General features: G+C 39.6%; 51 protein-coding genes, 1 tRNA gene and 1 riboswitch (2 of these 53 cut by a window edge). Of the genes, 50 read left to right on the top strand and 2 right to left on the bottom strand.

Annotated elements, in window-relative coordinates:
* The 20 genes from Q4550_RS09385 to Q4550_RS09290 form a co-directional block, all read left to right on the top strand.
* On the top strand, window positions 1–389 hold the 3' portion of the coding sequence (locus Q4550_RS09385; RefSeq protein WP_226614603.1) for a CvpA family protein. Its footprint begins 154 nt before the window's first position; the window shows 389 of its 543 coding nt (coding positions 155–543); its start codon lies off the left edge, out of view; the stop codon is at window positions 387–389.
* Window positions 390–564: 175 nt separating this feature from the next.
* Window positions 565–2,280 (top strand): DNA polymerase/3'-5' exonuclease PolX, encoded by a 1,716-nt coding sequence (gene polX, locus Q4550_RS09380; RefSeq protein ID WP_303532095.1) that lies wholly within the window; start codon window positions 565–567, stop codon window positions 2,278–2,280.
* A gap of 31 nt (window positions 2,281–2,311) precedes the next feature.
* Entirely contained in the window at window positions 2,312–4,657 is a 2,346-nt protein-coding gene (locus tag Q4550_RS09375; RefSeq protein ID WP_303532092.1) for an endonuclease MutS2, read from the top strand.
* A 16-nt stretch (window positions 4,658–4,673) separates the two neighbouring features.
* The gene (locus tag Q4550_RS09370; RefSeq protein WP_303532090.1) at window positions 4,674–5,081 is read left to right on the top strand and encodes a DUF350 domain-containing protein; all 408 of its coding nucleotides are present in this window, start codon (window positions 4,674–4,676) and stop codon (window positions 5,079–5,081) included.
* 338 nt (window positions 5,082–5,419) lie between these two features.
* Window positions 5,420–7,114, top strand: a complete 1,695-nt coding sequence (locus Q4550_RS09365) for an AMP-binding protein (protein WP_303532088.1) — start codon at window positions 5,420–5,422, stop codon at window positions 7,112–7,114.
* Between the two features lie 245 nt (window positions 7,115–7,359).
* A complete protein-coding gene (locus tag Q4550_RS09360) occupies window positions 7,360–7,953 on the top strand; it encodes a fatty acid metabolism transcriptional regulator FadR (RefSeq protein WP_226614598.1) in 594 nt (197 codons plus the stop codon).
* 52 nt (window positions 7,954–8,005) lie between these two features.
* Window positions 8,006–8,779 carry an enoyl-CoA hydratase gene (locus Q4550_RS09355; protein WP_303532085.1) on the top strand — a complete coding sequence of 258 codons (774 nt, stop codon included), beginning with the start codon at window positions 8,006–8,008 and terminating at the stop codon, window positions 8,777–8,779.
* A 29-nt stretch (window positions 8,780–8,808) separates the two neighbouring features.
* Window positions 8,809–9,579 (top strand): electron transfer flavoprotein subunit beta/FixA family protein, encoded by a 771-nt coding sequence (locus Q4550_RS09350; RefSeq protein ID WP_303532084.1) that lies wholly within the window; start codon window positions 8,809–8,811, stop codon window positions 9,577–9,579.
* 12 nt (window positions 9,580–9,591) lie between these two features.
* A complete protein-coding gene (locus Q4550_RS09345; protein WP_303532082.1) occupies window positions 9,592–10,569 on the top strand; it encodes an electron transfer flavoprotein subunit alpha/FixB family protein in 978 nt (325 codons plus the stop codon).
* Window positions 10,570–10,822: 253 nt separating this feature from the next.
* Complete coding sequence (gene trxA, locus Q4550_RS09340; protein ID WP_194219347.1) at window positions 10,823–11,134, top strand: thioredoxin; 312 nt, start codon at window positions 10,823–10,825, stop codon at window positions 11,132–11,134.
* A 144-nt stretch (window positions 11,135–11,278) separates the two neighbouring features.
* A complete protein-coding gene (locus Q4550_RS09335) occupies window positions 11,279–12,475 on the top strand; it encodes a hypothetical protein (protein ID WP_303532078.1) in 1,197 nt (398 codons plus the stop codon).
* An 86-nt stretch (window positions 12,476–12,561) separates the two neighbouring features.
* Window positions 12,562–13,509: an NAD-dependent epimerase/dehydratase family protein gene (locus Q4550_RS09330; protein WP_303532076.1), complete on the top strand. Its 948-nt coding sequence runs from the start codon at window positions 12,562–12,564 to the stop codon at window positions 13,507–13,509.
* A complete protein-coding gene (locus Q4550_RS09325) occupies window positions 13,482–14,426 on the top strand; it encodes a lysylphosphatidylglycerol synthase transmembrane domain-containing protein (RefSeq protein ID WP_303532073.1) in 945 nt (314 codons plus the stop codon). Before Q4550_RS09330 ends, Q4550_RS09325 begins: the two co-directional genes overlap by 28 nt.
* Window positions 14,423–15,886, top strand: a complete 1,464-nt coding sequence (locus Q4550_RS09320; RefSeq protein ID WP_303532072.1) for an alkaline phosphatase family protein — start codon at window positions 14,423–14,425, stop codon at window positions 15,884–15,886. The genes Q4550_RS09325 and Q4550_RS09320 overlap by 4 nt, the downstream gene beginning before the upstream one ends.
* Window positions 15,883–16,656: a glycosyltransferase family 2 protein gene (locus Q4550_RS09315; RefSeq protein WP_303532071.1), complete on the top strand. Its 774-nt coding sequence runs from the start codon at window positions 15,883–15,885 to the stop codon at window positions 16,654–16,656. Before Q4550_RS09320 ends, Q4550_RS09315 begins: the two co-directional genes overlap by 4 nt.
* 66 nt (window positions 16,657–16,722) lie before the next feature.
* Window positions 16,723–17,490 (top strand): hypothetical protein, encoded by a 768-nt coding sequence (locus Q4550_RS09310; protein WP_303532070.1) that lies wholly within the window; start codon window positions 16,723–16,725, stop codon window positions 17,488–17,490.
* 30 nt (window positions 17,491–17,520) lie between these two features.
* Complete coding sequence (locus tag Q4550_RS09305; RefSeq protein WP_303532069.1) at window positions 17,521–18,459, top strand: FTR1 family iron permease; 939 nt, start codon at window positions 17,521–17,523, stop codon at window positions 18,457–18,459.
* A gap of 113 nt (window positions 18,460–18,572) precedes the next feature.
* Window positions 18,573–20,081, top strand: a complete 1,509-nt coding sequence (locus Q4550_RS09300; protein WP_303532067.1) for a glycosyltransferase family 39 protein — start codon at window positions 18,573–18,575, stop codon at window positions 20,079–20,081.
* Between the two features lie 77 nt (window positions 20,082–20,158).
* Window positions 20,159–21,940: an excinuclease ABC subunit UvrC gene (gene uvrC, locus Q4550_RS09295; RefSeq protein ID WP_303532065.1), complete on the top strand. Its 1,782-nt coding sequence runs from the start codon at window positions 20,159–20,161 to the stop codon at window positions 21,938–21,940.
* A 79-nt stretch (window positions 21,941–22,019) separates the two neighbouring features.
* Window positions 22,020–22,208: riboswitch (Lysine riboswitch) on the top strand.
* Window positions 22,209–22,452: 244 nt separating this feature from the next.
* The gene (locus Q4550_RS09290) at window positions 22,453–23,688 is read left to right on the top strand and encodes an aspartate kinase (RefSeq protein ID WP_303532063.1); all 1,236 of its coding nucleotides are present in this window, start codon (window positions 22,453–22,455) and stop codon (window positions 23,686–23,688) included.
* A 30-nt stretch (window positions 23,689–23,718) separates the two neighbouring features.
* On the opposite strand, the gene Q4550_RS09285 is transcribed toward Q4550_RS09290, so the two are convergent.
* On the bottom strand, window positions 23,719–24,162 hold the full coding sequence (locus Q4550_RS09285; protein ID WP_303532061.1) for a YslB family protein: 444 nt from the start codon (window positions 24,160–24,162) through the stop codon (window positions 23,719–23,721).
* A 307-nt stretch (window positions 24,163–24,469) separates the two neighbouring features.
* Here Q4550_RS09285 and Q4550_RS09280 point away from each other — a divergent pair, with 307 nt between their 5' ends.
* The 24 genes from Q4550_RS09280 to Q4550_RS09165 all read left to right on the top strand — a co-directional run bounded on the left by Q4550_RS09280 (window position 24,470) and on the right by Q4550_RS09165 (window position 51,116).
* Window positions 24,470–25,078 (top strand): succinate dehydrogenase cytochrome b558 subunit, encoded by a 609-nt coding sequence (locus Q4550_RS09280; RefSeq protein WP_194219360.1) that lies wholly within the window; start codon window positions 24,470–24,472, stop codon window positions 25,076–25,078.
* A 74-nt stretch (window positions 25,079–25,152) separates the two neighbouring features.
* Window positions 25,153–26,916, top strand: a complete 1,764-nt coding sequence (gene sdhA, locus Q4550_RS09275) for a succinate dehydrogenase flavoprotein subunit (protein WP_303532055.1) — start codon at window positions 25,153–25,155, stop codon at window positions 26,914–26,916.
* A complete protein-coding gene (gene sdhB / locus Q4550_RS09270; protein WP_303532052.1) occupies window positions 26,916–27,674 on the top strand; it encodes a succinate dehydrogenase iron-sulfur subunit in 759 nt (252 codons plus the stop codon). The genes sdhA and sdhB overlap by 1 nt, the downstream gene beginning before the upstream one ends.
* A gap of 354 nt (window positions 27,675–28,028) precedes the next feature.
* Window positions 28,029–28,256, top strand: a complete 228-nt coding sequence (locus Q4550_RS09265) for a helix-turn-helix domain-containing protein (RefSeq protein WP_369810531.1) — start codon at window positions 28,029–28,031, stop codon at window positions 28,254–28,256.
* A 536-nt stretch (window positions 28,257–28,792) separates the two neighbouring features.
* Window positions 28,793–29,632 (top strand): glucose PTS transporter transcription antiterminator GlcT, encoded by an 840-nt coding sequence (glcT, locus tag Q4550_RS09260; protein WP_303532050.1) that lies wholly within the window; start codon window positions 28,793–28,795, stop codon window positions 29,630–29,632.
* 166 nt (window positions 29,633–29,798) lie between these two features.
* Window positions 29,799–31,835 (top strand): glucose-specific PTS transporter subunit IIBC, encoded by a 2,037-nt coding sequence (ptsG, locus tag Q4550_RS09255; RefSeq protein WP_303532048.1) that lies wholly within the window; start codon window positions 29,799–29,801, stop codon window positions 31,833–31,835.
* Window positions 31,836–31,866: 31 nt separating this feature from the next.
* Window positions 31,867–32,133 (top strand): phosphocarrier protein HPr, encoded by a 267-nt coding sequence (locus tag Q4550_RS09250; RefSeq protein ID WP_136947743.1) that lies wholly within the window; start codon window positions 31,867–31,869, stop codon window positions 32,131–32,133.
* Window positions 32,133–33,860 (top strand): phosphoenolpyruvate--protein phosphotransferase, encoded by a 1,728-nt coding sequence (gene ptsP / locus Q4550_RS09245; RefSeq protein ID WP_194219365.1) that lies wholly within the window; start codon window positions 32,133–32,135, stop codon window positions 33,858–33,860. Before Q4550_RS09250 ends, ptsP begins: the two co-directional genes overlap by 1 nt.
* A gap of 190 nt (window positions 33,861–34,050) precedes the next feature.
* Window positions 34,051–34,500, top strand: coding sequence for a MarR family winged helix-turn-helix transcriptional regulator (locus Q4550_RS09240; protein WP_194219366.1), 450 nt, complete (start codon window positions 34,051–34,053; stop codon window positions 34,498–34,500).
* 30 nt (window positions 34,501–34,530) lie between these two features.
* The gene (gene racE / locus Q4550_RS09235) at window positions 34,531–35,328 is read left to right on the top strand and encodes a glutamate racemase (protein ID WP_303532037.1); all 798 of its coding nucleotides are present in this window, start codon (window positions 34,531–34,533) and stop codon (window positions 35,326–35,328) included.
* 211 nt (window positions 35,329–35,539) lie between these two features.
* On the top strand, window positions 35,540–36,625 hold the full coding sequence (locus Q4550_RS09230; protein WP_303532034.1) for a GerMN domain-containing protein: 1,086 nt from the start codon (window positions 35,540–35,542) through the stop codon (window positions 36,623–36,625).
* A gap of 202 nt (window positions 36,626–36,827) precedes the next feature.
* Complete coding sequence (rph, locus tag Q4550_RS09225; protein WP_303532031.1) at window positions 36,828–37,586, top strand: ribonuclease PH; 759 nt, start codon at window positions 36,828–36,830, stop codon at window positions 37,584–37,586.
* Window positions 37,579–38,172 carry an XTP/dITP diphosphatase gene (locus Q4550_RS09220; RefSeq protein ID WP_303532028.1) on the top strand — a complete coding sequence of 198 codons (594 nt, stop codon included), beginning with the start codon at window positions 37,579–37,581 and terminating at the stop codon, window positions 38,170–38,172. Before rph ends, Q4550_RS09220 begins: the two co-directional genes overlap by 8 nt.
* Window positions 38,173–38,280: 108 nt before the next feature.
* Complete coding sequence (locus Q4550_RS09215; RefSeq protein ID WP_303532026.1) at window positions 38,281–38,796, top strand: metallophosphoesterase; 516 nt, start codon at window positions 38,281–38,283, stop codon at window positions 38,794–38,796.
* A gap of 96 nt (window positions 38,797–38,892) precedes the next feature.
* Window positions 38,893–38,969: transfer RNA gene (locus Q4550_RS09210), tRNA-Arg, on the top strand.
* A 413-nt stretch (window positions 38,970–39,382) separates the two neighbouring features.
* Window positions 39,383–40,411: a tetratricopeptide repeat protein gene (locus Q4550_RS09205; RefSeq protein ID WP_303532022.1), complete on the top strand. Its 1,029-nt coding sequence runs from the start codon at window positions 39,383–39,385 to the stop codon at window positions 40,409–40,411.
* 259 nt (window positions 40,412–40,670) lie between these two features.
* Window positions 40,671–41,963, top strand: coding sequence for a trigger factor (tig, locus tag Q4550_RS09200; RefSeq protein WP_303532021.1), 1,293 nt, complete (start codon window positions 40,671–40,673; stop codon window positions 41,961–41,963).
* Between the two features lie 327 nt (window positions 41,964–42,290).
* On the top strand, window positions 42,291–43,565 hold the full coding sequence (gene clpX, locus Q4550_RS09195; protein ID WP_194219374.1) for an ATP-dependent protease ATP-binding subunit ClpX: 1,275 nt from the start codon (window positions 42,291–42,293) through the stop codon (window positions 43,563–43,565).
* A gap of 131 nt (window positions 43,566–43,696) precedes the next feature.
* Window positions 43,697–45,364: an ATP-dependent protease LonB gene (lonB, locus tag Q4550_RS09190; RefSeq protein ID WP_303532017.1), complete on the top strand. Its 1,668-nt coding sequence runs from the start codon at window positions 43,697–43,699 to the stop codon at window positions 45,362–45,364.
* Window positions 45,365–45,617: 253 nt separating this feature from the next.
* Window positions 45,618–47,939 (top strand): endopeptidase La, encoded by a 2,322-nt coding sequence (gene lon, locus Q4550_RS09185; RefSeq protein ID WP_303532014.1) that lies wholly within the window; start codon window positions 45,618–45,620, stop codon window positions 47,937–47,939.
* Entirely contained in the window at window positions 47,936–48,517 is a 582-nt protein-coding gene (gene yihA / locus Q4550_RS09180) for a ribosome biogenesis GTP-binding protein YihA/YsxC (protein ID WP_303532012.1), read from the top strand. The genes lon and yihA overlap by 4 nt, the downstream gene beginning before the upstream one ends.
* 282 nt (window positions 48,518–48,799) lie before the next feature.
* Window positions 48,800–49,615, top strand: coding sequence for a transporter substrate-binding domain-containing protein (locus Q4550_RS09175; protein ID WP_306558415.1), 816 nt, complete (start codon window positions 48,800–48,802; stop codon window positions 49,613–49,615).
* Window positions 49,616–49,694: 79 nt separating this feature from the next.
* A complete protein-coding gene (locus Q4550_RS09170; RefSeq protein ID WP_160918640.1) occupies window positions 49,695–50,354 on the top strand; it encodes an amino acid ABC transporter permease in 660 nt (219 codons plus the stop codon).
* Window positions 50,355–50,375: 21 nt separating this feature from the next.
* Entirely contained in the window at window positions 50,376–51,116 is a 741-nt protein-coding gene (locus Q4550_RS09165; protein WP_276511803.1) for an amino acid ABC transporter ATP-binding protein, read from the top strand.
* Between the two features lie 22 nt (window positions 51,117–51,138).
* Here Q4550_RS09165 and Q4550_RS09160 read toward each other — a convergent pair whose 3' ends face one another.
* A complete protein-coding gene (locus tag Q4550_RS09160; RefSeq protein WP_303532005.1) occupies window positions 51,139–51,615 on the bottom strand; it encodes a LiaI-LiaF-like domain-containing protein in 477 nt (158 codons plus the stop codon).
* Window positions 51,616–51,856: 241 nt separating this feature from the next.
* Between Q4550_RS09160 and hemA the strand changes: the two genes are divergently transcribed.
* The 6 genes in view from hemA to hemL are tightly spaced (at most 26 nt apart) and all read left to right on the top strand, a layout consistent with a single transcriptional unit that may run on beyond the window.
* The gene (gene hemA, locus Q4550_RS09155) at window positions 51,857–53,230 is read left to right on the top strand and encodes a glutamyl-tRNA reductase (protein ID WP_303532002.1); all 1,374 of its coding nucleotides are present in this window, start codon (window positions 51,857–51,859) and stop codon (window positions 53,228–53,230) included.
* A gap of 17 nt (window positions 53,231–53,247) precedes the next feature.
* Window positions 53,248–54,075 carry a cytochrome c biogenesis protein gene (locus Q4550_RS09150; RefSeq protein ID WP_303531999.1) on the top strand — a complete coding sequence of 276 codons (828 nt, stop codon included), beginning with the start codon at window positions 53,248–53,250 and terminating at the stop codon, window positions 54,073–54,075.
* A gap of 25 nt (window positions 54,076–54,100) precedes the next feature.
* Window positions 54,101–55,030 (top strand): hydroxymethylbilane synthase, encoded by a 930-nt coding sequence (gene hemC / locus Q4550_RS09145; protein ID WP_194219381.1) that lies wholly within the window; start codon window positions 54,101–54,103, stop codon window positions 55,028–55,030.
* 26 nt (window positions 55,031–55,056) lie between these two features.
* Complete coding sequence (locus Q4550_RS09140; protein WP_303531996.1) at window positions 55,057–55,773, top strand: uroporphyrinogen-III synthase; 717 nt, start codon at window positions 55,057–55,059, stop codon at window positions 55,771–55,773.
* 12 nt (window positions 55,774–55,785) lie between these two features.
* Entirely contained in the window at window positions 55,786–56,763 is a 978-nt protein-coding gene (gene hemB / locus Q4550_RS09135; RefSeq protein ID WP_303531993.1) for a porphobilinogen synthase, read from the top strand.
* 24 nt (window positions 56,764–56,787) lie between these two features.
* On the top strand, window positions 56,788–57,671 hold the 5' portion of the coding sequence (gene hemL, locus Q4550_RS09130) for a glutamate-1-semialdehyde 2,1-aminomutase (RefSeq protein WP_303531990.1). The gene runs 403 nt beyond the window's last position; only the first 884 of its 1,287 coding nucleotides appear in the window; its start codon is at window positions 56,788–56,790; the stop codon falls past the right edge of the window.

Below are 57,671 nucleotides of genomic sequence, written 5' to 3'. Positions count from 1 at the left end.
TATGGATTCCATACCCGTCCTTCGGCAACGAGGCATCTTCTACGGCAATGGTGTTTGACGCTATAAACTTAGAGGCCACATACTATAGTGGAATTGCGTTTGCGTTATTGTTCTTTGGTACCAAAATTATTATGCAAATAGTTGGTTCTATGCTCGACTTTCTTGCAGATTTACCTATATTGAGAACTGTAAATGGATGGCTTGGCGGAGTGCTTGGATTTGTAGAAGTATACATTATCGTGTTTTTATTTCTATTTATTGCAGCACTTCTTCCAAATGAAACCGTTCAAACAGCCATATCAAATTCGTTTCTTGCGGAAAGCATCGTCAAGCATACCCCTGTGTTGACAGAACAAATTAAAGACCTCTGGAGTACGCACGTAGCATAACCCTTCAATTAGAAGGGTTATTTATTTGTATTAGCATAAGTACTATTGGTTAAATTGGTAGCGCTTGTAGGATCTAATCGAGCGCTCTCGCTTTTTTTAAGATAAATTAATTGGATTTGGGTTTGAATATGGATAGGATAGTAGTAATGATCTTATGAAGAAGGGTGAGAAAAAGATGAATAAAAAACAGGTTATTCATTTCCTTGAAGAGATAGCAGTTTATATGGAATTGAAAGGGGAAAACCCTTTTAAAATATCCGCTTTTCGTAAAGCGGCCCGAGCACTCGAAACAGATGATCGGAGTATGGAGCAAATTGAAGATCCTGCTGAGCTAAATGGCATTGGAAAAGGGACGGCAGCGGTAATAAATGAAATTCTCGAAAAAGGAGAATCAGAAACGCTTGAATCATTAAAGAAGGAAGTCCCATCTGGTCTTGTGCCGTTACTTAAATTACCGGGACTTGGTGGTAAAAAGCTTGCTAAGCTATACAAGGAACTTGATGTTATTGATATGGCGACATTACAAAAAGCTTGTGAAGCACATCAGATTCAAGAACTCCCTGGTTTTGGGAAAAAGAGTGAGGATAAAATTCTTGAAGCGATTGAGGAAGCAGGTAAAAGACCTGAACGCTTATCCATTGCCTACATGCTACCACTTGCTGAAAACATTGAAAGCCAATTAAAAGAAATCCATAGCATTGACAAATTTGCAAGAGCGGGGAGCTTGCGAAGGGTAAGGGAAACGATCAAAGACCTTGACTTTATTATAGCGACAACTTCTGCTGCTGATGTGTCAGCGAGCTTACTTGAATTAGAAGGTGTTTCTAAAGTAGTCGTAAAGGGAGAGACGAAGATTACACTTGAACTTGGCGATGAATATGGCGTTTCAGTAGATTTTAGAATTGTAATGCCTGAAGAATTTGCTTCTACACTCCATCATTTTACGGGTTCGCAGGCTCATAATGTAAAAATGAGGCAAATCGCAAAAAAGAAAGGCGAAAAAATTAGTGAGTATGGTGTAGAGTCTTTAGAAACGGGGGAAGTTCTCACATTTGAAGATGAAAAGGATTTCTACCAGCATTTTGGTTTAGCCTATATTCCGCCAGAAATCCGCGAAGATAAAGGTGAAATTGAAGAAGCTGAGAAAGATGAAATTGAATTAGTCCAGTTGAACGATATAAAAGGAGATCTACATATGCACTCCACCTGGAGTGATGGTGCTTATACGATTGAAGAAATGGCCGAACGAGCAAGAGCAAAAGGATATTCGTATATCGCGATAACAGATCACTCTCAGTACCTTAAAGTGGCGAATGGTTTGACACCAGAAAGGCTACGAGAGCAAAGAGAAGAGATTGATCGTCTCAATCAAAAATGGAATGATTTTAGAATATTTGCAGGGGTAGAAATGGATATTTTACCTGATGGAACACTTGATTATGACGATAAGATGTTGTCGGAAATGGATTTTGTTATTGCTTCGATTCATTCATCCTTTTCCCAAGATGAGGATACGATAATGGCACGTCTTGAAACAGCACTTCGGAGTCACCATGTTGACCTCATTGCTCATCCATCAGGAAGGTTACTTGGAAAAAGGAAAGGGTATGCTTTAAGCCATGATAAGTTAATAACGCTTGCGAAAGAAACGGATACGGCTCTTGAATTAAATGCAAATCCAAACCGATTAGATCTTGCAGCGGAATGGCTTCAAAAAGCACAAGAAAACCATGTTAAAATAATGATTAATACAGATGCTCACCATATGGACATGCTTGAGCATATGGAAATCGGCGTAGCAGCTGGGAGAAGAGGCTGGCTACGAAAAGAGACTGTCTTAAACACATTTACGGCTAAAGATCTTGAAGCATTCTTTAACCGTCACTCATAAACAAATCCCGTTTTATTAGGAGGAACGACCATTGCAAAAAAGAGTGTTACGGCTACTCGAATATAATAAAGTGAAAGAACGATTAAGAAAACACGTCTCATCCTCATTAGGAAAACAAAAAGTAGAACAGTTAACCCCTTTGTATTCTTTAATAGATGTTAACCATCAGTTAGCAGGAACAGAAGAAGGAAGAAAAGTGATCCGTCTTCGTGGTCAAGCGCCGCTTGGTGGCATTAGAGATATTAGACAAAGCGTGAAGCGAGCAGAGATTGGAGGGATGCTAAACCCATCTGAATTACTCGACATCTCGAGTACAATCTACGGCGGTCGTCGATTTAAAACATTTCTTGATAATATGATTGAAGATGGTGTAGAGCTTCCTCTTCTCGGAGATTTAGTTAGTCAAATTATGCCTGAAAATGAGCTGGAGAATGAGATTAACGCCTGCATAGATGAGGACGGGGATTTGCTTGATTCTGCAAGTGATGCACTTCGTCGACTTAGAACCCAGCTTCGTAGCTTTGAATCTCGCGTTCGTGAGAAATTAGAAAGCCTCATTCGATCTTCAAGCACAAGGAAAATGCTTTCAGATGCGCTCATTACCATTCGGAATGAACGTTACGTTATCCCCGTTAAGCAGGAATATAGAAGTTCATTTGGTGGAATGGTCCACGACCAATCCTCTTCTGGTGCGACGTTGTTTATTGAACCACAATCGGTCGTATCAATTAACAATCAGCTAAAAGAAGTAAAAGTTAAGGAAAAACTTGAGATTGAGCGGATCCTAACAGAATTGACCGGACATGTTGCGGAAGCTTCTGAAACGCTTAGACATAATGTTGATGTACTTGCGGATATTGATTTTATTTTTGCGCGTGCCCTCTATGCTGACGAATTGAAAGCAACAAATCCTTCCATGAATGATGAGGGGGAGCTAGAAATAAGACAGGGAAGACATCCCCTTTTACCTCAAGATGAGGTCGTCCCTTCTTCCCTATTTCTCGGAAAAGACTATTCATCACTGGTTATTACTGGACCAAACACAGGCGGGAAAACAGTTACATTAAAAACGGCCGGACTTCTTACGCTAATGGCTCAATCTGGACTTCATATACCAGCTGATGAAGGATCTACTATGGCGGTCTTTCAAAATATCTTTGCAGACATCGGAGACGAGCAGTCTATCGAGCAAAGCTTAAGTACTTTTTCTTCGCATATGACGAATATCGTTCATATTCTCAAGAACATTGACCATAATAGTCTTGTTCTTTTTGATGAGCTTGGCGCTGGGACCGATCCTCAGGAAGGTGCTGCACTTGCCATATCCATACTTGATTATGTATATAAGCGTGGATCAAGAGTTATTGCGACGACACATTACAGTGAATTAAAAGCCTATGCGTATAATCGAGAAGGCGTGATGAATGCCAGTGTAGAATTTGATGTTGAGACACTACGCCCCACGTATCGCCTATTAATTGGAGTGCCAGGCCGCAGTAATGCATTTGAGATTTCAAGACGCCTCGGGCTGATGGATGATATTATTGAGGATGCCCGATCTCAAATATCAAGCGAAAGTAACAAAGTTGATCGGATGATTTCATCACTTGAAGATAGCCAGAAGCAAGCCGAATTAGATCGAGAAGGAGCGTCTGAACTTAGAAAAGAAGCAGAATCACTTAAGAATGACTTGGAAAAGCAGCTTGAGAAATTTGAAAAACAGCGAGAGCGACTTTTTGAGAAAGCGGAACAGAAAGCTGCTGAAGAAGTAGAGAAAGCCCAAGAACAAGCCAAAAAAATCATTCAGGAACTGCGTACATTCCAAAATGGATCTGTTAAAGAACACCAATTGATTGATGCTCAAAAACAGCTTGAGGATGCGAAACCAGAATTGAAATCTTCAAAACCAAAGCCTAAAAAAACCCAAACTAAATCATATCAACCAGGTGATGAAGTGAAGGTGATTAGCTTTAACCAAAAAGGGCACATTGTTGAGCAAGTCGGGAAGAACGAATACCAGGTTCAACTTGGGATAATGAAAATGAATGTTAAGGCAAATGATCTGGAAGCGATTAAATCAAAACCGGTCGTTGAGCGAAAGCCGTTTGTGACAGTTCGTGGAAGTGATAGTCGAGTGAAAACTGAACTTGATTTACGAGGTAAAAGGTATGAAGATGCTCAAATGGAAGTTGAGCGCTATATCGACGATGCCTTACTTGCTGGGTATAACCAGGTCTCAATCATTCATGGTAAAGGAACGGGGGCACTTAGAAAAGGTGTCCATGAATGGTTGAAACGTCATTCCCGAGTGAAAAATCTACGCATGGGTGGAATGAATGAAGGCGGCGGTGGTGTAACTGTCGTTGAATTGAAGTAGAGAAAGGATTTAAACAATGGATCAATTATGGGAGAGTGTCGCATTTCAAACTGCAGCGAATTATAGCGTAGTGATTGTTTGTATGATTGTGTTTCTTTCAGTATTTGAATTTGTAACGTCCTATCGTAACTGGGAAGAAATCCAAAAAGGTAACCTCGCAGTAGCGATGGCTACTGGAGGTAAAATATTTGGTATTGCGAATATCTTTCGTTTTTCAATTGAGCATAATGATTCACTTGTGACCATGATGGGGTGGGGGGTCTTTGGATTTCTCCTTCTATTAATTGGTTACTTCACCTTTGAGTTTTTAACACCTAAATTTAGGATAGATAAAGAAATTACAGCAGACAATCGAGCTGTAGGATTCATTTCTATGGTTATTTCGATTGGTTTGTCCTTTGTAATAGGGGCAGGAATTTCGTAAGGGGAGCACATATGGAGACTTTATGGAAAGTTCTTATGGTTGTATCAGGGATATTCTTTATTGCGGGCATTGTTTATTTATTTTATTTTGTATGATCGTTCAAGAAGAGCAGGTACTTTACCTGTTCTTTTTTTGTTCAAAATTCTGTGCGCTCTTATCACAACTTAACCTAATTGTGGATAGAATAATGTCGTATGCTCGTCTATCTTTTACGACTTAAAATGCCAATGTATTCAAAAAATTAAAAAAAGATAGGATATTTGAAGCGTTTTCATTATAATTATCATATAGAGAGAGTTTTGGTTTGGAAGGAGTCGTGAAAGGGAGGTTGATGAAAATTGACAAACAATGGCGCAAAAGAATGGTTTGATTATTATCAAGAAGGAGTACCGACTTCAATAGAGTATGAGGAAAAGCCCCTCCATGCTTATCTTGTTGATGCAGCTACAAAACATCCTAACAAAAAGGCAGTTCACTTTCTGGGAAAAGAACTTACCTTTCAGGAGTTATTTCATCGCTCAAGACGACTTGCGAATTCATTGCGGGATCACGGTCTGAGCAAGGGCGGGAGAGTATCGATCATGCTTCCTAATTGCCCTCAAGCTGTGATTAGTTATTACGCTGTATTGATGGCTGGGGGAGTGGTCGTTCAGACGAATCCACTATACATGGAGAGGGAACTAGAACATCAATTAACAGATTCTAAGGCGGATATGATGATCTGTCTTGATCTTGTTTTACCGAAAGTATTAAAAGTAAAAGATAAAACAGTACTAAAGCACATTGTTGTAACGAAGATTCAGGAGTATTTACCTTTTCCTAAAAATGTTCTGTATCCACTCGTGCAAAAGCAAAAGAAGCAGGGATTACTTGTTGAAATGCCTTCAACAGGCCAAATTCATAGCTTTTTGGAATGGGTGGCAAACGGTAATAACGATGATATACATGTTAATGTTGATTCCAAAGAAGATTTGGCTCTTCTTCAATACACTGGTGGAACTACAGGTCTCGCAAAAGGAGTTATGCTGACACACTATAACCTGGTTGTTAACACGATGCAATGTAAGAATTGGATTCGTGATGCTAAATATGGCGAAGAGAGTGTGATGGGAATTCTCCCGTTTTTCCATGTTTACGGAATGACTTGTGTGATGAACTTATCGATTATGTATGCTGCCAAAATGATTATACTTCCAAAGTTTGAACCTAAAGACACATTAAAAACGATTCAAAAACAAAAGCCAACCTTATTTCCAGGTGCACCAACTATTTATATCTCTTTATTAAATGATCCGAATATCGATCGCTATGATCTCTCGTCTATTAAAGCTTGTATTAGCGGTTCAGCTCCACTTCCAGTTGAAATCCAACAAAAATTTCAAGAGAAAATTAGCGGTCGTTTAGTGGAAGGTTATGGTTTAACAGAGTCATCTCCTGTAACCCATTCCAATCCTTTATCAGATGGTACTGTTGTTGGTAGTATCGGTTTACCTTGGCCAGACACAGATGCAAAAATTGTGAATGCTGCAAATGAAGAAGCTGAAGTGAAGGAAATCGGCGAATTAATTGTGAAAGGTCCACAGGTGATGAAGGGGTATTGGAATTTACCAGATGAAACCGCTGCCGTATTGAAGGATGACTGGCTTTATACTGGTGACATGGCTTATCGAGATGAGAAGGGCTACTTTTATGTCGTTGATCGGAAAAAGGATATGATTATTGCAGGCGGATATAACATTTATCCACGCGAAGTTGAAGAAGTTTTATATGAACACCCAGCAGTTCAAGAAGCCGTTATTATTGGTGTACCTGATGCTTATAGAGGAGAAACAGTGAAAGCATTCGTAGTGCTAAAAAGTAACGTTGAAATAACAGAAGATGATTTAAATCAACATTGTCGACGTTACCTTGCTGCTTATAAGGTACCTCGATTATATGAATTTCGGGAGGAGCTTCCTAAAACAACCGTTGGAAAAATTCTACGTCGTGTTCTAGTCGACGAAGAGAAAGTTAAACAAAACCAATCGCTGTAGCGATTGGTTTTGCTTTTTTAATTTCAGTTAAATCAATATGTATTAAATAAAAAATTCCGGAAAGATTCGCACATTTCTGCTTATTATGATATGATGAATTTGCAAAATAACTCTCGATTCCAACCGAGCGCTCGTTCAGAAATCTTATATTGACAATAGCATGGTCGTGTCGCTACAATAAGATTATGAATGAATGCTCATTCATTTTGAATGAGTGCCGGATAAAGAATAAGGGAGAGCTTCATATGGTTGAAAAGGGGAAAAAAAGGGGTCCGAAATACGATAAAATCATTGATGCGGCTGTTGTTGTCATTGCTCAAAATGGTTATCATCAAGCGCAAGTATCCAAGATTGCGCGTGAAGCAGGCGTGGCAGACGGTACGATCTACCTTTATTTTAAGAATAAAGAGGATTTGTTAATTTCGTTGTTTCAGAAAAAAATGGGAAGTTTTATCGATAAGACAGAGGAACAAATTGTAAAGAAAGATAATGCAATGGATAAATTGTTCACACTTATTGATATGCACTTTAAACATCTAGGTTCTGATTATGAGCTTGCTATCGTCACGCAATTGGAACTAAGACAAACAAATAAAGCCCTTCGAGCACAAATTGGCGAAGTACTTAAGAAATACCTTACACTCGTTGATCACATATTGCATGAGGGAATTAAATCAGGATTGTTTATTGAGGAACTAGATATTCGTCTCGCAAGACAAATGATCTTTGGGACTCTCGATGAAACCGTAACGAATTGGGTTATGAAAGACCACAAATTTGAGTTAGAACCACTTGCTAAGCCACTTCATAATCTTTTGATCAATGGCTTAAGCAAATAAATAGAGACCCCGGCTTTGACTGGGGTCACAAAGTTTTGAGAGGAGTGGAGAAGTGGAATTCATTAACATTTCAACTGAAAATAAAGTGGCACAAATTACGCTGAACCGTCCACCAGCTAATGCAGTGGCATCGGACGTATTGCGGGAATTGTCAGAAGCTTTCACTCAAATTGAAGACGATCCAGCAACAAAAGTTATATTGCTCTCTGGAGAAGGAAAGTTTTTCTCAGCAGGAGCTGATATTAAAGAGTTTACAACGGTTAGCACTGAAGAAGGATTTGCTGATTTGGGGAGCTATGGTCAACAATTATTCGACAAAATGGAAGCGTTCCCAAAACCGATCATCGCTGCTATTCATGGTGCTGCGCTTGGTGGTGGACTAGAACTTGCAATGGCATGTCATATTCGTCTTGTAACTGAAGATGCAAAGCTAGGTCTTCCCGAACTGCAGCTAGGTTTGGTGCCGGGATTTGCAGGTACTCAAAGGTTGCCGGCATTAGTAGGAAAAGCAAAAGCAACAGAGATGCTGCTAACGAGCGAGCCAATTTCAGGACGTGAAGCTGTTTCAACTGGTTTAGCAAATCAGATGTATAGCGAGGAAGAGCTTCTTCCGAAAGCAAAAGAGCTTGCTGAGAAGATTGCTATGAAGAGCGCTGTGGCAGTTGGTTATGCACTTAAACTTCTTACTTATTCTAAATCGGAAAAGTTTGATGAAGGCGTTCAAAAAGAAAAAGAGTATTTTGGAAAGGCATTTGCTTCAGAAGATGGCCAAGAAGGCATTCGAGCCTTCATCGAGAAGCGTCAGCCAAACTTTCAAGATAAATAAGGTGAACTATTTCAGGGAGGGATAAAGATATGAACATTTATGTCATTATGAAAAGAACGTTTGATACTGAAGAAAAAATCGTAATCGAAAATGGGAGAATTAGTGAAGAAGGCGTTGAATTTATTATTAATCCATACGATGAGTATGCCATTGAAGAAGCGATCCAACTTCGCGACGATCATGGCGGAGAAGTAACGGTTGTAAGCATTGGTGACGAAGAAGTTGAAAAAGAGTTAAGAACAGCTCTAGCGATGGGCGCAGACAAGGCCGTTCTCATAAATAATGAAGACATTGATGAGAGTGACCAGTATACGACGACTGCCCTTCTTGCTGCTTATTTTGAGGATAAGGAATATGACATTATCCTTGGCGGGAATGTTTCTAATGATAACAGCACTGGTCAGATTGGACCTCGTCTTGCTGAAAAACTTGGAATCGCTTACGTAACAACGATTACGAAGCTTGATATCGATGGAACAACAGCGACAATGGAACGTGATGTTGAAGGTGATATGGAAGTTGTTGAAGCACAGATGCCTTTACTTGTAACAGCACAGCAGGGACTCAACGAACCTCGTTATCCATCACTTCCAGGGATTATGAAGGCTAAGAAAAAGCCTCTGGAAGAAATCGACTACGACGATCTTGATATTGATGAAGACGAGATCGAAGCTAAAACGGAAACAATTGAAGTTTATTTGCCACCAAAGAAAGAAGCTGGCAAAGTACTTGAAGGTGAAATTGGAGATCAAGTGGAAGAATTAGTGAAATTACTTCGCCAGGAAGCGAAAGTTATATAGGAGGGAATCATCATGGCCAAAAAAGTACTCGTATTCGCAGAAGCTCGTGACAATGAATTACGAAATGTATCATTTGAAGCAATTGGTGCTGGGAAAGAAATCGCAGCCGGTGGTGAAGTGATTGCAGCAATTGCTGGTGAAAGTATTAGTTCTTTAACAGAGCAACTATTTCACTACGGAGCAGACCGTGTGATTAAAGTAGAAGATGAAAAGCTTAAAAACTATACAAGTGATGGATATGGGCAGGCATTTTTGCAAATCGTTCAGAGCGTCGATCCGGATGCTATTTTAATGCCCCATACGTCAATGGGCAAAGATCTAGCTCCACGTCTTGCAAGTAAGCTTGACGCTGGACTTGTCTCCGATGCTACAGGTATTGAACTTGATGGCGAAGATGTCGTATTTACACGTCCAATTTACTCTGGTAAAGCTTTTGAGAAGAAAAAAGTAAAAGAAGGCGTTATTCTTGCAACGATTCGTCCAAATAATATTTCTGCTCTTGAAATCGATGAATCACGCTCTGGTGAAGTCTTTGAAGAAACCATAGAAATAAAGGATCTTCGTACGATCGTGAAAGAAGTGGTCCGTAAATCTACATCAGGTGTTGACCTTTCAGAAGCAAAAGTGATTGTAGCCGGCGGGCGAGGCGTTAAAAGTGAAGAAGGATTTGAACCACTTCAAGAACTTGCGGATCTTCTCGGTGCTGCTGTAGGCGCGTCCCGCGGTGCTTGTGACGCTGACTATTGTGATTACTCCCTTCAGATTGGGCAAACAGGAAAAGTAGTTACACCTGATCTCTATATTGCTTGCGGTATTTCTGGTGCTATCCAACACTTAGCAGGAATGTCTAACTCGAAAGTGATTGTAGCAATTAATAAAGACCCTGAAGCAAGCATTTTCAATGTTGCAGATTATGGTATTGTTGGTGATCTCTTTGAGGTTGTACCATTACTTACACAGGAGTTTAAGAAAGTATTGCAAACAAGCTAAGAAAAAAAGCGAGCTTACCTAGCTCGCTTTTTGTATAGGGATATAACGATCTTATTTCATTATTACAGGATCGTTTTATTAATGATGAGATAGGGAATAATGAAATTAAGTCAAAAGAATGGAATCAGAAAGAGTATTAATGATATACTCATTTTGTGCCAATTGATATGAAATTAAATTGGCAGAGCACACTGAGGCAACCGGCCTTAACCTGGTAAACTCAAGTGATAATGTTTAAGGAGGAAGATACAGTATGGCTATCGTACACGCAACAGATCAAAGTTTCGCACAAGAAACAAGTGAAGGTCTCGTTCTTGCAGACTTCTGGGCACCATGGTGTGGTCCTTGTAAAATGATTGCTCCAGTACTAGAAGAGCTTGATTCTGAGATGAGCGACGTAAAAGTTGTAAAGCTTGACGTTGACGAAAATCAGGAAACAGCAAGTAAATTTGGGGTAATGAGTATCCCAACACTACTTGTATTCAAAAATGGTGAGGTAGTTGACCAGGTTGTCGGCTTCCAACCAAAAGAAGCACTTGCTCAGACGCTTTCTAAGCATCAATAATTAGTTAAGTTTCAAACACTCTGATCTATTTTAAGATCAGGGTGTTTTTTTATGTTATCTCCAAATGAAACGGTATTGACACTGATAATCGTTCTCGATATAATCATCATGGATATAAGACCTGACGAAAAGGAGTTTTACATAATGAAGAAATCGGCTATGCTATTCACTTCTATTACGCTTGCAGCTACGGTTCTTGCTGCTTGTGGTAATGATTCTGAAAATGCTACAAACACAGAAAACAATAGTTCTAAGCAAGAACAAACGAATTCTGATGATAAGTCTAGTGAGATGTCAATTGAAAGCGCTGCTACTACGAAACAAGTAGAAGCTTATCAGACGATTACTGATGAACTAAACAAAATGAAGGAAGATCAAGAAGTAGATTGGGAGTTAGTTGAAACTACCTACACGAGTGAACTAAAGAGCGCTGTGAATGAAATTGATAATGAGTTTGATACTTTTATCTCTACAGGAATTCAAGCTGGAAAATCTGGAGAGCTTGATAAGAATGTAGCTCGTCAGATCATTGATAAAGGGACACAGTCATACTTTTATCAAAAGCAAAAATCCCTTCAACAGGCAGTGATTGATGCGAAGGATGCTAACAAAGAAGATGAGGCTATGCTTCATTTTGAAGAAATACAGTTGCTAGCAGAAAAAGTATTTATTCCTACAGCAGAAAAACGCGACTCCTACTATGAACTTGATGGCGATTCAAGTATTGTTGAGAATATTAACAATGGTCTATCAGCGCAGAAACAGGCTCTTTCTGAAGGGGATATGGAAGATTTTGCTGTAACGAAGCAAGTAACGGATAAGTCCATTTATAAGAGCTACTACTTAGCTTCTAATTCCTATGCAGAAAAGATTGAGGAAGCAGTAAAGACTGGTGAAACAGATGAGTTACAAGTGATGCAAACAGAAGCTCTCGGTTTTTATCAAGCAATAAAAGGGTCACTCTCAGGCGGCAATGAAGAAGCGGCAGAGAAGTTAAGCGAATTATTCGATATAAGTAACGACCCAGAGGCAATAAAAGCTAATGAAGTAAACGATTTGTTCGCAAAAGCGTTTACCGGAAAAATCAAAGGATATCACGAGAAAGTAGCTGAGCTAGCTAAAGAAGATAAGCTTTCTGAAGGTAAAGAAGCTGCAATGGAAGCCAATGTATTCCTAAAAGCGATTGAAATGCCATTAATGGAGGCAATCGGCGAAGAGGAAACGGGTGGAGTCTATGAAGACGCACAAAGCTGGTTTGATGCCGTTGCTAGTGAGAATGCAGATGAAGCGCAAAAGCTAAGTGATCGCATTTTGACCGCACTAGAAAGTGTAGTAGAATAGCTTTAGATTGAAATGGCCGCTAAATGCGGCCATTTCTCTTGTAGGAAGGACTTATTTGAAACACTGAAAATATAGGAGTGCCTGAGATGAAAATAGTCATTACTGGCGGGGCAGGTTTTATAGGAAGTAGCCTTGCAAAGTCGCTTTTAAAAGCTGGTCACGATGTCTCAATCATTGACCATTTCTCTTCCTATTATGATATTCATCGAAAAGAAGAACATCTGGAAGAAGTGAAAATAGCAGGTCCAATTAAAGTTCACGTGTTTGATTTATTAGATCAGGAAAAAACGGATGCTCACTTCAGAGACCATTCTTACGATAAGGTGGTTCATCTTGCTGCACTTCCAGGAGTTCAATATTCATTAACACATCCACATGACTATATTGATCAAGATATCAAAGTAGTGGTAAATGTATTAAAAGCTGCGGGTGAAGCGGGAGTCCCCCATGTTTTATTTGGTTCTTCTTCATCAGTATACGGCAATCGTGAGAATGGCCCGGTGTTAGAATATGAGGCAAATGGCAAAGTGAAGTCTCCGTATGCAGCTGCTAAAGCTGGAGCAGAATCTTTTTGCCATGCGTATCAATCGCTTTACGGCTTTAAGTTAACGGTTTTACGATTTTTTACAGTGTATGGGCCATGGGGCCGTCCCGATATGGCGATTCCTCTATTTATTAATAAGTTAATAAAGGGGAAGGAAATCATTGTTTATGATCGTGACCAGTCTAGGGACTTTACGTATATTGATGACATAGTTACAGGTATAACATTAGCATTCGAACAAAAAGGAATATCAGAGATTTATAATCTCGGTTCGGGTACGCCGATTCAGCTTAATGAACTTATTACTTCGCTTGGTGTCTATTTTCCCGATGCGAAAATACTTGATGAAACGTTTCGTCCAGGGGATGTAAGGCATACATGGAGCGATATTAGTAAGGCTAGGGAAGAATTGGGATATACTCCGAAGGTGAAGTTTGAGGAAGGATTAAGAAGGACAATCGAATGGGCAAAAAAATATCACGCTTATTAAAGTGGTCATTTGGAATTGGCCTATTCATTTCATTTGTATTTCTTCTTTTTCAAGAATTTAATCTGTCGAGTCTTTTAGCTCTTACCTCTGAATTGCTAAGTGAACCATGGTGGTTAATCGCTATGATCACTGGATATACATGTTCTTTTTTATTACGTAGTTGGTGCTGGCGATTACTTGTTGATAAGAATATATCAATTAGGGTTTATTTAGCAGGGGTTTTTTATAGTCTCTTTTTTAACCATCTACTTCCTTTTAAAGGCGGAGAGGCTGTGCGTATGGGAGTGCTTGCGCAGAAACAAAAAGGGCGATGGGGAATCGCTATTCAATCAGTGCTCGTTCTAAGGTTAATTGACCTCTTCTGGTTAGGGGTTTTTTCAGTTATTGGGGCGGACCTGATGGGGATTGATATCAACCTGACCTTTTTCATAACCGCGCTAGTTATTTTTGGTGTTACCGTTGGTGGGCTGATTATCTATCTGAAAAAACATCACGCTGCTTCTTTTTTTTATAAGCAGTTAACAACCATGCAGACTCTTGTAAGTTCACCACATATGGTGCTTGTTCTAACGCTATCTTTTATAAGCTGGGTAGCTGAAGGAATCGTCGTTTTTAGCGTAGCGAGTCTTATTGGTCATCTATTTACATATTCAGATGCCATGTGGGTTACATCATTATCAGTCGGATCTGGTGTCTTTCAATTAGCTCCAGGTGGCTTTGCGACTTACGAAAGTGTGATGAGCTTTTCACTTAATCGGGTAGGTTTCAGATGGGAAGAAGCCCTTTCAATTGCGATTGTTACGCATGCATTTAAGTATATTTATTCTTTTGGCGCTGGATTAGTGGCGTTCTATCTTTATCCTCTTCGATTACAGGAGTTGAAGTCGTTTATGAATAAGAAAGGAGAAACCTCATGAAACAAGCTTCAGGCTTTGAAAAGATAGCAGCAAGATGCTGGAATCTATTAAATGAAGGTAAGCCATTTACACCAATCTTTGTTACAGGGACAATATTGTTATTTTACATTTCTCAATGGGCTTCTATAGAGTTCTGGGAGGCTTTCTTTGTTGGACTTGTCGTCGTATTGCCTCTTTTAGTACTCTACTACGTTTATGATTACCCATTATTTTTAAGAAATTATTTATGGATGCCTCTAATTGGGTACCTGCTGATTTTTGATTCATTTTCACTTCAAGTAGCCATGCTAGGTGTAGGTATCTATTTTTTCTTTACTGTCTTTTTCTGGGGAACATTCTATTACCATCTTCGAATTGGAACGAGCTGGCTTAACTTCACTCGTTTTTGGAAGTTAGTGCTTAAGAATAGTGATTCTACTAGTGGTAACGCGCAAGAACAACTTCCGAAGTTTTTATTAATTCTACCATTATGGGTGATGGTTATTGACTCTTCAGTAAAGAATGAAATGACTTTTGAATGGACGACTCTTGTTTTCTTTTATGCAGGAATTTGGTTATTTAGTTTTATTCTTCACCATTACTTATTTGACTGGAAGCCCGCAATTAAATCAGATTATACGAAAGCTGTACCACCTACGTCGACTAATGAGCGTGTCATTATGATTGTAATCGATGGAATGCGAAAAGAGCGATTCCAGGAAGCCAATACGCCTTTTCTTGATTCATTAAAGAAAAATGGGACAGAATACAGTCAAATGGAGACGGTATACCCTGCGCGTACAGTTGTTTGCTTCTCCTCGATGATGACAGGTACATATCCTCTGGAGCACGGTATTAAGTCCAATATGGTTTGGAATCTTGGAGTGAAAGTAGAGACGATCTTTGATTCGTTAAGAAAAGTTGGGAAGACAGGAAGGTTACTCGGTATTGCCCACCTTGTTGACGCTATGGGAGATGACGTAGATACTGTAACGGCAGTTATGAATAACGATGTGGCTGATACGAAAATTATGGAGGGGGCTCGTCAGATTATGTTAGATAAAAACCCTGACTTTTTCACTGTACAGCTTATTGGGACCGACCAAACTGGTCATGCGAGAGGAGTCTTGTATGATGATTACATTCAAAAAATTGAAGAAGCTGATAAATTAGTGGAAGATTACGTTGGTTTTCTTGAAGTGAATGGGTTTATGGAAAATACAACTCTCATTGTTTGTGCAGATCATGGACAAGCAGATGGCATTGGGGGACATGGTCATCTTGATGAAGGAGAACGATTTGTTCCATTTTTTATGAATGGGCCATTTATCGAAAAGGGGAAAATTGTAGAAGAAAGACATAGCCTTACTTCAGTAGCGCCAACCGTTGCTCATTTATTAGGTTCCCCAATCCCTTCACATAGTAGAGGAGCGATACTAGAAGAAGCGCTTCAGGATAGGAAGGAAGACATTATCAAATGAAACAGCATGTGATTGTTTTTTTACCCGCGCATAATGAAGAGCATGCCATTGGAGAAGTGATTAAGCAAATTCCCAGGAGTATTCATCCTTCTGTTCAGGTGAGCGTTCTTGTAATCGATGATGGCTCAACAGATCGAACAGTAGAAGTAGCCAAAAAGGCTGGAGCTAACTATATTTATTCTTTTGATAACAATCAAGGTCTTGGTGCCGCAGTTCGAAAGGGGCTTTCCTATTCAGTAGAATTAGGTGCTGACATAGGTGTGATGCTTGACGCGGATAATGAATACCCTGCCTGGCAATTAGCTGACCTCCTCGAACCTCTATTCAAAGGGGAGGCAGACTACGTGATGGGTTCTCGTTTTAAAGGTACGATTGATGGGATGCGACTTCATCGTCGTTTAGGCAATTATTGTTTTACATTTATTCAGTCCTTTCTTTTACAAAGGTGGATTTATGATGGTCAGTCTGGGATGAGAGTTTTCTCTAGACAAGCTATGGAGCATGGAGAAATCATTCATGACTACAACTATGCACAGGTCATTACTTTGAACCTTGTTCGAAAAGGATTTAGAGTTAAAGAAGTTCCAATTACGTACCAGGTTCGATCTACTGGTGAATCATATATTAAGTTTAAAGCGTATTTAACATCTGTATTACCTGCTATTTTGAAAGAAATGATGCGACCAGTTCAAAAGGTGGCGATTGACTATAGTGCGCATAAAATCTTGCCTGGACACACGACAAGTATGGTGGCAGAAAAGTCACACTAATTGCTGATCTGTTATTGACTTCAATGGTGATAATCATTATCATTATCAATGAGGAGGATATTTCAAATGATAAAACGTATTCTGTCATCAGCATTAATAATGACGCTAATTTGTATACTAGCAGTTCCTGATCTTGCCAGTGCATACTCTTATGGTGACCCTACCGAAGAGAAAGTAGCTGAAGCATACAGTGAAATGTCTGCAAAACTTAATGAATCTCCTCCGAACTTTGCAGAAGCGAATAAAATTTTTGCTTCCGTTAAAGATGAAATTCAATTACATATGGGTGACGATGCGGTTCAAGCTGTTCAAAATGAGCTAGACAACGAAGAGAAGGAAGCTGTGATAACGAATATGCAGCAAGTCCTGGTCTTAAATATATCACGTCGACTTGAAAACGCTGAAACAGATTTTGAAGAATATGATACAACTAGAAAACTAGTTGGCAAGGCAGATGCCACATATAAAACGCTCTCTCCCGTGGTGAAACAAACGAATCCAGAACTTGATGAAAAGATAAAGAATGAATTTGAGGTCTTGCTTGATTCGCTTGGTAACCCTGGCCTTTTCGGAGTGGGGGAGAAAGAATCAGATGAAGAGAAATACGCTGAAAGTAAGAAAGTTATACTTGATGGACTAAAAAATCATTTTGATATGAAATCAGTGGAAATTGGGCACTTTGGAGAAAGTGCAACTGAGGATGAAAGCGCTGGTAGTAAAAAAACAGATTGGACTGATCTCGGTCAGCTATCAAATTGGCTGCCAATCGTTATTCTCATCGTTGTGATTGCAGGAGTAGTGATTTACACAACAAGAAAACGCCGACGCTCCTAAAATCTTTGTTTACGGAAAGGGGAAAGTTTAATGGAAATTCAGGCATTACTGATCATGTTCAGGGAAGTACTTGAAGCGCTTCTCATAATTGGAATCATAACCACCTATATGAAACGAATGGGACAGTGCCAGTATAATAAATATGTCTGGTTAGGTGCTGGGCTTGCTGTTGTGGCAAGTGTAGGGGTAGCCATGTTGTTCCAGGTTGTTTTCACCGGGTTCGCAGCGATGGGAAGCGAGATTTACCTGAAAATTTCTATTATGCTAATCTCCGCCGTATTATTAACTCAAATGGTATTTTGGATGGCTTCGCATAGTCGTAATCTTAAAGGAAAGACAGAAGGAAAAATGACGGAATACATCACAACGGGGAACGTGATAGGCATGGTCATTCATTCTTTCCTCGTTGTTCTTCGTGAAGGTGTAGAAACGGTATTTTTCTTTGCTGCCATTACTGGTGGCGATATTGGTAAAGGATTTGAAGGATGGGGAGCGATTACTGGAATCTTGATTGCTTCCGCTGTATCGTACCTTTTCTTTAAGGGCACGATGCGTATTCCGCTTAAATCGTTCTTTAAGATTACTGGAATCTTTATTGTACTTATTGCCGGTGGGTTATTTGTACAGGGCATTTCGATGATGCAGGATATTAAACTAATTGGTAGCATAATGCCTCACGTATACGATCTTACATGGTTCTTGCCAGAACATCCAATTGACTACGCGCATTATGTTCGTGATCAAGGTGTGGCACCTCTTCTCTCAGGGGACATTGGAATTTTCTTTAAAGCGTTGTTCGGATACTCTTCAATGCCTTCTATTGAAGAAATCATCGCGTACGTTGGTTATTTTGCAGTGATTTATCTTCTTGTGAACTCAAAGAATGAACCTGTAAAATCAGAAGTGAAAGAACCGAGTAAAGCGATTTTTAAAGCGACAAACGAAATGAAACAATCAACAGTTAAATAAACTTCCAAAGTGCAAGGCGAAACTCTTCGCCTTGTACTTTTTTTCATCGGGAATATTTAAAAAGGATAGATCAATGTATGACCCATATCAAGAATTATAAAGGATGATTAGGATTGGATCGATCAGGTAGATACCTTATACGAGCTAGAAGCATTAAAATACTCATCTGGCTTATTTCAATGAGCAGTATCCTGTTGATTGCTTGGTGGAGAATCGCCTATGCAACTGAGTTACCACGTTCTTGGGATCAAGTCGATTTCTCACTCGCCCTAAATCGATTTGATTTATTCGCCATGCAACCTCACTTTCCTGGATATCCCTATTTTATTCTAGGTGGGATGTTGTTAAATGAATGGATAGGAAATCCCGTTGAGGCTTTAGCGTTATGGAATGGACTATTAATGTTACTTTCTATGTATCCAGTATATACGGTTAGTCGCTCTTTTCTTTCAAAAACACTTAGCATGGCATCAGTAGCTCTAATTCAATCAATAGTATTTGTCAATGTGTTAACCATTCAACCGATGAGCGAGGCGGCAGCGGTTGCTATTCTATGGTGGTACTTATGGAGCTTGCAAAAAGCATTTCATCGCGAACATTCATTCATGAGCATCGTTGTCGCTTCTTTTTTGTTTAGTTTACTTTTAGGAGTTCGTTTATCTTATTTACCTTTTGGTATTGGCCTTCTACTACTATTAATACAGAGAAAAAAGCAGCATAAGTCCATTAAATCCTATAGTTCATTTTTACTAACCCAGGTCGGTATAGCCGCTATCTTTCAATTAATTTGGGTAGGGGGTTTAGCTGTTTCTGAAGGTGGCGTAGCTGCATTTTTACAGCTAGCCTTTGGGTTTTCTGAAGGTCACTTTGAAGAGTGGGGTGGTACGGCGGTTTCAGCCTCAGCCCCACTTTTGGAACGAATATCACATCTGATATTGAATAACATAGTTTGGACAGGTCTTAGCGGTCAAGCGCTAACGATTTTACTACTATATCTAACCTTGTTTACGTTCATGATCTTCCAAGGGGTGAAAAATAGGGGGAGAACTTTACGAGAAATTTCATGGTTTGGCTGGGCATTTGTCGCTATGGCATTGAGCTATTTTCTATGGGCGCTATTGGCGCAAAACATCGATAAGCCAAGACATATCCTGCCTCTACCTGGGATCATAATGCTTGGCTTTCTCTGGATAGGATTAAGAAGACAGGGGAATAACTCTACAAAAATAATGCTTGGTTTAACCGTAATAATTAGCATACAATCAATTGTTTCCTATTCAACTATGAAAGAAGCCAACGATCCAGCAGCTGTTTATCAATTGATGGATTATGTAGAGCAATTTAACGAGCCAGTTATTGTGTATACTTGGGAAGAAACTAGGGTAATGTCCTATAATAAGGTGTCGTTTGAACACGAACAAATTTATACGTATTCAAACTTTCTATCTGATCTTCAATATTACGATGACCATCGCGTATTTTTAACAGGAAAGGTTCTCGATGGATTTAAGAAGCAAAATATATCGATGGATGGTCAAATCAAAAAGGTCAAAGAATTCCATTCCTCCATATTGTATGATCCTGTCTATCATGACATTGTTTTATATGAGTTCTTAAGATAATAGAAAATTGAGGTAATGTGTTACAATGAGAGGGGAACATAGATACGCCTTGAAAAGGAGTAGTGAGGTGAGGCAGCATGGAACAACATCTTAAAAATAAGCTAGCGATCCTTCCTGACCAGCCCGGGTGTTATTTAATGAAAGATCGCCAGGGAACGATTATTTATGTTGGGAAGGCAAAGGTGCTAAAAAATAGAGTCAGATCTTATTTTAGTGGATCACACGACGGAAAAACGCAGCGGCTTGTAAGTGAAATACGTGATTTTGAGTATATCGTAACCTCCACAAATCTTGAAGCTCTTATACTTGAACTTAATTTAATCAAAAAACATGATCCGAAATATAATGTGATGCTTAAAGATGATAAAAGCTATCCTTATATAAAAATAACGGCAGAAGAACAGCCCCGCTTAATTACGACACGTAAAATAAAAAAAGATAAAGGTAAGTATTTTGGACCATATCCGAATGCTTATGCAGCTAGTGCAACAAAGAAGCTTTTGGACAGACTATATCCTTTACGTAAATGTCGTAAAATGCCTGATCGCGTCTGTCTTTATTATCATATAGGCCAGTGTCTGGCTCCATGTGTCAACGACGTGTCTAAAGAGCAAAATAAAGAGATGATTGACGGGATTACGCGTTTTCTAAACGGAGGTCACCAGGAAGTTAAAGAAGACATAGAAAGAAAGATGACCACAGCATCTGAGAACATGGATTTCGAGCGAGCAAAAGAGTTTCGCGATTTAATGTTTCATATTGATAAAGTTATGGAAGTGCAAAAGATCCAATCTAACGATGGTATTGATCGGGATATTTTCGGTTATAGTTTCGACAAAGGATGGATGTGTGTTCAAGTTTTCTTTGTACGACAAGGGAAGTTAATTGAGAGAGATGTTTCTCTTTTTCCTTTCTATAATGATGCCGAAGAAGATTTTTTAACTTATATCGGTCAGTTCTATCTTCAACAAAATCATCCTAAGCCAAAAGAAGTACTGCTTCCTCAGGAGGTTAATGCTCAGATGGTAGAAGAACTTCTACAAATTCCTGTTCATCAGCCAAAACGAGGCAAGAAAAAAGAGCTTGTGGAGCTTACAATGAAGAACGCGACCATTGCCATTAATGAGAAATTTTCATTAATTGAACGCGACGAGAAAAGAACGATTGATGCTGTTGAAAACTTGGGAGAAAAGCTTAATATAGAAGCTCCACTTAGAATTGAAGCTTTTGATAACTCGAACATTCAGGGAACGAACCCTGTATCCGCTATGGTTGTTTTTCTTGATGGAAAGCCAAAGAAAAATGAGTATCGCAAGTACAAAATCAAAACTGTGGAAGGACCAAACGATGTAGGTTCTATGAAAGAGGTTGTGAGAAGAAGATATTCAAGAATGCTTAAGGAAAATGGTCCGCTTCCTGACTTAATTATTATTGACGGCGGAATAGCTCAAATACAGGCGTCACAGGATGTGCTCGAGAATGAGCTTGGTCTAGACATACCGGTTTGTTCGCTGACGAAAGATGAGAAACATAAAACGTCTCATCTTCTTATTGGTGATCCTCCAGAGGCTGTTTATCTACCAAGAAATAGTCAGGAATTCTACCTGTTGCAAAGGATTCAAGATGAAGTACACCGATTTGCGATTACGTTTCATCGACAGCTTCGAGGGAAATCGATGCTTAAGTCAAGTCTTGACGATATTCCCGGTATCGGAGAGAAGAGAAAAAAGAAGCTGCTAAATCATTTTGGATCGATTAAAAAGATGAAAGAAGCGAGCGTTGAAGACTTACACAACGCAGGACTACCAATGAATGTTGCAGAGGAAGTAATCGCTCGATTTGAAAGTCAATCAAACTAATTTGTAAGAACATGTTGCGGCATTCACGTAAGTTCGTTATAATGAGTGAAATTTAATAGTTCCACACTTCGAAAGTTGAAGTGATGGTAGAGGCGCAAAAACCAACAGTAAGCTTACTGAAGAGTGTTAAGACTCAGTGATAGGAGCTGAAAGGGGGATTTGCCGAAGTGGAAAGACGCTTATCCGTCTGAAGCTGGATCTGTATTGAATAAGTGCAGAGCTGTCATCCAATACCTACCCGGGAATTGGATGGAGAACTATCTCACAAAGGGACGTTTTCTTGGATTTGTTATGAAAACAACAGTGAGGTTTTTCTCATTGTTGTTTTTTTATACTTTAATAAACGCTTTACAGGTTTAAAGTATAAAAAAATGAAGGCTATCGCTATTTCAATCTGGTGAGTGGCCGAGTTTTTAATATCCATTTCGACTCTTAGTTAGTGAGTGTTTGTAACGTGCGATATTAACGCACTATGAGGGATAACGAGCTGCATGAAAGAAAGGATGGAGAGAGTGGGACTACGCGTATTGAAATTCGGAGGCACGTCTGTTGGAGATGTTGAGAAAATCAAAAATGTTTCCAAAAGGCTTATGGAAGCTGTAAATAATGGAGATGAGGTTGTTGCGGTTGTTTCAGCGATGGGCAAAACAACGGATGAGCTTTTAGGATTATCAAAAGGGATAACAGCTACACCGTCTGCAAGAGAGCTTGATATGCTTCTAACGACTGGAGAACAAGTGACAACAGCGCTTCTTTCAATGGCATTAAATGAAGAAGGGTACGATGCCATTTCATTGACTGGCTGGCAAGCAGGAATTAAAACAGAGTCGCTACACGGCAATGCAAGAATCCTCGATATTGATGCTTCACGTATGAATCAACACCTTGCTGAGGGAAAAATTGTGATAGTAGCAGGATTCCAGGGGCTAACTGATACGTATGACATCGCAACGCTAGGGCGAGGTGGTTCCGATACAACAGCTGTGGCGATTGCAGCAGCTCTTAAAGCGGATCGTTGTGAGATTTATACAGATGTAGATGGTGTGTATACGACAGATCCTCGATATGTGAAGGGTGCAAGAAAGCTTTCTACGATTTCTTATGATGAAATGCTTGAACTTGCTAACCTTGGGGCTGGTGTCTTACATCCTAGAGCGGTTGAGTTTGCAAAAAACTATAACATCTTGCTTGAGGTCCGCTCGAGCTTTACGAATGAACCTGGAACGCTAATTGAGGAGGTCGTATCAATGGAACAAAATTTGGTGGTTAGAGGTCTGGCTTTTGAAAGTAACGTAACGAAAATAACAATTTCGGGTTTGCCGAATGAGATTACAACACTTCCTTCCTTGTTCTCATCTCTTGCGGCAAATGGTATTAATGTAGATGTGATCATTCAAAGTACAGGAGAGAAAAATACAACGAGTATCTCATTTTCAATTGAAACTGCCTCTCTTGAATTAACTCTTGATGTGCTCCGTCGCATTAAAGTGAAACTTCCCTACGAACATATTTATCACGAATCAGAACTTGCTAAGGTATCGATAGTAGGATCAGGTATGATTTCTAACCCTGGTGTTGCGGCACAAATGTTTGAAGTGCTTGCTGAACACGGGGTAGAAATGAAGATGGTGAGTACATCAGAAATCAAAGTGTCAACGATCGTTCCAGAAGATAAAATGATTTATGCTATTGAGTCGCTACACGATAAATTTCAACTAGATGAAAGAACCCCTGTTAAACAAATGTAATCAAAAAGGAGACCACATGTGGTCTCCTTTTTATTCAATCTGATCTTTTGGGTCCCATTTTACTGTGAATTGAATTTCATTCTTTTTATCAGTTTCATAGGCTTCAGCGATGCAACGAAGCATATTTTGATATTGTTCAGCAAGAAAACCTGCTTCAAGTTGATAACAAGCATTTCGACTAGTACTTCTTCGCTCAGTGATAAGAGCTGACTGAAGATCAAACGTTACTTCATTCTTTTTTTCTTGTGCAATTGATAATTTACCCCATCCAGCACGCTGAAAAAAATCCTCGATCTCTTCTCGAGTGGAGAGCGGGAATTGCCTGGCCATTTCTTTTCCAGTCCAATATAAAACAGCCGGCTGTTCACTTCCAAGAAGTTCAGGAATAAGAACTTCTCTATAAAATTCATATCCAAAAGCAGTTGTTTCTATTTCATGACTATAATCAATCGAGTTTGTGCGCTTCTTAAACATAAATTCCTCCCAGCTTTTCTACAAAATAATTATAACGTTTTATCGACAAATCCTCCATAGAACCATAGATAGAATTTATTTATATAGAAAGCGTATTCAATTGAGATATACTCAGGTGTTGTAAGGGAATTTTGAAAAATCTAAATGTACACGTTTTCTTGACGGTCCTAAATGATGGGAGTACAATGGGTATGTCACAATATAATCGACAGAAAGCGATGATTTCTGTGCATGCAAAGACTTCTTTATTAGAAAAAATGCACTGGCAGATGGTAGCTTAACAACTTAAAAGGGGGACACACAAAACATGGCCGCAAGTCGAGACTTTGTAAGCCGAAAATTGCATTCGCTTCTAGGAGTAATTCCGCTCGGACTTTATGTTACTCAGCATCTTACTGTTAACTATTTTGCAACAAGAGGGCCCGAGGCGTTTAATGACGCAGCTCATTTTATGGAGAGCCTTCCTTACAGGTATTTGCTTGAAATTTTCGTTATTTTCTTACCGCTCTTATTCCATGCGATTTACGGCGTTTATATCGCGTTTCAATCCAAAAACAACGTAAGTCGATATGGCTATTTACGTAACTGGATGTTTTATTTGCAGCGGATTTCTGGCGTTATCGTATTAATATTTGTAACTTGGCACGTCTGGCAAACGAGAATACAGGCTGCGATGGGAGCAGAAGTAAACTTCCAAATGATGGCTGATATCTTGTCTAATCCAGGAATGATGATCTTTTACATCGTTGGTGTACTTGGTACTGTCTTCCACTTCGCAAATGGCTTATGGTCATTCTTTGTAAGCTGGGGCTTCACAGTAACACCAAAATCACAGCGTACGATGACATACGTAACAATGGTCATTTTCGTTGCACTTTCAGTTGTTGGCATGCGCGCATTATTTGCATTTGTTTAAGAAAGTGAACTGTCTTCACCACGTCTGATACATAACTTTCAGACAGAGCCAGCATTTAAGGGGGAACTGTTCTTATGAGTAAAGGTAAATTAGTGATAGTTGGAGGCGGCCTTGCAGGTTTGATGGCTACCATCAAAGCTGCGGAAGCTGGAATGCAAGTAGATCTTCTTTCCATCGTTCCAGTAAAACGTTCTCACTCTGTATGTGCGCAGGGGGGAATTAACGGGGCTGTTAATACAAAAGGAGAAGGAGATTCTCCTTGGGAGCACTTTGATGATACAGTTTATGGAGGCGATTTCCTTGCAAATCAACCTCCAGTAAAAGCAATGTGTGATGCAGCGCCTGGTATCATTCACTTAATGGATCGTATGGGCGTAATGTTTAACAGAACACCAGAAGGTCTACTAGATTTCAGACGCTTTGGTGGAACACAACATCACCGCACTGCTTTTGCCGGTGCAACAACCGGGCAACAGCTTCTATATGCGCTTGATGAGCAAGTTCGTCGCCATGAAGTAGCAGGCCTCGTTACAAAATATGAAGGATGGGAATTTCTCTCCGCTATTTTAGATGAGGAAGGTGTATGCCGAGGAGTTGTGGGTGAAAACTTAACAACTTCTGAAATAAGAAGTTTTGAAGCAGATGCGGTTATTATGGCGACAGGTGGACCTGGTATTATCTTCGGTAAGAGTACAAACTCTGTTATTAATACAGGTTCTGCTGCTGGTGCGCTTTATCAGCAAGGGGCTATTTATTCCAATGGGGAATTTATTCAAATTCATCCAACGGCAATCCCTGGTGATGACAAGCTTCGTCTTATGAGTGAATCTGCACGTGGCGAAGGTGGCCGCGTTTGGACGTATAAAGACGGTAAACCATGGTATTTCCTAGAGGAAAAATACCCAGCATACGGAAACCTTGTACCGCGTGATATTGCTACGAGAGAAATTTTTGATGTATGTGTAAGTCAAAAGCTTGGTATTAATGGTGAGAACATGGTTTACCTTGACCTCTCACATAAAGATTCAAAAGAGCTTGATGTTAAGCTTGGCGGTATTATTGAAATCTACGAGAAATTCATGGGTGACGATCCTCGTAAAGTCCCTATGAAAATTTTCCCTGCTGTACACTATTCAATGGGTGGTTTATGGGTAGATTTTAACCAGCAGACTAATATTCCTGGGCTATTTGCTGCTGGTGAATGTGATTATTCTCAACACGGTGGCAATCGTCTTGGAGCAAACTCGCTATTATCTTCTATTTATGGTGGCATGGTTGCTGGTCCAAATGCGGTTGACTATATTAATGGATTAGAAGCAACGGTTGAGGATCTCTCTTCTTCATTATTTGAAAAGCATCAACAAGAAGAGCAGGCAAAGCAGGACGCAATCATGAAGATGAATGGAACAGAGAATGCTTATCAAATTCATAAAGAGCTTGGCGAATGGATGACAGCTAACGTAACGGTTGTAAGAAATAACGACAAGTTAAAGGAAACAGATGAGAAAATTCAAGAGTTGATGGAGCGTTACGAGAACATCAATATTAATGATACATCCAAGTGGAGTAATCAGGGGGCTTCATTTACTCGACAATTATCTAACATGCTACAGTTGGCACGGGTAATTACAATCGGGGCATTAAACCGTAACGAAAGTCGCGGTGCTCACTACAAGCCTGAATTCCCTGAGCGTAATGATGAAGAATTTCTTAAAACAACAATGGCTAAATACGATGCAGTAAACAACAAACCAGAATTCTACTATGAAGAAGTAGATACATCATTAATTCCACCTCGTAAACGCGATTATTCTAAGAAGAAAGCGGGGGATAAATGATGAGTGAGAATAAAACTGTTACACTTAAGATAAAAAGGCAGGATGGACCTGAATCTAATTCATATGAAGAAACGTTTACGATTCCATACCGTCAAAACATGAATGTTATTTCTGCTTTAATGGAAATCCGTCGTAATCCAGTTAATGCAAACGGTGAGAAAACTACACCTGTTATTTGGGAAATGGGTTGTCTAGAAGAAGTATGCGGAGCTTGTTCGATGGTCATTAACGGAAAACCACGTCAATCTTGTACTGCTTTACTAGATCAACTTGAGCAACCAATTCGCTTAGAGCCAATGACCACATTCCCGGTTGTGCGAGATCTTGCTGTAGATCGAAGCAGAATGTTTGATGCACTTAAGAAAGTGAAAGCATGGATTCCGATCGATGGTACCTATGATCTTGGACCTGGTCCGAGGATGCCTGAGAATAAGCGACAGTGGGCATATGAACTATCTAAATGTATGACATGTGGTGTTTGTCTTGAAGCGTGTCCGAACGTAAATAGTCGCTCGGAGTTTATTGGACCGGCTGCTATTTCACAGGTTCGATTATTCAACTCACATCCAACAGGTGAGATGAACAAAGAGGAGCGTCTGGAAGGCTTAATGGGAGAGGGTGGACTTGGGCATTGTGGTAACTCACAAAACTGTGTGCAATCTTGTCCGAAAGGAATTCCATTAACAACTTCTATTGCTGCAATGAATAGAGCAACGTCACTTCAAACGTTCAAAAACTTTTTTGGAAGTGATCACTAGGAAAAGATCCCCTGCAAGGGGGTCTTTTTTTAGTTTCAGATAATACTTAAGCTATGTTAGCTTATACTGATGATTCTCGATTTTTTCCGCGAAGCGGTTGATCATTACAGAACTTAAATGACTCTAAAATCAACAGCGTTCATTAACAGAGCCAAGTCTTATGAATAGAATAAAACCTTATTACGATATTTCTCAGGAAATGATGAAGAAGAACGAAGGTTGTCATAATAAATTCTCTAAACTGTTTTTATGCAATGTGTGAATTAATGTAACACGTAAGATAGAAATTCATATATTGTATGGACTATATAATTTCAATCGAAGTTGCTTTGTTGCCCTATCGAGGAGGGTGGAATGTTGAAAGGGAACCACTACCGACCAAAGCCACTATTAACCAAAAGAGAAAGAGAAGTTTTCGAATTGCTTGTTCAAGACAAAACAACAAGAGAAATAGCAGAAGAATTGTTTATTAGCGAAAAAACAGTTCGGAACCATATTTCGAACACGATGCAAAAGCTGGGGGTAAAGGGGCGTTCTCAGGCTGTTGTCGAATTGCTTCGACTGGGAGAATTAGAAATATAAAACTGTGCCGGCTTAAAAGCCGGTTTTTTCTTTTGTGTAACGTCATGCTTGCTTATACTGTAAATTCTAGATTATTTCCTCGTTCGAGTTAAATGTCATTCAGTGAAAAAGAATGAGATACATAGGAACTTGTAATTCATGATAAAGAGTAATTAAGAGGAATTCATAGAGGTCAGTCTATGAAGTGAGTAGGTTAAAATAAAAAAAGAATGAATAGTATGTTAAGATAACAAAAAAGCATGTAACAAGATGGTTTCATGCGAAGAAGAGACACTTATACAAATACCATAGCTTATGAGTAGATTTTCTTTTGTATGATAATGACATAATAAAATATCGGCATATGAAATGAAAGGAAGATAGAAAAATATCTTCGGGTTGTTATAAATGAAGCAATAGATTATGATATCAACTATATTACATGAGTAAGGGGCAATCTATTGGAACGTTTTCTCATTGACGTTCGATCTGTTATTTACTATCATTAGTACGTTCATAATCACAAATGAAACCGGTTTAATGAGGGGAAATTGAACATGAATGGTGAATTTGAAATAAAGAAAATTCTAAATAATAATGTCGTAATTGCCGTTTCGGAGAATAATAATGAAGTCGTTTTAACGGGAAAAGGGATTGGCTTCAATCAGAAACAAGGCGAAAGACTCGATGAATCTAAAGTAGACAAGTATTTTGTTCTTATAGATAAGCATGAGCAGGAACAATATAAGTTATTAGTTCCACATGTCCCAGAATCTTTTATCGGCATGATGAATGATACTATTTCGTTAATCGGAGATAAGCTGGATGCGGAGTTAGATGAGCATATCCACGTTTCCTTAACGGATCACCTTTCCTTTGCGATTAAACGCCTTCGTCAAGGATTGGATGTAAAGAATCCTTTTCTAGTTGAAACGCAAACAATGTATCCAAAAGAGTATACAATTGCTGAAGAAGTGATACAGTTAATTAATCATAAGCTTGAAGTGGCTCTTCCTGATGGAGAGATTGGGTTTGTTGCGTTACATATTCACAGTGCCATTACCAATAGAAGCGTAGGTAAACTTAACAAATATTCTGCTTTAATTAGTCAACTCGTTAAAGTTATTGAAGAAGCTCTTCGAATTGAAATTAGTCGGACAGGAATTGATTATTTGCGTCTTGTACGTCATCTGAGACATGCGATTGAACGCAGTGAGTTAAATCAACCCGTTGAAGCACATGAACGATTAGAAAAAGTGTTGAAAGAAGAATATCCAGTGTGTTATAATCTTTCATGGAAGTTGATTAAAATTATGCAGAAGGAACTTCGTACGAATTTTCCTGATGCAGAAGCAGTCTACTTAACGATGCACTTGCAAAGGCTTTCTCCTAAATAATTTCATACTTAACGGTAACGTGTTACTGATACGATCAGGCATGAGTGAAGCCGGAATGACAAAAACTGATTGGGGTATAGTATATCCTGATTGAGTTGTCATACCGTCCACTCATGCCTTTTTTATATTCAAATTCTTTGGGGGAAAAATAAAAGGAGGAAAACACATGTTTAAACAGGCTTTCGGGGTTTTACAGCGCGTTGGTAAAGCGCTAATGCTTCCAGTTGCAATTTTACCCGCTGCCGGACTATTGCTAGGTTTTGGTAATGCATTTCAAAATCCAACTTTACTTGAAAAACTACCGTTCTTGTCAGCTGAATGGTTCCAGCTTCTTGCTACTGTTATGGAGGAGTCTGGTGGGATAGTATTTGCTAACCTTGCACTACTATTTGCGGTTGGGGTAGCAATTGGTTTATCTGATGGAGACGGCGTTGCGGGTATTGCTGCAATTGTAGGTTTCCTTGTTATGAATATTACAATGGGTGTACTTGAAGGCGTATCAGCTGATCAAGTTGCTGAAAGCGCATCATATGCTAATGTGCTTGGTATACCTACATTACAAACAGGGGTTTTCGGAGGAATTATAGTCGGTATTCTTGCCTCCTATATGTATAAACGGTATTATAATATTCAACTTCCTCAATATCTTGGTTTCTTTGCTGGGAAACGATTTGTTCCAATCGCAACGGCGGTTTCAGCTTTGATTCTTGGTGTAATTATGATTTTCGTTTGGCCACCTGTACAATCTGGCCTAAATGCTTTTTCACACAACATGCTTGATGCTAATCCAGCACTTGCTGCATTTGTATTCGGTGTCATTGAACGTTCGTTAATTCCATTCGGACTGCACCATATTTTCTACTCACCATTCTGGTTTGAGTTTGGACAATATACAAATGCTGCTGGTGAAATCATTCGAGGAGATCAAAAGATTTTCTTCGAACAGTTGAAAGATGGTGCTGAGCTAACTGCTGGTACATTCATGACTGGTAAGTTCCCGTTTATGATGTTTGGTCTTCCTGCAGCAGCGCTTGCTATGTATCATGAAGCTAGACCAGAAAAGAAAGCGGTTGTAGCAGGAATCATGGGCTCGGCTGCACTTACTTCTTTCTTAACGGGGATAACTGAGCCGCTTGAATTTTCTTTCTTATTCGTAGCTCCAGTCCTTTTTGGAATTCATGCGATTTTTGCAGGTCTTTCTTTTATGACAATGGCTTTACTTGATGTTAAAATTGGTATGACTTTCTCTGGTGGTGTTATTGATTTCCTTCTATTCGGAGTACTTCAAGGTAGAACTGCCTGGTGGCTTGTTATACCAGTAGGGTTAGTATTCGCATTAATCTATTACTTCGGCTTCCGTTTCGCGATTCGTAAGTTTAACTTAATGACTCCTGGACGAGAAGAAGATGAAGAGGATGAAATTGCTGACGATGGTCAGGACAATACAGCACTTGCTTACAATGTGCTTCAAGCTCTTGGCGGTGAAAGCAATATTACAAGTCTTGATGCTTGTATTACACGACTTCGCGTTTCTGTTTCAGATAAAGGCGAAGTGGATAAGAAGCGTTTGAAACGTCTTGGTGCATCAGGTGTTATGGAAGTAGGGAATAACATTCAGGCTATTTTTGGAACGCAGTCCGATGGTTTAAAAGGACAAATCAGAGATATCATGAGTGGAAAAACACCAAAGCCACTTCAAGATGAGAAAAAAGAAGAAAAGAGTGAGCAACCTTCTGGAGTGAAGGGTGCTGATCATCTTATTTCTCCTCTAGAGGGTAAGATTATGCCAATCTCAGAAGTGCCTGATCAGGTCTTTTCTGGTAAGATGATGGGAGACGGTTTTGCGATTGAACCAACTGATGGCTTGATTGTCGCACCGGTTGATGGCAAAATAATGAATGTGTTCCCAACGAAGCATGCAATTGGTATTGAGTCTGTTAATGGACGTGAGATTCTAATTCACGTTGGAATTGATACGGTTAACCTCAAAGGTGAAGGTTTTGAAGTATTCATTAGCGAAGGCGATGAGATTAAGCAAGGACAGAAGCTTATGAAGGTTGATCTCTCATTTATTAAAGAGAATGCAACATCAACTATTACTCCTATTGTATTTACTAACCTTGAAGAGGGAGAAACAATTGATCTTTCGAAAGAAGGAACTGTTTCGCGGGAAGACAAAGATATTATTACAATATCAAAATAAAAAATATAACATTTGAAAGAGGGAATTGAAAATGGCAGAGAAAAATTTCACAGTAACAAGCGAATCAGGAATTCACGCACGCCCAGCGACAGCACTAGTAAACAAAGCAGGTCAATACAGCTCTGACGTAACGCTTGATTACAACGGGAAGTCTGTAAACTTGAAATCCATCATGGGTGTTATGAGTCTTGGTATCCAACAAAATTCTGAAATCACTATCAAAGCAGAAGGATCAGATGCTGACGATGCGATTGCAGGACTAACTGAAGTTATGGAAAACGAAGGTCTAGGCAAGTAATGTCTAACCAACTGACTGGAATTGGCGCTTCTGCGGGAATTGCTATCGCTAAAGCGTTCGTACTTGAAAATCCGGCACTTGAAATTGAACAAAAGTCAATTACTGATGCTGGTGCTGAAATCGAACGTTTTGAAGCGGCCGTTCATCGTGCTAAAGAAGAACTAGAAGTCATTAAAAATCACGCCAATGAACAGCTCGGAGAAGATAAAGCAGCGATTTTTGCTGCTCATCTTCTCGTTTTATCTGATCCAGAGTTGTTGAATGCAGTGAAAGATAAAGTTAATAATGAAAAAGTAAATGCTGAAAGTGCAATGAGTGAAGTTTCCAATATGTTTATTAGCATGTTTGAGAACATGGATAATGAGTATATGAAAGAACGTGCTGCTGATATTCGAGACGTATCTAAACGTGTACTGGCTCATTTACTTGGCGTTACGTTTACATCTCCGGGTGCAATCACCGATGAAGTTATTGTTCTAGCTGAAGATCTTACTCCTTCTGACACTGCTCAATTAAATAAGCAGTTTGTTAAAGGGTTTGCGACGGATATTGGTGGTAGAACATCTCACTCTGCTATCATGGCGCGTTCAATGGAAATTCCAGCTGTTGTTGGAACGAAAACTATTACTTCTGAAGATGTGGAAGGTAAACTAGTTATTATTGATGGTATCGATGGTAATGTGATCGTTGATCCTTCTGAAGAAGAAATTGCGGAATATACAAAGAAAAAAGAACACTTTGAAGCTAAAAAGCAAGAATGGGCGAAGCTTGTTAATGAGCCAACAACAACGAAAGATGAGAAACATGTTGAGCTTGCAGCAAACATCGGAACTCCTGAAGATGTAAAAGGTGTCCTTGAAAATGGTGGAGAAGGCGTCGGCCTTTATCGTACTGAATTTCTATATATGGGCCGTAACGAATTGCCTTCAGAAGAAGAGCAGTTCAAGGCTTACAAAGAAGTTCTTGAAAAAATGGATGGTAAGCCTGTCGTAATCCGTACACTTGATATCGGTGGAGATAAAGAGCTACCTTACTTAAATCTTCCGAAAGAAATGAATCCATTCCTTGGGTTCCGTGCGATTCGTCTTTGCCTGGAAGAAACGGAAATTTTCCGTACTCAGCTGCGTGCACTTCTTCGCGCTAGTGTTTTCGGTAACTTGAAAGTGATGTTCCCTATGATTGCAACTGTCGGTGAATTCCGTCAGGCTAAAGAGATGCTTCTTTCTGTTAAAGAGGAGCTAATCGGGGAAGGTATTCAGGTATCAGAAGATATTGAAATTGGTATGATGGTTGAAATACCAGCAACGGCGGCAATGGCTGACGTTTTTGCTAAAGAAGTTGATTTCTTTAGTGTTGGAACTAACGATCTTATTCAATATACGATGGCTGCTGATCGTATGAATCAAAAGGTATCTTACCTTTACCAACCATATAATCCTGCAATTCTTAGACTTGTTAAAATGGTCATTGATGCAGCTCATAAAGAAGGCAAGTGGGCTGGTATGTGTGGTGAAATGGCGGGAGATCAGATTGCGATCCCAATCCTTCTTGGTCTTGGACTCGATGAATTCAGCATGAGTGCTACTTCGATTTTGCCTGCTAGAAGTCAAATGACGAAGCTATCTAAAGAAGAGATTTCTTCTCATATCGATCATATTCTTTCACTTGCAACAAATGAAGAAGTGGTTGCCTATGTACAAGAACATTTCGCAACGGAAGAGCTATAGGAAACTATAGCTCTTCTTTTTTTTACATATGTTCATGATTCGTTTTTGGGGGCAATGATGAATTAGGAAAGTATTTTACGCCACTTCTTATACATGGGCATATGAATAAGAAGTTAGAAGTAGTCATCTCTTGCAATTCATATCGGTTACAATCAAAATAGAATGTAAGATATTATAAGGGGGAGACTAGATGTCTGAAGAATTAACAAGAGAACCAGCGTCAATTGTTGATATAGAGAAATCACTTCGTATGGTTGCTGGTATTATTAAACAACATGGACGGGAACTTTTGAGTGAATTTTCCATTACACCTCCTCAATTTCTTGCGCTCCAATGGCTTTCTGAATACGGTGATTTAACAATTGGAGAACTGTCTAATAAAATGTATCTTGCCTGTAGTACGACGACGGATCTCGTGGATCGTATGGAAAAAACGGAGCTAGTAAAACGAGTGAAAGACCCACACGATCGACGAGTCGTACGAATTCATATATTAGATAAGGGAAATGAAATAATTAAAAAAGTGATTCATAAAAGACAGGTCTATTTGGAAAACATTACCCAGAAATTCTCGGGAGATCAAGTAAAAGCACTTGAAGAAAGTTTGCATTTACTTTATGACGAAATGAAAAAGAACTAACTGGACCGGTAAGTAGAGAGGCGAAATATTTTGAAGAAACCAATCGGGGTTATTGATTCAGGTGTTGGCGGACTAACGGTAGCAAGAGAGATTATGCGACAGCTACCAAAAGAAGAAATTGTTTATTTAGGTGATACAGCAAGATGTCCTTATGGGCCTAGAACGGTTTCTGAGGTGAGGCAGTTCACCTGGGAAATGACGAATTACCTATTAGAGCAATACCATATTAAAATGCTCATTATTGCTTGTAATACTGCGACGGCTGTCGTTCTTAAAGAGATTCAAGATGAACTATCTATCCCCGTAAGAGGTGTTATTCACCCAGGAGCAAGAAGTGCTTTGAAAGAAACGACGAATAAGTATATTGGAGTAATTGGAACGACTGGTACTGTAAAAAGTCGAGCTTACGAGTACTCCCTTAAAGCTATTGATAATGATATTAAAGTGGAAAGTCTTGCGTGCCCTCCCTTTGTGCCGCTGGTCGAAACCGGAAATCTGAACAGTGAAGAAACGTATCAGACTGTCAGAAGCACGCTTGCCCCATTGATGAATAAAGGAATCGATACCCTGATATTAGGATGTACACATTATCCATTATTAGAATCAGTGATTCAATCAGTCATGGGAGACGATACGGCCATTATTTGTTCAGGCGATGAAACAGCATATGAAGTGAGTGGTATTCTAGAGTACAGTTCACTTTTATATACAGGTGATGAACGTCCATCGCATACATTTCTTACAACTGGATCAATTGACAACTTCGCTAGGATTGCGAGCCATTGGCTGGATTATCCTGTAGCTAATGTTGAACGTATCGAGCTCTAATCTATCAAAGATTAGAGTTTTTTAGTTATCTCAAAAAATAATTTTTTCAAAAATAAATTTCTAGAAATCACTAAGGTTCAATACCGTAGCCAATTTTTGAAGCTCGTACCTCTCCTAATAAACGATAAAACAAGTTATTCAAATTACTCAGGTATAAATTGAAATATAACTCGTATAAATGGTAGTACAAACCATCCGGGGAGGGATAGCTATGCGTTTACGCGGAATTGGGTTCGCGCTATTGTTGCTTTCATGTATATTAACAATATCTGGTTGCGGTTTTGGTTTTGAAAAATCATTAAAGGAAATCGATCCTCCTAAAGTCGATTATGTAAAAGATGGAGAACAGATGGAGGAAAATGAGACAGGTGCTACAAAAGAAGGTGAAGTAGAAGAAGCGACGGGTGAAGAGGCGGATGATGAAGCCACTGGAATGACGACTCGTCAGCTCTATTTACTAGATGCCAATGGAATGGTTGTGCCACAGAGCGTTGAACTTCCTGCCGTAGAAGGTGCTGCAAAACAAGCGTTAGAATACCTTGTTGTTGATGGTCCAGTGACAGAAATGCTTCCCAACGGCTTTAAAGCTGTGTTGCCTGCTGGAACTGTTATCCAGGGCGTTGATCAAGTTGATGAAACGGTGGTTGTAGATTTCTCAAATGAGTTTAAAGATTATGCTGCAGAAAATGAGAAACAAATTCTTGAAGCTGTCACTTGGACATTAACTCAATTTGACGGAATTGAGAAGGTGAAAATTCAAATCAATGGCTATGATCAACAGGAAATGCCTGTGAATGGGACGCCAATCGGAGAGAGTGTTAGCAGGGCAAATGGGATTAACCATGAGATGGGTAATGTGGTTGATGTTTCCAATAGTGAAGATGTAACCGTCTATTTCATGGCTCAAAGTGAAGACTATGCATATTACGTCCCAGTTACGAAACGCATGGAAGGCGTCTCGGATGATGTGCGAGGCGTATTGAAAGGACTAATGGAAGGACCGGCAGTTCATTCCGGCTTATTTAGTCAACTATCTAAAGACGTAAAATTATTGAAGGCTGAAGAGGAAGATGGCTTATTAACGCTAGATTTTAATGAAGCGATCTTAACTGGATCGGAAGAGATGGTTATTCAGAAAGATATTATAAATAGTCTGGTTCTTTCGTTAACCGAGAAGGAAAGCATTAATGAAGTAGCTATTACTGTTGATGGTCACCCAGAAGTCATTGATGAAGCTGGTAATGCTTTGTCAGAACCAGTTTCAAGGCCAGAAGACGTTAACAAAGTGGGTTTTTAAAATAGAATATGGTACGATTAAGAGGCAGGTGTACTGCCTCTTTTTCTATTTAAATAAAGATTAGTTAGGCTTATTACGATTAGATTCATGGGTTATCTAATATCAGTAACGTTTATTAACATAGTCTTGAAAAGGTTAAAGGTAGTTTTATTAAAATAGTTATGATTTAGTAATGAAAGAGATGGGGAACAGGAGGAAGAGTATGAGAATTGATGGACGTAAGGAAGATGAGCTTAGAGCGATACATATTGAAAGAGATTATATAAAGCATCCGGAAGGTTCTGTATTAATTACTGTAGGAGATACAAAAGTGATTTGCTCTGCATCAATAGAGGATCGCGTACCACCTTTTATGCGGGGACAGGGGAAAGGGTGGATTGCAGCTGAGTATGCTATGTTGCCACGAGCCACTGAACAAAGAAACATTCGTGAATCAAGTAAAGGAAAAGTTGCTGGTCGCACAATGGAGATTCAGCGTCTAATTGGAAGAGCCCTTCGGACGGTAGTTGACCTTGAAGCACTTGGAGAACGCACAATTTGGATTGATTGTGATGTGATTCAGGCAGATGGCGGCACTCGAACTGCTTCTATTACTGGCGCATTTGTAGCACTTGCACTGGCTGTAGAAAAAGGTATGAGTCGAAAACAAATTAAGAAAATGCCATTAACTGATTTTCTAGCAGCCACTTCGGTAGGAATTGATCAAGGTGGAACGGCTTTATTGGACCTTTGTTATAAGGAAGATTCCTCTGCTCATGTGGATATGAATATTGTTATGACTGGTAGTGGAGAATTCGTGGAACTACAGGGCACAGGCGAAGAAGCAACGTTTAATATGAATCAATTAAATGAAATGCTTGCGCTAGGTAAAGATGGTGTTGAGAAATTGATTCGGAAGCAAACAGAGGTGATCGGTGAGTTTGCTTCAAAAATAAAGGAGGACTCTACGGAGGATGCGTAAACTTCTTATTGCAACAAAGAATGAAGGTAAAGTAAGAGAATTTAAGAGAAGGTTCGAGTCAGAAGAGCTTACTGTAATTTCTTTATTGGATCTCGAAGAAGCGCCTGACGTGGCAGAAACTGGTCATACTTTTGCGGAGAATGCCGTACTAAAAGCCGAAGCCATTATGAAATTAACAAACCAACCGGTTATTGCGGATGATTCTGGGCTTGTCATAGATGCACTTGATGGTGATCCCGGGGTTTATTCGGCTAGATATGCAGGACTCGATAAAAATGATGAAGCAAACATGGACAAAGTTCTCGAAGAAATGAAGAATGTACCTGAAGAAGATCGTGGAGCTTCTTTTCAATGTATTCTAGCGGTCGCCATCCCTGGTCAAAACACGGAAATTTTTTCGGGTTCATGCAAGGGGACGATTGCTTTTGAACGTTCTGGAAAATACGGGTTCGGATATGATCCGATTTTCTACTTGCCTTCATACGGTAAAACGATGGCTGAACTTTCTCCTGAAGAAAAAAATGCTATCTCACATAGAGGACAAGCTCTTGATCGTTTGGAAAAGGGATTTAAGAATTTATTTTAAAACATATGGATAACTAATGATTTGAACTCGTTGAATATACGGCTTCTTTGCCTGAGTTAACATTCATAGCATTCATGACTCGACTCTAAATTGAAGAGGTGACGTGAGATGAAAGTTCTAGTTGTAAGTGATAATCATAGTTCTAAGGAAGAATTGCAGCATCTTGTAGAGAGACATCAAAATGAAGTCGAATGTATGATCCACTGTGGAGATTCAGAATTTGATTATGATGCATCTGAAATGCTACCTTTTCAGGTGAGAGTGAGTGGAAACTGTGATTACGACCATCGTTATCCAGATGAATCGGTCGATAAAGTAGGGGACAAAACTGTTTTTACGACCCATGGACATTTATATAATGTGAAAATGACGTTAATGAAATTGCAGTATAAAGCTGAAGAAGTACAAGCGGATCTTGTTTGTTTTGGTCATTCTCATGAGGTCCTATCTGTATTTGAGGAAGGAACACTGTTTCTTAATCCTGGTAGTGTCAAACTTCCGAGAAAACCGCCGATTCAAACTTATGCGATTGTAGAATGGTCTGAAAATGATGTTAGCGTGACGTATCGTGATGAAACTGGGGAAATAGTAGAAGATCTTTCAAAAATATTTTCTCTCACTTAGGAAAAAACACAGCGAAGGCTGTGTTTTTCTTGTTTTTCTATTGACATTATTTTTGATATTCGTTATATTAATAAATGTCGCTACAAACTAAACAATGTCCCAGTAGCTCAGTAGGATAGAGCAACAGCCTTCTAAGCTGTGGGTCGGGAGTTCGAATCTCTCCTGGGACACCATATCTATATCGTAAAGGCATTTATCATTGTGATAAGATGGCTTTTTTTTTATATTTTGAGCTGTGTGGATGAACGTTGTTGATTTTTGGCTTATTTTCAACATGTGAGAGTAAGGTTTCACTTGAATGAGCCCAATACGACATTTCATCAATATAACCTAACATAGCTTACACTTTAATGAGTACGTTCAGAAACGGTGCTGTACTGTGACTAGCTTTTAGGGGAACATTCACGTATCGTAGTGCGTTACTAATAGAGCGTGTTAAATAACAAGCAAGCGGGAATAGAACCTGTAACGTGCTTCAACTTGAGTTTACAGGTGGATACTGATAAACTGATACCTAATCGTAGCTGCGCCTTTCCTGCTGTAAACTCTTTTAATAGAGAATATAAGAGAGTGGAGCGATTACGTCATGGATAAAGAAAAGCATGAGAGGAAAATAGTTTATTTTCCAAACGTGGCAGGCAAACTTGTCGAAAAAGGAATGGCAGCACTTAAAGCTAAAGAAATTAAAGAGGCACATAAACATTTTAGTCAGCTACTTGAAATCGAACCAGATCATCCTCAAGGGAATTTTGGAATGGTCCTAAGCCTGGTTGAAATGGGCGATTTAAAAGAAGCATCTGAACGCTGTGAAACAATGATGCAGCAGGGTATCGGGGACTATTACGACATTTTTCAAGTATACATATCAATTTTAGTTCAGCTTGGAAAGTATCAGAATGTAGTTACGATGATCGAAGCGGTATTGCAAGAAAATCAACTTCCGTCAAATATAGCGGAATCGCTCTATCAGCTATTGCATTTCAGCAGACAAATGACGAGTTATGATATCGATTCTGACGATGAGTTTGAAACTGTCCAAGAGGAAGATGCAGACAAGCTGATTGCTTATTTAGAAAGCGATAAGACGGAAAAACAGTGGTTGGCTATACAGAAACTGAGCGCTGTTAATGAGAAAAAGTCTATTCCAGTTTATCTTACATATTTAAATGCAACAGATAAGGATCCCCTCCTTAAAAGCCTGGTGTTACAGGTGTTAAGAGAAAAAGAGTTGAATCAAGAAGTTATCGTACATAAGTTTGGAAGAGAAATTACTGTAAATCCTTCCGAATTGAAGGATATTTTTCTGCAGGACTTTTCTTTAAGCGTTAAATCGAAACTTTCTCATGTGGTGGAACAGAAAAATCCAGCTCTTTTTGAGATGTGTATGCAAATTTGGTGGCATTATTTGTTCGCCATTTCGCCATTTGAAGCCGAACCATCGAACAGTGCTGTTTGGGCGGCAGCTGTTCATAAAGTGGCTTCTGAAATGAATGGTGAAGGCTTGTTAAATGAGGAGCTTAGCGATTATTATGAAGTTAGGTCTTCTGAATTTGAGGTGGCCGCAAATCGGATCATGAACATCGAAAATCAGCCATTTTATCGCCCATTTGAGTAGAAATACATGGAAATAGAATGTTTTGCCTTGCGATCATTCGGGAACATAGGTAAGCTGTACTATGGTTACGCGGTTTACAATCATACCGTATGTGTTGAAAAGTAACTGTTCTATGTTATAATAAAATGGTTGCAAACCCATATTTACTAGTAAAAGAGACCGTTTAAAAGACAGCAGACGCTTTTATACTCCAAAAGGCGTCATCTTTTTTAAACGCTCGATTAGTGGAAATATATTTATTGTTGGAGGTAATGTGTAAATGACTGCAAATTGGGAAAAGCTTGAAGGTAATCAGGGCGTTCTTACAGTAGAAGTAGACGCTTCTGAGGTTAATAGTGCGCTGGACGAAGCGTTCAAAAAAGTCGTAAAACAGGTTAATGTACCTGGATTCCGTAAAGGTAAAATGCCACGCTCTCTTTTCGAAAAGCGTTTTGGTGTAGAATCTCTTTATCAAGATGCTCTTGATATTATTCTTCCTAAAGCTTATTCAGAAGCTATCGATGAATCTGGTATCGAGCCAGTTGATCGTCCGGAAGTAGACGTGGAGCAAATGGAAAAAGGTCAAAACTTGATCTTCAAAGCAACAGTAACTGTTAAGCCTGAAGTTAAACTTGGTGAATACAAAGGTCTTGAAGTTGAAGAACAAGAGACAAGCGTTACAGATGAAGAAGTGGAAGCAGAGCTTAAATCACTTCAAGAAAAGCAAGCTGAGCTTGTTGTTGTTGAAGATGGAGAACTTCAAGAAGGCGATACAGCAGTAATCGACTTCGAAGGTTTCCTTGGAGAAGAACCATTTGAAGGTGGACAAGGCGACAACTATTCATTAGAAATTGGTTCAAACACTTTCATTCCTGGCTTTGAAGAGCAACTAATTGGTGAGAAAGCTGGTGCTGAGAAGGAAGTAACAGTTACTTTCCCTGAAGAGTATCATGCTGAGAATCTTGCTGGTCAAGAAGCAACATTCAAAGTTAAAATTCACGACATTAAGCGTAAAGAACTTCCTGAGCTTGATGATGAGTTCGCTAAAGATGTAAACGAAGAAGTAGAATCACTTGATGAGCTTAAGAAAACAACGAAAGAAAATCTTGAGAAACAAAAAGCAGAAGATGCTGATGTTCAAAAGAAAGACACGTTGATTGAAAAAGCTACTGAAAACAGCGAGATTGACCTTCCATCCGCTATGGTAGATGCAGAAGTTGACCGCATGCTTCAAGAATTTGAACAGCGTCTTCAACAACAAGGTATGAACCTTGAAATGTACTACCAGTTCTCTGGTCAGGATGAAAAAGCTCTTCGTGAGCAAATGCAAGAAGACGGTGAAAAGCGCGTGCGTACTAACCTAACTCTTGAAGCAATTGCTGAAGCTGAAAATGTGGAAGTTTCTGAAGAAGAAGTGAATGAAGAACTTTCTAAAATGGCTGCAATGTACAACATGGAAGAAGAACAAATTCGTTCAATGCTTACTATGCAGGGTGGCACTGATGCACTCAAAGGTGACCTACGCATCCGTAAAGCAATCGATGTTCTTGTAGACAACAGTAAAAAAGCTTAATACAAGCTAGTAGATTGGCTTATTTGAAACAAGGCGCTTAATCGCGCCTTGTTTTTACAAAAAGAAATAGTAATGAAATGAAACAAATTTGCTAAACATAGTAGTAAGACAAAGAACTTGATACATAATAAGCTTTAAAGAGGCGTTTTATTTCGTATCCTTTTGCGTTATATGATACAATTTCATTACATAAATAGGATGAGAAACCAGTGGTGGATGCCCGTTAAGATTACTTCATGAGTAATTAAAGTTCAATTGGACTGACGGAGTTCCTTTGCAGATAGACCTACTCGGATTTCATCGAGATCAAAGGTTAGGGGTGAATTCATGTTTAAATTTAACGATGAAAAAGGACAACTTAAATGTTCTTTCTGTGGTAAAACGCAGGATCAAGTCCGTAAGTTAGTAGCAGGACCAGGTGTTTATATCTGTGATGAGTGTATTGAATTATGCACTGAAATCGTTGAAGAAGAACTTGGAACTGAAGAAGAGGTGGACTTCAAAGAAGTACCGAAGCCTCATGAAATTTGCCAAATTCTTGATGACTATGTCATTGGACAGGAAAAGGCGAAAAAATCACTTTCAGTAGCCGTTTATAATCACTATAAGCGTATTAATGCATCATCTAAACCTGATGATGTTGAGCTTGCGAAAAGTAATATTGCACTAATTGGACCAACAGGGAGCGGTAAAACACTCCTCGCACAAACGCTAGCTAGAATTCTAAATGTGCCTTTTGCTATTGCGGATGCTACGTCATTAACTGAAGCTGGGTATGTTGGGGAAGATGTTGAGAATATTCTTCTTAAACTCATTCAAGCTGCAGATTACGATGTAGAAAAAGCTGAAAAAGGGATCATCTACATTGATGAAATTGATAAGGTAGCTCGCAAATCTGAGAATCCTTCTATTACCCGTGATGTTTCTGGTGAAGGTGTTCAGCAAGCGCTACTCAAAATTCTTGAAGGTACAACTGCTAGTGTGCCTCCACAAGGTGGACGTAAGCATCCTCATCAAGAATTTATTCAAATTGATACAACAAACATCCTCTTCATTTGCGGGGGAGCGTTTGATGGAATTGAACAAATTATCAAGCGTCGTCTTGGTAAGAAAATTATTGGATTTAGTGGCGAAGCAAAACAAGAAGATCTTAAACCAGGTGAATACCTAGGTAAGGTTCTTCCTGAAGACCTCCTTCGTTTTGGACTGATTCCTGAATTTATTGGCCGTCTTCCGGTTATTGGAAGCCTTGAGCCTCTAGATGAAGAAGCACTAGTAGAAATTCTTACAAAACCTAAGAATGCATTAGTGAAGCAATATCAAAAACTTCTTGAACTTGACGATGTTGAACTGGAGTTTGAAGATGATGCACTAGTAGAAATTGCGAAACAAGCAATTGAAAGAAAAACTGGTGCACGTGGACTTCGATCGATTATTGAAGGAATTATGCTTGATGTTATGTATGACCTTCCTGCTCGTGAAGAGATTAAGAAGTGCGTACTGTCAGCTTCTACAGTAAGTGAGAAGACTACGCCTAAATTGATTCTTGAAGATGGTTCTGTTATCGACGAAGATAAGAAATCGCCTAAAGAAAGTGCATAATTTCAAAGCCAATCGCCTGCGGGTGATTGGCTTTTTTGTGAGTTGCCCTATCCAATTTGTGAATTGCCGGTTTATGGAACGAAACCTCAGGAGATACTAGTTCTATTGATCAATCTTCAGGAGGTAGGAGTATGAATTGGACAGGGATAGCACTAGCGATACAATTATTTTTTGGAATAGTGATCGGATTGTATTTCTGGAATTTGCTTCGGAATCAGCGAACCCAGAAAGTTTCAATAGATAAAGAATCGCGAAAAGAAATGGAGCATTTACGTCGATTAAGAAGTATTTCGCTAAGCGAACCGCTATCAGAACGTATTCGGCCAACTGGATTTTCTGAGATTGTTGGTCAAGAAGAAGGGATTCGTACGTTAAGAGCCGCCATCTGTGGACCTAATCCGCAGCACGTGATTATATATGGACCGCCTGGGGTAGGCAAGACAGCGGCCGCCCGCCTCGTTCTAGAGGAAGCTAAGCGAAACCGTGGAACGCCTTTTAAAAATTCAGCCGTTTTTGTAGAACTAGATGCTACTACGGCACGCTTTGATGAAAGAGGGATTGCTGACCCTTTAATTGGTTCTGTTCACGACCCTATTTATCAAGGTGCGGGAGCTATGGGGCAGGCGGGCATTCCTCAGCCAAAGCAAGGAGCTGTTACGAATGCGCATGGAGGGATCCTCTTTATTGATGAAATTGGAGAGCTTCATCCCATTCAAATGAACAAGCTGCTAAAAGTTCTAGAGGATCGAAAAGTGTATCTTGAGAGTGCTTATTATAATGAAGAAAATACAAATATTCCTAACCATATACACGATATTTTCCAAAATGGATTACCAGCAGATTTTAGAATGATTGGAGCGACTACGAGAACTCCAGAAGATATTCCGCCGGCCATTCGTTCTAGATGTATGGAAGTTTATTTCCGTGAGCTGAGCCAGGAAGAAATCGCCCGTATAGCGACTAGAGCAGCGAAGAAATTAAATCTTACGCTCGATAACGATGGTATTGAACGGGTTAGTCGCTATGCTAGAAATGGTCGTGAAGCGGTTAACTTAATGCAAATTGCGGCAGGACTGGCAATTACAGAAAATAGAGGAAGCATTACTGCGGCAGATATGGAATGGGTCATCCATGCGAGTCGACTTACGCCAAGGCCAGAAAGAAAAATCCCTCTGTCCCCAGCAACAGGTGTTGTTAATGGGCTAGCAGTTTATGGACCAAACATGGGAGCTTTACTTGAAATTGAAGTGACAGCCGTTAAAGGTAAACTAGAAAAAGAAGGCTCTGTTACTATTACAGGTATTGTTGAGGAAGAAAGCATCGGGAATCAGTCAAAGTCGATCCGAAGAAAGAGCCTTGCGAAATCTTCTGTAGAAAACGTTATGACCGTCTTAAAATCGATGGGGCTACCAGTGGGGGCTTATCATCTACATATTAACTTTCCTGGAGGTGTTCCTGTAGATGGTCCCTCAGCAGGGGTTGCTATTGCGACAGGTATATACTCTGCTGTTAAGGGAAGTCCTGTTAATCATAAAGTTGCAATGACTGGTGAAATTAGCATTCATGGGTTAGTTAAACCTGTGGGGGGCGTTTTTGCCAAAGTAACAGCTGCACGGGATGCTGGTGCTGAATTAGTCCTCATCCCATATGAGAATAATGAAGAAATGCTGAAAGTCATCAAAGGTATTACTGTAGTTCCGGTAAAACATCTGTCAGAAGTATTTGACGCAGCCTTTATGATTGAAAAAGCGCAAGAATTTCCTTCCATTGTAATAGGAAAATCCCAGCCCGGAAGTTAGGGGGCGGGGATTTTCTTTGTGCATTGAAGAAAACTCAAAAAAAAACGTGAAATAAATTAAATCAGCTAACATAGCTAAAAAAGACTGCCAGGCGCGTTTTTCTATTATAAGTAAGTTTTTTTGGAGTTTGAGCAGGGATGATTAGACAAGTAGAAGAAACTTAGGATACAATGAAGTACAACTTATCAATAGAATAAGCTCGGATAATTGCGAATCAGAACGTTTTTTAGTTTGTTGTCTGGAGGTGCCGTGATTGAAGAATGAACATAAAACATTGCCATTGCTGCCTTTAAGAGGTTTGCTTGTTTACCCATCAATGGTTTTACATCTTGATGTAGGACGTGAGAAGTCTGTACAAGCACTTGAGAAGGTTATGATGGATGACCAGAAAATTTTTCTATCTACACAAAAAGAGGTGGAAATTGAAACACCTGATGTAAAAGATATCTACGAGATTGGAACACTTGCAACGGTAAAGCAAATGCTGAAATTGCCAAATGGCACAATAAGAGTGCTTGTTGAAGGGCTCCAACGAGGAAAAATTGTAGAATTTAAAGATACAGAAGAGTTTTATGAGGTTGAAGTAGAGCAAATTAATGAAAGCGCAGATAAGAATGTTGAAGAAGAGGCATTAATGCGAACAGTTCTTGATTTATTTGAACAATACATTAAAGTTTCTAAAAAAGTGACCGCCGAAACATTTGCGTCTGTAAGTGATATCGAGCAGCCCGGACGGCTTGCTGATATTATTGCTTCTCATCTTTCATTAAAGATTCGCCAAAAGCAAGAAATTCTAGAAACCTATAGTTCACAAGAACGATTAAATAAGCTGATTGAAATTCTTCAAAATGAAAAAGATGTAATCGATCTTGAAAAGAAAATTGGTCAGCGTGTAAAACGGTCGATGGAGAAAACACAAAAAGAGTATTATCTTCGCGAACAAATGAAGGCGATTCAAAACGAACTGGGTGAAAAAGAAGGTAAAACTGGTGAGATCGCAACACTCAAAGAGAAAATTGAAGAAGCGGATATGCCCGAATCCGTTCAAGAAATGGCGTATAAAGAGCTTGATCGGTATGAGAAAATTCCGCAAAGCTCAGCTGAAAGTTCTGTTATTCGTAATTATATTGATTGGTTAATTCAAGTACCTTGGTCAAAAGAAACGACGGATAACCTAGATATTAATCATGCAGAAAAGATTCTTGATGAAGATCATTACGGTCTTGAGAAAGTAAAAGAACGTGTGCTAGAATATCTTGCTGTTCAGCAACTCACCAAATCGCTCAAAGGACCAATTCTTTGTCTTGTTGGACCTCCTGGGGTAGGGAAAACATCACTTGCAAGATCTGTCGCTCGTTCCATTGGACGAGAGTTTGTGCGAATTTCTCTTGGTGGTGTGCGTGACGAGGCTGAAATACGAGGTCATCGTAGAACCTATGTTGGAGCTATGCCAGGTCGAATCATCAGAGGGATGAAAAAAGCAGGCACTGTTAACCCTGTTTTTCTATTAGATGAAATCGATAAAATGTCTAATGACTTCCGTGGTGATCCATCATCTGCCTTATTGGAAGTGCTTGATCCACAACAAAACAACACATTTAGTGATCACTATATTGAAGAGCCGTATGATCTGTCGAAAGTGATGTTCGTAACAACAGCGAATAATCTTGCAACGATACCGGAACCACTACTTGATCGTATGGAAGTCATTCAAATTGCAGGGTACACTGAAATTGAAAAAGTGAATATTGCTAAGAATTATCTTGTACCAAGACAGCTTGAAGAGCACGGATTGAAAAAAGGTAATCTTCAGCTCAGAGAAGAGAGTCTTTATAAGCTTGTGCGCCACTATACGAGAGAAGCTGGTGTTCGTAATCTTGAGCGCCAAATTGCTACGGTTTGTCGAAAAGCAACGAAATTAATTGTTTCAGGTAAGAAAAAACGCGTTATTGTTACTGAAACAATGCTTGAAGAGCTGCTTGGACATCCGAAATTTCGTTATGGTGAAGCTGAGAAGGAAGATCAAATTGGAACCGCCACGGGTCTAGCTTATACGACGGCTGGTGGAGACACCCTTGCTATTGAAGTTTCCCTATCACCTGGTAAAGGTAAGCTCATATTAACAGGGAAACTTGGCGATGTGATGAAAGAATCAGCTCAAGCTGCGTTTAGTTATATTCGCTCTAAGTCAGAAGAGCTTTCCATTGACCCGTCGTTCCATGAGTCGAACGACATCCATATTCACGTACCAGAAGGGGCTACTCCAAAAGATGGTCCATCAGCAGGGATTACAATTGCCACGGCTCTTGTATCCGCATTAACAGGCAAGGCTGTACGAAGAGATGTAGGGATGACCGGTGAGATTACGTTACGTGGACGTGTTCTGCCGATTGGTGGACTAAAAGAAAAATCGCTTAGTGCGCATCGAGCTGGTTTAACCACTATCATCATGCCAAAGGAAAATGAAAAAGATCTGGATGATATTCCAGAAAGCATTCGCAAAGATTTAACATTCCTTCCAGTCTCACATTTGGATGAAGTGTTAAAAACCGCACTTGTGGGGGAGAATAAATGAAAGTAACGAAATCAGATTTTATAATTAGTGCTGTTAAGCCAGAGCAATATCCTGTAGATGGTTTGCCTGAGATTGGCTTAGCTGGCCGATCTAACGTAGGGAAATCTTCTCTTATTAACACGCTAATTAATCGAAAGAATCTTGCTAGAACATCACAAAAACCTGGAAAAACCCAAACGCTTAATTTTTATTTAATTAATGAGCTATTGTATTTTGTGGATGTTCCTGGTTATGGCTTTGCTAAAGTATCCAAGAAAGAAAGAGATGCTTGGGGGCGTATGATTGAGACTTATTTAACTGATCGAGATCAGCTTAAAGCGGTCATTCAAATTGTTGATTTACGTCACTCTCCATCTAATGATGATGTCGTGATGTACGACTGGTTAAAGCACTATGAAATACCAGTAATTGTTGTAGCGACGAAATCGGATAAAATCCCTAAAGGAAAATGGGATAAACATTTAAAAATCGTTAACCAGACGCTGAAAATTGAACCATCCGACAAACTCGTCACGTTTTCTTCTCATACTGGACAAGGTAAAGAAAATGTATGGGGTGCAATTAAATCTTATTTGTAGTTATCAAGCCCGGTCAGTAGATCGGGTTTTTCTTTATGTTTATTTTTCAGATAATTAGCAATTTAGGGTTTTCAATTCAAATAGAAAGGGAATGGAAATAAAGTGAAGGAAACAGAAGGATATAGAGGCTGTTTTTCTGATATCCACTCTTAGGAGGAATTAGGAGGTGTACAAGCCGTAAGTTAGAATTGAAAGAAATGTCTAAAAATTGGTATTATAAAAGTATCGCAGTTTACATAATCCTAACTGCATGTTTGAAAAGTCGTTTAAGGGGGACACGTGATGATGAAAAGAAAGTGGAGTTTTCTAACCGCAATAATGTTATTGTTTGTGCTTGTTTTAGCCGCTTGTGGAGGGAACGAAGAAGAAAGTGGATCATCTGGTTCTGAAGGAGACGACGGTCTAGAATTAACAGAAGACGGTAAATTCAGCTACGTCGTTTCGGGTGAATTTCCACCGTTTAGTACAGTAGATAAGAATGGAGATCTTGATGGCTTTGACGTAGCAGTTGGGAAAGCCATCGCAGAAAAGTTAGATCTTGAACCCGCTGTAGAGAAATTTAAATTTAGCGGTATGGTATCGGCCATTCAGTCAGGTCGTTATGATGCGGCAGTAGCTAGTCATACGATTACGGATGAGCGTAAAGAAGCAGTTAATTTTAGTGAACCATATTACTATTCGGGACCTGTACTTTATGTACAGCCTGGAAGCGATATTAAGAGTGTAGAAGATCTAAGTGGCAAAGATGTCGCTGTATCTAAAGGTTCCACTTACGAAAAATCAGCGGAAGAGTACACTGATAAGATTTCAAATTACGATAGTGATCAAACTGCATTGCGTGCATTAAGTGAAGGAAAGCATGATGCAGTTATTACAGATGACATTACAGGCAAGCAAGCAATCGAAGAAGATTTCAAGATTGAGAAGGTTGAGCAACTTGGTACGAGTGAACAAGCTGTTGCCATTAAGAAAGAGAACTCAAATCTTCTTGAAGCCGTTAACAAAGCTTTAGAAGAGTTAAAAGAAGATGGAACACTAACAAAGCTAAGTGAGGAATACATCGGAGTAGACATCACCCAGAGTCCTGACAGTGAGTAAGGAAAAGGAATGTGTGCGATGTGCGCACATTCTTTTTTTTAACCTGTTACGTTACTGAATTCTAAGGAGCTGATCGCACTTGCCAACTTTTGCTCATTTTTTTGAAACATTATTAGAAAGCTACCCTGTTTTCTTTGAAGGTTTATGGCTAACGATTCGAGTTACATTCGTATCTGTTTTAATAGCTGTTTTTATTGGACTGTTTTTTGCACTTTTTAAAATATCTCAATCAAAAATACTTAATTGGATCGCGAATGTGTACATCGCTGTCATTCGAGGTACACCACTTATTGTGCAAATCTTTATTTTCTATTTTGGTTTAACTGAATTCAACATTCCAAAATTCTGGGCTGCTTCGATCGGACTTGCTCTCCATAATGGGGCTTATATTGCAGAGATCTTTCGAGGTTCGATTCAATCAATCGACAAAGGTCAGATGGAAGCAGGACGCTCTCTTGGAATGAGTCATACTCTTGCTATGAGGCGGATTATCCTTCCGCAAGCATTCAGACGAGCACTTCCGCCACTGGGTAACCAATTTATCATTGGATTGAAAGATTCCTCTCTAGCAGCCTTTATTGCTCTACCAGAATTGTTCAGCGTTGCGACTACGCAGGGGGCAAGAACGTTTGATGAGATGACGTATTTACTTATAGTTGCTGTATATTATCTTGTGTTGGTTCTAATCTTTACGTTCTTAGTTAACCTTCTTGAGAAACGACTATCAGCTAGTGATTAAGAAACCGGAGAGGTGTTAGAAATGGCCGAAAAAGCTGAAATGATTCGAGTAGAGAAATTGAATAAATCCTTTGGTGACCTCCATGTCCTAAAGGATATTGATCTTGAAGTTAATGAAAGTGACGTTGTTGTTCTGATTGGAGCTAGTGGTTCAGGTAAAAGCACCTTGCTACGCTGTATGAATTTTCTTGAAATCAAGAATAGTGGGAATGTAATCATTGAGGGTGAAACAATCGATCCTAAAAGAAATGATCTAAATAAAGTAAGGCAGCGGGTTGGAATGGTGTTTCAACATTTCAACTTATTCCCACATAAATCCGTTCTAGAAAACGTGATCGAAGCACCGTTAATGGTTAAGAAATTGAAACGTGCTGAGGCTGAGAAGGAAGGCAAAGAACTCCTTGCGAAGGTAGGGCTAGCTGATAAAGCAAATGTGTATCCGAACAAACTTTCAGGTGGGCAAAAGCAGCGAGTTGCAATAGCACGTTCACTTGCGATGAAGCCAGACATTATGCTTTTTGACGAGCCGACTTCTGCGCTTGATCCTGAACTTGTAGGAGAAGTTCTTTCAACTATGAAAGAATTAGCAAAAGAAGGAATGACCATGGTAGTGGTCACACATGAAATGGGCTTTGCGCGCGAAGTTGGAGACTGGGTCGTATACATGCACGACGGTAAAATTGTGGAGAAGGGTCACCCGAACGAACTGTTCAACGATCCAAAAGAACAGAGAACACAAGACTTTTTAAGTTCAATTCTATAAAAAAGTAAGGAGCTGCAGCTCCTTACTTTTTTTTCGTTACAAGATAGATACCGATTGCAATTAAAGCAAGGGGCCAGAATTTTCCTACGAAAGAAAAAGTAGTCGAAAGCCAAATTTCTAACCCGGTGTATAGAAGTTCGATAATGGATATAGCAAGTAGAATTAAACCTGGAATGAGGCCAGTTTTCTTGGTCTTATAATATGTAACGAGATAGGCAGCACTTAATATAAGGGTATACATGCCCCAGCTGTCTGGCCAAATAGCGAGTTTATTGACGAAGTAGAAATGGACACCAAGGCCAAGTAGGAGTACTCCAGGAAAAAGCATGTTTCCTTCTCTCGCAATGAAGCCTTGAATCATCATCGCTACACCGATAACGATTAGGATTACTTGCCAATTCATTAGTTGCTCAGCAAAAGGCAGGTTTAACGTTTGTGAGAGATAATAAAGGCCGATTCCGATAAATAAAACACCTGGAAAAATACTTTGACGTTTCAATGAAAATCCTCCTATTGTCAGAAATACGCATTTTTTGCTATACAATTGATTTTCTGGTACATTAATAGTTGTATGACTACTAATAATATGCAGAGATAATACTTTCTTCATCATATCATAATTGCTTTCATAGTCTGTTCACATTTCATAACTCTGTGAGTTTTGTCACATGTTACAATAATTAGAGACGGTATGATAGCAAAAGATTAGTTTTAGCTAACAATTTTTTGGGGGTGGAACGATGCACATCCTGGTCGTAGGGTTGAACCACAAAACAGCCCCTGTTGAAATACGAGAGAAACTTTCCTTTCAGGAGAATGAATTGCCTGAAGCATTAGATAAGTTGCGTCACTCTAAAAGTATTCTAGAAGCGGTGATCTTATCAACATGTAACCGTACAGAGTTATATGTTGTTGCTGATCAGCTTCATACAGGGAGATATTATTCAAAAGCTTTTCTATCTGAATGGTTTGGAATTGAGAAAGAAGAATTTTCACCATATCTAGTGATTCGCGAAAACGATGCGGCAACAGAACATCTTTATCGTGTAGCGGCTGGACTTGATTCGCTTGTCATTGGGGAGACGCAAATCCTTGGACAAGTTCGTGATGCTTTCTTGCTTGCTCAGGATTCAGAGACAACAGGAACAATTTTTAACCAGCTTTTTAAACAAGCGATTACTCTTGCTAAACGATCCCATTCCGAAACTGAAATTGGAGAAAATGCCGTTTCGGTGAGCTATGCTGCAGTCGAATTAGCCAAGAAGATTTTTGGTGGACTTCAAAATAAACACGTTGTCATTCTTGGCGCTGGCAAGATGGGTGAACTCACTGCTAAGAATTTGCAAAGCAACGGTGTAGACCAAGTTACGGTCGTAAATCGAACGCTTGAGAAAGCGACAGAGCTTGCTTCTCGTTTTAAAGGACAGGCTCGTTCTATGGATGAAGTAGAAACTGCGCTAGCTGATGCAGACATTCTAATCAGTTCAACAGGCTCAACAAGTTATGTTCTAACCGAGCAAAATGTCAAACCTCTACTTAAAAAGCGAAGAGGTCGTCCATTGTTTATGGTAGATATTGCTGTTCCAAGAGATCTAGATCCATCACTTAATAATATGGACTCTGTTTTCTTATACGATATTGACGATCTAGAAGGGATTGTCGAAACAAACATTGCAGAGCGGAAAAAGGAAGCAGAGAAAATTGAACTAATGATTGAAGAAGATCTTGTTCAATTTAGAGAGTGGCTCAATACACTTGGCGTTGTACCGATGATTACAGCATTACGTACGAAAGCACTTGCGATTCAAGCAGAAACAATGAATAGTATTGAACGCAAACTGCCGAATTTAACAGATCGGGAACGAAAAGTATTGAGTAAGCATACCAAAAGCATAGTGAACCAGCTGCTACGTGATCCTATAGTGCGTGTGAAGGAGATGGCTGCAGAGCCAAATGCAGAAGAGTCGCTTGAGATCTTCACTAAAATATTTGCGATTGAAGAAGAGATTGAGAGAGAACTCCATAAGCAAAGAGTGAAAGAAAACGAAGAAAAAAGACAGCATGAATCCGTTGACTACTCCCCTTTATTACAGGTATCGCAGTTGCGCTCCTAGGAGAGGAGACATGATTTGTGACGAACGCCAGCTGGCTTTATGATATAACGATATTACTTTATGCACTTAGTGTGCTTGGGTATTTTATTGATTTCTTGCAGAACAACCGGAAAGTAAATCAGTTTGCTTTCTGGTTGCTTTCTATTGTCTGGATCCTGCAAAGTGCGTTTCTTGTAACGCAGATTATTGAAATTGGCGGATTCCCGATTTTAACACCTTTTGAGGGGTTATTTTTTTATGCGTGGGTGATTGTCTCACTATCACTCTTAATTAATTGGTTTTTTCGAGTTGACTTCTTTGTCTTTTTTGCAAATGTACTCGGTTTCAGTATAATGGCCATCAACTTATTTGCTACTCGAGAGCAGGCATCGAGTTTACTCACTGAACAGCTTATGTCTGAGCTTTCGATTATTCATATTACGATGGCTTTCTTATCATATGGAGCATTTTCACTTTCCTTTATTTTCTCAATTATGTATTTAACTCTCTATCAAATGTTAAAAGGTAAGAAGTGGAGCAAACGACTGAGAAGATTTGGGGATTTGTCACAGCTTGAGAAATTGTCTTATTTATGTAGCGTTCTAGGTGTGCCGCTTTTGTTACTGAGCCTGATTTTAGGAATTGTATGGGCTATCTTGAAAGTAGATACATTCAGCTTACTGGATGCAAAGGTTATTATCTCTTTCATCGTTCTTGGAGCATATAGTACGTATTTATATCAAAAGGTAGCTAGAGATATGGAAGGGAAATCCCTTGCTTTATGGAACGTAGCGGCGTTTCTTATCGTTTTAATTAATGTCTTCCTTTCTGGAACATTTTCAGAATTCCATTTCTGGTATGTATAAGGGAGCACTGAATGGAGGATAAATGATGCGTAAAATCGTAGTTGGTTCAAGAAGAAGTAAATTAGCGATCACTCAAACAAAATGGGTGATCAGTAAACTAAAGGAATTAAATCCGGATGTTGATTTTGAAATCAAAGAGATTGTCACTCGTGGTGATAAAATTCTTGACGTTACTCTCTCAAAAGTTGGGGGAAAAGGCCTATTTGTGAAGGAAATTGAAGACGCCATGTTAAGAGGAGATATTGATATGGCGGTTCATAGTATGAAGGATATGCCTTCTATTTTACCTGAAGGATTAATGATTGGGTGTATACCTGAACGTGAAGATCATCGGGATGTGATTATTTCTGAATCGAAGAAGACGTTCAGAGAGCTTCCAGAAGGTGCCGTAATCGGAACTAGCAGTTTGAGACGTGGTGCACAGTTGAAAGCCATTCGTCCGGATGTGGAGATTAAGTGGATTCGCGGAAATATTGACACGCGTATACGTAAGCTTACAGATGAAGATTATGATGCTATTGTACTAGCTGCAGCGGGTCTACACCGCATGGGGTGGTCAAAGGAGATTGTTACAGAATACCTTGATCCTGATTTGTGTGTACCGGCTGTTGGACAAGGCGCTTTATCGATTGAATGTCGAGAAAGTGATGATGAACTACGAGCTATTTTAAATCAATTCAGTGATTATGAAACGACGAAAACAGTATTAGCGGAGCGAGCTTTTCTTCATACTCTCGAAGGTGGATGTCAGGTGCCGATTGCCGGTCATGCGACGCTTAAGGATGAGACGCTTACGGTTACTGGATTAGTGGGAGAGCCTGATGGTTCTATCATTATTAAGGAAATGGAAATTGGTGATGATCCTATCCAGGTAGGGAACACACTTGCAAATAGAATGAAAGAACAGGGAGCTAAGGATATCCTCGACCGTGTGAAAGAAGAATTAGACCAATGATCTCGCCGCTCTCAGGAAAGCGTGTATTGGTCACGAGAGCTCGGGAGCAGGCAACATCATTTACGAAATTAATTGAAGAAAAAGAGGGGATTTCTATTGAAATCCCTCTTATTTCATTCGAATCTCGGAATCAACTGTTGAACTCGATCACGTTGAGTGAATATAGCTGGATTGTGTTTACAAGTGCGAATGGTGTGCGGTTTTTCTTGAAGCAAGCGAAGGTTCCAAAAGGTGTAAAGGTTGCCGCTGTTGGAAGTAAAACAGCTAAGGCCCTAAAGCGATATGGGATTGAAATCAATCTTATGCCAAAGGATTTTATAGCAGAAGGGCTTGTAGCCGCTTTGTCTCGTAAGGCTGACCCAAATGAGAAGATATTATTACCAAGAGGGAATCTTGGTCGAGCAGTATTGCCGGGGCAATTAAGGGATCTTGGATTTAACGTAACTGACTTACCTATCTATGACACAGTTATTCCTTACGAGTCCAGGGCGGCATTGAAAAGAGTGATTGAAGAGGGAGAGTGTGATGTCATTACGTTCACTTCTTCGTCAACGGTCCACCATTTTAATCAACTTCTCCAAGCCGAGAATTTGAAAGATAAGCTTAAAGGGATCACAATAGTGGTAATTGGACCTATTACTGAAAAGACGCTACTGTCTTATGGGATCGTACCTCAGGTAGTCCCTGATCAATATACAATTGAAGGAATGCTTGATAGCCTTGAGCGTTTCTTTGAAAAATAGGAGGAAAGTATAATGGAAACAGGAAACTTTCATCGTCATCGTCGTCTAAGACGATCTGAATCAATGAGATCACTCGTGAGAGAAACCTATTTACATAAAGAGGATTTCATCTATCCCATCTTTGCAGTTGAAGAAGAAAATGTGAAACGCGAAATTCCTTCTATGCCTGGTGTTTATCACTATTCATTAGACCGTTTGAATGAAGAGGTACAGGAAGTTGTTGACCTTGGTATTAAGTCAATTATGATGTTTGGTGTCCCAAATCATAAGGATGCGGTTGGATCAGAAGCATACTGTGATACTGGCATCGTGCAAAGAGCTATTGCACAAATTAAAGAAGCGTTTCCTGAATTAACTGTTATTGCAGATACATGTCTTTGTCAATATACGGATCATGGCCATTGTGGTGTGATTGAGAATGGTTATGTACAAAATGACCAGTCGCTAGAGTTACTTACGAAAACAGCGATTTCTCAAGCGAAAGCAGGAGCAGATATGATTGCCCCATCTAACATGATGGATGGTTTTGTTGCGGCAATTCGTCAAGGTCTTGATGAAGCGGGCTTTGTTGACGTCCCAGTGATGAGCTACGCTGTGAAGTTCTCATCTGCTTTCTATGGTCCTTTCCGCGATGCTGCTCATAGTACTCCGCAGTTCGGAGATCGTAAAACGTATCAAATGGATCCAGCTAATCGACTCGAAGCTATTCGAGAAGCAGAGAGCGATATCGCTGAAGGGGCAGATTTCTTAATGGTTAAACCGGCTCTTTCTTATCTTGATATCATTCGTGAACTCAAAGATCGTTATCCTCTACCGATGGTTGCCTATAATGTAAGTGGGGAATATTCCATGATAAAGGCTGCGAGTCAGAACGGGTGGCTAAATGAAGAAGAGGTTGTCCTTGAGAAATTAACAAGTATGAAGCGCGCAGGAGCAGATTTAATTATCACATATTTTGCGAAAGATGCTGCTCGCTGGCTAGATCAATAGAACTGAAAGAGAGGGGTTGTGAAAATGGGTAATTTTGATCGTTCTAAGGAAGCTTTTCAAGAAGCATCTAGAGTAATGCCAGGTGGAGTGAACAGTCCAGTTAGGGCGTTTAAATCAGTTGGCATGGATCCTATTTTTATGGAAAAAGGAAAAGGATCTAAAATTTATGATATCGACCAAAATGAGTATATTGATTACGTCCTTTCGTACGGACCACTTATTCTTGGTCATGCTGATGAACAGGTTGTTGATCGCCTTAAAGCTGTGACAGAGCTTGGAACGAGCTTTGGTGCACCTAGTAAGTATGAAACGAAACTAGCTGAACTAGTGATTGATCGAGTACCATCTATTGAAATTGTTCGTATGGTGAATTCAGGAACGGAAGCCACTATGAGTGCTTTACGTTTAGCAAGAGGATATACTGGCCGTAATAAAATCCTTAAGTTTGAAGGCTGCTATCATGGGCATGGGGATTCGTTATTAATAAAAGCGGGTTCTGGTGTTGCGACACTTGGGCTACCTGACAGTCCTGGCGTACCTGAGGGAATTGCGAAAAATACTATTACGGTTCCATATAATGATCTTGAAAGCTTACGTTACGCATTCAAGGAATTTGGAGATGACATTGCCGGCGTCATTATTGAACCTGTAGCAGGTAACATGGGGGTCGTCCCACCACAGCAGGGCTATCTTGAAGAAATTCGTAAGATAACGGAAGAGAATGGCACACTTCTTATTTTTGATGAAGTTATGACAGGCTTCCGCGTTGGGTATAATTGCGCTCAAGGATTTTACAATGTTACACCCGATCTTACGTGTCTAGGTAAAGTTATAGGCGGTGGGCTCCCTGTTGGCGCTTATGGCGGTAAGAAAGAAATTATGGATCAAATCGCACCAAGCGGTCCGAT

It is taken from the genome of Anaerobacillus sp. 1_MG-2023, from assembly GCF_030547345.1.
GTDB classification, from domain to species: Bacteria; Bacillota; Bacilli; order Bacillales; family Guptibacillaceae; genus Guptibacillus; species Guptibacillus hwajinpoensis_B.
The sequence above is the reverse complement of the archived record's forward strand: the minus strand, read 5'-3'. Positions and strand labels throughout refer to the sequence as shown.

Excerpts from the sequence above, each read along its gene's own strand:
- Q4550_RS09330 (WP_303532076.1), top strand. The coding sequence starts at position 12,562 with ATGAAAATAGTCATTACTGGCGGGGCAGGTTTTATAGGAAGTAGCCTT.
- Q4550_RS09305 (WP_303532069.1), top strand. The coding sequence starts at position 17,521 with ATGGAAATTCAGGCATTACTGATCATGTTCAGGGAAGTACTTGAAGCG.
- Q4550_RS09320 (WP_303532072.1), top strand. The coding sequence starts at position 14,423 with ATGAAACAAGCTTCAGGCTTTGAAAAGATAGCAGCAAGATGCTGGAAT.
- Q4550_RS09335 (WP_303532078.1), top strand. The coding sequence starts at position 11,279 with ATGAAGAAATCGGCTATGCTATTCACTTCTATTACGCTTGCAGCTACG.
- Q4550_RS09315 (WP_303532071.1), top strand. The coding sequence starts at position 15,883 with ATGAAACAGCATGTGATTGTTTTTTTACCCGCGCATAATGAAGAGCAT.
- Q4550_RS09205 (WP_303532022.1), top strand. The coding sequence starts at position 39,383 with ATGGATAAAGAAAAGCATGAGAGGAAAATAGTTTATTTTCCAAACGTG.
- Q4550_RS09280 (WP_194219360.1), top strand. The coding sequence starts at position 24,470 with ATGGCCGCAAGTCGAGACTTTGTAAGCCGAAAATTGCATTCGCTTCTA.
- hemC (WP_194219381.1), top strand. The coding sequence starts at position 54,101 with ATGCGTAAAATCGTAGTTGGTTCAAGAAGAAGTAAATTAGCGATCACT.
- ptsG (WP_303532048.1), top strand. The coding sequence starts at position 29,799 with ATGTTTAAACAGGCTTTCGGGGTTTTACAGCGCGTTGGTAAAGCGCTA.
- yihA (WP_303532012.1), top strand. The coding sequence starts at position 47,936 with ATGAAAGTAACGAAATCAGATTTTATAATTAGTGCTGTTAAGCCAGAG.
- Q4550_RS09165 (WP_276511803.1), top strand. The coding sequence starts at position 50,376 with ATGGCCGAAAAAGCTGAAATGATTCGAGTAGAGAAATTGAATAAATCC.
- Q4550_RS09350 (WP_303532084.1), top strand. The coding sequence starts at position 8,809 with ATGAACATTTATGTCATTATGAAAAGAACGTTTGATACTGAAGAAAAA.
- Q4550_RS09250 (WP_136947743.1), top strand. The coding sequence starts at position 31,867 with ATGGCAGAGAAAAATTTCACAGTAACAAGCGAATCAGGAATTCACGCA.
- Q4550_RS09220 (WP_303532028.1), top strand. The coding sequence starts at position 37,579 with ATGCGTAAACTTCTTATTGCAACAAAGAATGAAGGTAAAGTAAGAGAA.
- sdhB (WP_303532052.1), top strand. The coding sequence starts at position 26,916 with ATGAGTGAGAATAAAACTGTTACACTTAAGATAAAAAGGCAGGATGGA.
- ptsP (WP_194219365.1), top strand. The coding sequence starts at position 32,133 with ATGTCTAACCAACTGACTGGAATTGGCGCTTCTGCGGGAATTGCTATC.
- trxA (WP_194219347.1), top strand. The coding sequence starts at position 10,823 with ATGGCTATCGTACACGCAACAGATCAAAGTTTCGCACAAGAAACAAGT.
- Q4550_RS09370 (WP_303532090.1), top strand. The coding sequence starts at position 4,674 with ATGGATCAATTATGGGAGAGTGTCGCATTTCAAACTGCAGCGAATTAT.
- polX (WP_303532095.1), top strand. The coding sequence starts at position 565 with ATGAATAAAAAACAGGTTATTCATTTCCTTGAAGAGATAGCAGTTTAT.
- clpX (WP_194219374.1), top strand. The coding sequence starts at position 42,291 with ATGTTTAAATTTAACGATGAAAAAGGACAACTTAAATGTTCTTTCTGT.
- Q4550_RS09240 (WP_194219366.1), top strand. The coding sequence starts at position 34,051 with ATGTCTGAAGAATTAACAAGAGAACCAGCGTCAATTGTTGATATAGAG.
- Q4550_RS09175 (WP_306558415.1), top strand. The coding sequence starts at position 48,800 with ATGATGAAAAGAAAGTGGAGTTTTCTAACCGCAATAATGTTATTGTTT.
- rph (WP_303532031.1), top strand. The coding sequence starts at position 36,828 with ATGAGAATTGATGGACGTAAGGAAGATGAGCTTAGAGCGATACATATT.
- Q4550_RS09215 (WP_303532026.1), top strand. The coding sequence starts at position 38,281 with ATGAAAGTTCTAGTTGTAAGTGATAATCATAGTTCTAAGGAAGAATTG.
- Q4550_RS09360 (WP_226614598.1), top strand. The coding sequence starts at position 7,360 with ATGGTTGAAAAGGGGAAAAAAAGGGGTCCGAAATACGATAAAATCATT.
- Q4550_RS09285 (WP_303532061.1), bottom strand. The coding sequence starts at position 24,162 with ATGTTTAAGAAGCGCACAAACTCGATTGATTATAGTCATGAAATAGAA.
- hemB (WP_303531993.1), top strand. The coding sequence starts at position 55,786 with ATGGAAACAGGAAACTTTCATCGTCATCGTCGTCTAAGACGATCTGAA.
- Q4550_RS09230 (WP_303532034.1), top strand. The coding sequence starts at position 35,540 with ATGCGTTTACGCGGAATTGGGTTCGCGCTATTGTTGCTTTCATGTATA.
- uvrC (WP_303532065.1), top strand. The coding sequence starts at position 20,159 with ATGGAACAACATCTTAAAAATAAGCTAGCGATCCTTCCTGACCAGCCC.
- Q4550_RS09325 (WP_303532073.1), top strand. The coding sequence starts at position 13,482 with ATGGGCAAAAAAATATCACGCTTATTAAAGTGGTCATTTGGAATTGGC.
- glcT (WP_303532050.1), top strand. The coding sequence starts at position 28,793 with ATGAATGGTGAATTTGAAATAAAGAAAATTCTAAATAATAATGTCGTA.
- lonB (WP_303532017.1), top strand. The coding sequence starts at position 43,697 with ATGAATTGGACAGGGATAGCACTAGCGATACAATTATTTTTTGGAATA.
- sdhA (WP_303532055.1), top strand. The coding sequence starts at position 25,153 with ATGAGTAAAGGTAAATTAGTGATAGTTGGAGGCGGCCTTGCAGGTTTG.
- Q4550_RS09265 (WP_369810531.1), top strand. The coding sequence starts at position 28,029 with ATGTTGAAAGGGAACCACTACCGACCAAAGCCACTATTAACCAAAAGA.
- tig (WP_303532021.1), top strand. The coding sequence starts at position 40,671 with ATGACTGCAAATTGGGAAAAGCTTGAAGGTAATCAGGGCGTTCTTACA.
- Q4550_RS09310 (WP_303532070.1), top strand. The coding sequence starts at position 16,723 with ATGATAAAACGTATTCTGTCATCAGCATTAATAATGACGCTAATTTGT.
- hemA (WP_303532002.1), top strand. The coding sequence starts at position 51,857 with ATGCACATCCTGGTCGTAGGGTTGAACCACAAAACAGCCCCTGTTGAA.
- Q4550_RS09345 (WP_303532082.1), top strand. The coding sequence starts at position 9,592 with ATGGCCAAAAAAGTACTCGTATTCGCAGAAGCTCGTGACAATGAATTA.